At 59.7% G+C, this 54905-nt stretch carries 55 protein-coding genes and 3 pseudogenes (1 of these 58 running past the window's edge); 39 read left to right on the forward strand and 19 right to left on the reverse strand.

Translation table 11 applies throughout. From position 1 onward, the window contains the following. A protein-coding gene (patD, locus tag KHQ24_RS22105; protein WP_094311973.1) for an aminobutyraldehyde dehydrogenase crosses the window boundary here: on the forward strand, window positions 1–515 show its end. It extends 913 nt beyond the left edge of the window; only the last 515 of its 1428 coding nucleotides appear in the window; its start codon lies off the left edge, out of view; the stop codon is at window positions 513–515. Between the two features lie 340 nt (window positions 516–855). Here patD and KHQ24_RS22110 read toward each other — a convergent pair whose 3' ends face one another. After that, a complete protein-coding gene (locus KHQ24_RS22110) occupies window positions 856–978 on the reverse strand; it encodes a small membrane protein (RefSeq protein WP_004175940.1) in 123 nt (40 codons plus the stop codon). A gap of 487 nt (window positions 979–1465) precedes the next feature. On the opposite strand from KHQ24_RS22110, the gene KHQ24_RS22115 reads away from it, so the two are divergent. Further along, complete coding sequence (locus KHQ24_RS22115; RefSeq protein WP_048324443.1) at window positions 1466–1717, forward strand: hypothetical protein; 252 nt, start codon at window positions 1466–1468, stop codon at window positions 1715–1717. Between the two features lie 51 nt (window positions 1718–1768). On the opposite strand, the gene yncL is transcribed toward KHQ24_RS22115, so the two are convergent. After that, window positions 1769–1861, reverse strand: coding sequence for a stress response membrane protein YncL (gene yncL, locus KHQ24_RS22120; RefSeq protein WP_002906891.1), 93 nt, complete (start codon window positions 1859–1861; stop codon window positions 1769–1771). A 195-nt stretch (window positions 1862–2056) separates the two neighbouring features. Between yncL and KHQ24_RS22125 the strand changes: the two genes are divergently transcribed. Both KHQ24_RS22125 and KHQ24_RS22130 read left to right on the forward strand, forming a co-directional pair. Continuing rightward, a complete protein-coding gene (locus KHQ24_RS22125) occupies window positions 2057–2230 on the forward strand; it encodes a GhoT/OrtT family toxin (RefSeq protein WP_004202771.1) in 174 nt (57 codons plus the stop codon). 88 nt (window positions 2231–2318) lie between these two features. Beyond that, on the forward strand, window positions 2319–3068 hold the full coding sequence (locus KHQ24_RS22130; protein ID WP_048324441.1) for an alpha/beta fold hydrolase: 750 nt from the start codon (window positions 2319–2321) through the stop codon (window positions 3066–3068). Window positions 3069–3080: 12 nt separating this feature from the next. Here the strand turns inward: KHQ24_RS22130 and KHQ24_RS22135 are convergent, their stop codons facing one another. Further along, on the reverse strand, window positions 3081–4514 hold the full coding sequence (locus tag KHQ24_RS22135) for an aldehyde dehydrogenase (protein ID WP_124989277.1): 1434 nt from the start codon (window positions 4512–4514) through the stop codon (window positions 3081–3083). Between the two features lie 269 nt (window positions 4515–4783). On the opposite strand from KHQ24_RS22135, the gene KHQ24_RS22140 reads away from it, so the two are divergent. Together KHQ24_RS22140 and KHQ24_RS22145 are read left to right on the forward strand one after the other, a co-directional pair. Further along, window positions 4784–6382 carry an ABC transporter substrate-binding protein gene (locus KHQ24_RS22140; RefSeq protein ID WP_004202766.1) on the forward strand — a complete coding sequence of 533 codons (1599 nt, stop codon included), beginning with the start codon at window positions 4784–4786 and terminating at the stop codon, window positions 6380–6382. A 16-nt stretch (window positions 6383–6398) separates the two neighbouring features. After that, window positions 6399–6632: a YdcY family protein gene (locus tag KHQ24_RS22145; RefSeq protein ID WP_049116186.1), complete on the forward strand. Its 234-nt coding sequence runs from the start codon at window positions 6399–6401 to the stop codon at window positions 6630–6632. A gap of 8 nt (window positions 6633–6640) precedes the next feature. Here the strand turns inward: KHQ24_RS22145 and KHQ24_RS22150 are convergent, their stop codons facing one another. Next, window positions 6641–7090 (reverse strand): DMT family transporter, encoded by a 450-nt coding sequence (locus tag KHQ24_RS22150; RefSeq protein ID WP_023318399.1) that lies wholly within the window; start codon window positions 7088–7090, stop codon window positions 6641–6643. Beyond that, a complete protein-coding gene (locus tag KHQ24_RS22155; RefSeq protein WP_004202758.1) occupies window positions 7087–7605 on the reverse strand; it encodes a GNAT family N-acetyltransferase in 519 nt (172 codons plus the stop codon). Before KHQ24_RS22155 ends, KHQ24_RS22150 begins: the two co-directional genes overlap by 4 nt. 162 nt (window positions 7606–7767) lie before the next feature. On the opposite strand from KHQ24_RS22155, the gene KHQ24_RS22160 reads away from it, so the two are divergent. Next, entirely contained in the window at window positions 7768–8349 is a 582-nt protein-coding gene (locus KHQ24_RS22160; RefSeq protein ID WP_004202756.1) for a helix-turn-helix domain-containing protein, read from the forward strand. 65 nt (window positions 8350–8414) lie between these two features. Next, window positions 8415–9452: an NADP-dependent oxidoreductase gene (locus KHQ24_RS22165; protein ID WP_017900489.1), complete on the forward strand. Its 1038-nt coding sequence runs from the start codon at window positions 8415–8417 to the stop codon at window positions 9450–9452. Window positions 9453–9514: 62 nt separating this feature from the next. Here KHQ24_RS22165 and rihA read toward each other — a convergent pair whose 3' ends face one another. After that, entirely contained in the window at window positions 9515–10450 is a 936-nt protein-coding gene (gene rihA / locus KHQ24_RS22170; RefSeq protein ID WP_211777474.1) for a pyrimidine-specific ribonucleoside hydrolase RihA, read from the reverse strand. 277 nt (window positions 10451–10727) lie between these two features. On the opposite strand from rihA, the gene KHQ24_RS22175 reads away from it, so the two are divergent. Then, window positions 10728–11027, forward strand: a complete 300-nt coding sequence (locus KHQ24_RS22175; RefSeq protein WP_020481014.1) for a DUF406 domain-containing protein — start codon at window positions 10728–10730, stop codon at window positions 11025–11027. A gap of 68 nt (window positions 11028–11095) precedes the next feature. On the opposite strand, the gene pqqU is transcribed toward KHQ24_RS22175, so the two are convergent. After that, entirely contained in the window at window positions 11096–13201 is a 2106-nt protein-coding gene (pqqU, locus tag KHQ24_RS22180; protein ID WP_065904353.1) for a TonB-dependent receptor PqqU, read from the reverse strand. A gap of 257 nt (window positions 13202–13458) precedes the next feature. Between pqqU and KHQ24_RS22185 the strand changes: the two genes are divergently transcribed. Next, window positions 13459–14520, forward strand: coding sequence for a YncE family protein (locus KHQ24_RS22185; RefSeq protein WP_004202746.1), 1062 nt, complete (start codon window positions 13459–13461; stop codon window positions 14518–14520). Between the two features lie 148 nt (window positions 14521–14668). Continuing rightward, the gene (locus tag KHQ24_RS22190; protein WP_002906779.1) at window positions 14669–14890 is read left to right on the forward strand and encodes a YgdI/YgdR family lipoprotein; all 222 of its coding nucleotides are present in this window, start codon (window positions 14669–14671) and stop codon (window positions 14888–14890) included. A gap of 50 nt (window positions 14891–14940) precedes the next feature. Here KHQ24_RS22190 and ansP read toward each other — a convergent pair whose 3' ends face one another. Both ansP and KHQ24_RS24460 read right to left on the reverse strand, forming a co-directional pair. After that, the gene (gene ansP, locus KHQ24_RS22195) at window positions 14941–16395 is read right to left on the reverse strand and encodes an L-asparagine permease (protein ID WP_004202744.1); all 1455 of its coding nucleotides are present in this window, start codon (window positions 16393–16395) and stop codon (window positions 14941–14943) included. A 189-nt stretch (window positions 16396–16584) separates the two neighbouring features. Then, window positions 16585–16836 (reverse strand): annotated as a pseudogene (locus KHQ24_RS24460) (hypothetical protein); the annotation flags it as partial. A 160-nt stretch (window positions 16837–16996) separates the two neighbouring features. On the opposite strand from KHQ24_RS24460, the gene dapF reads away from it, so the two are divergent. Next, a complete protein-coding gene (gene dapF, locus KHQ24_RS22200) occupies window positions 16997–17863 on the forward strand; it encodes a diaminopimelate epimerase (protein WP_128335416.1) in 867 nt (288 codons plus the stop codon). A 23-nt stretch (window positions 17864–17886) separates the two neighbouring features. On the opposite strand, the pseudogene KHQ24_RS24465 reads toward dapF, so the two are convergent. After that, window positions 17887–18156: pseudogene (locus KHQ24_RS24465) on the reverse strand (class I SAM-dependent methyltransferase); the annotation flags it as partial. A 104-nt stretch (window positions 18157–18260) separates the two neighbouring features. Here KHQ24_RS24465 and KHQ24_RS22205 point away from each other — a divergent pair. From KHQ24_RS22205 to pptA, 11 genes and pseudogenes are all read left to right on the forward strand, one after another. Continuing rightward, complete coding sequence (locus tag KHQ24_RS22205; RefSeq protein WP_004202738.1) at window positions 18261–18653, forward strand: cell envelope integrity protein TolA; 393 nt, start codon at window positions 18261–18263, stop codon at window positions 18651–18653. A gap of 193 nt (window positions 18654–18846) precedes the next feature. After that, window positions 18847–19398, forward strand: coding sequence for a shikimate kinase (locus KHQ24_RS22210; protein ID WP_043519654.1), 552 nt, complete (start codon window positions 18847–18849; stop codon window positions 19396–19398). A gap of 91 nt (window positions 19399–19489) precedes the next feature. After that, window positions 19490–20497, forward strand: a complete 1008-nt coding sequence (locus KHQ24_RS22215; protein WP_069135728.1) for an MsnO8 family LLM class oxidoreductase — start codon at window positions 19490–19492, stop codon at window positions 20495–20497. After that, entirely contained in the window at window positions 20487–21608 is a 1122-nt protein-coding gene (locus tag KHQ24_RS22220; protein ID WP_043519653.1) for a M20 peptidase aminoacylase family protein, read from the forward strand. The genes KHQ24_RS22215 and KHQ24_RS22220 overlap by 11 nt, the downstream gene beginning before the upstream one ends. Window positions 21609–21632: 24 nt before the next feature. Next, window positions 21633–23896 (forward strand): annotated as a pseudogene (locus tag KHQ24_RS24470) (NtaA/DmoA family FMN-dependent monooxygenase). Between the two features lie 11 nt (window positions 23897–23907). After that, window positions 23908–24417, forward strand: coding sequence for a GNAT family N-acetyltransferase (locus KHQ24_RS22235; protein WP_004202731.1), 510 nt, complete (start codon window positions 23908–23910; stop codon window positions 24415–24417). A 9-nt stretch (window positions 24418–24426) separates the two neighbouring features. Beyond that, entirely contained in the window at window positions 24427–25353 is a 927-nt protein-coding gene (locus tag KHQ24_RS22240) for an amino acid ABC transporter permease (protein WP_004202730.1), read from the forward strand. Then, a complete protein-coding gene (locus tag KHQ24_RS22245) occupies window positions 25337–26116 on the forward strand; it encodes an amino acid ABC transporter ATP-binding protein (RefSeq protein WP_004202729.1) in 780 nt (259 codons plus the stop codon). Before KHQ24_RS22240 ends, KHQ24_RS22245 begins: the two co-directional genes overlap by 17 nt. A gap of 38 nt (window positions 26117–26154) precedes the next feature. Next, window positions 26155–27006: a transporter substrate-binding domain-containing protein gene (locus KHQ24_RS22250; protein ID WP_074437506.1), complete on the forward strand. Its 852-nt coding sequence runs from the start codon at window positions 26155–26157 to the stop codon at window positions 27004–27006. 77 nt (window positions 27007–27083) lie between these two features. After that, window positions 27084–27701 carry a glutathione S-transferase family protein gene (locus tag KHQ24_RS22255; protein ID WP_023297709.1) on the forward strand — a complete coding sequence of 206 codons (618 nt, stop codon included), beginning with the start codon at window positions 27084–27086 and terminating at the stop codon, window positions 27699–27701. Between the two features lie 70 nt (window positions 27702–27771). Next, entirely contained in the window at window positions 27772–27999 is a 228-nt protein-coding gene (pptA, locus tag KHQ24_RS22260; RefSeq protein WP_002906690.1) for a tautomerase PptA, read from the forward strand. 39 nt (window positions 28000–28038) lie between these two features. Here pptA and KHQ24_RS22265 read toward each other — a convergent pair whose 3' ends face one another. Genes KHQ24_RS22265 through KHQ24_RS22275 form a run of 3 tightly spaced genes read right to left on the reverse strand, consistent with a single transcriptional unit; the run spans window position 28039 to window position 32673 of the window. Then, window positions 28039–29655 carry a carbohydrate porin gene (locus tag KHQ24_RS22265; protein ID WP_032425871.1) on the reverse strand — a complete coding sequence of 539 codons (1617 nt, stop codon included), beginning with the start codon at window positions 29653–29655 and terminating at the stop codon, window positions 28039–28041. 43 nt (window positions 29656–29698) lie between these two features. Then, window positions 29699–31081 carry a glycoside-pentoside-hexuronide (GPH):cation symporter gene (locus KHQ24_RS22270; protein WP_043519650.1) on the reverse strand — a complete coding sequence of 461 codons (1383 nt, stop codon included), beginning with the start codon at window positions 31079–31081 and terminating at the stop codon, window positions 29699–29701. 23 nt (window positions 31082–31104) lie between these two features. Beyond that, window positions 31105–32673, reverse strand: coding sequence for a family 78 glycoside hydrolase catalytic domain (locus KHQ24_RS22275; RefSeq protein ID WP_032456132.1), 1569 nt, complete (start codon window positions 32671–32673; stop codon window positions 31105–31107). 204 nt (window positions 32674–32877) lie between these two features. On the opposite strand from KHQ24_RS22275, the gene KHQ24_RS22280 reads away from it, so the two are divergent. Beyond that, on the forward strand, window positions 32878–33702 hold the full coding sequence (locus KHQ24_RS22280) for a helix-turn-helix domain-containing protein (protein WP_004202721.1): 825 nt from the start codon (window positions 32878–32880) through the stop codon (window positions 33700–33702). Window positions 33703–33757: 55 nt separating this feature from the next. On the opposite strand, the gene KHQ24_RS22285 is transcribed toward KHQ24_RS22280, so the two are convergent. Continuing rightward, a complete protein-coding gene (locus tag KHQ24_RS22285) occupies window positions 33758–34339 on the reverse strand; it encodes a flavin reductase family protein (RefSeq protein WP_004202718.1) in 582 nt (193 codons plus the stop codon). 214 nt (window positions 34340–34553) lie between these two features. On the opposite strand from KHQ24_RS22285, the gene KHQ24_RS22290 reads away from it, so the two are divergent. The 4 genes from KHQ24_RS22290 (at window position 34554) to nhoA (ending at window position 38853) form a co-directional block, all read left to right on the forward strand. After that, complete coding sequence (locus KHQ24_RS22290; protein WP_048324392.1) at window positions 34554–35255, forward strand: ABC transporter ATP-binding protein; 702 nt, start codon at window positions 34554–34556, stop codon at window positions 35253–35255. Beyond that, window positions 35252–36220: an ABC transporter substrate-binding protein gene (locus KHQ24_RS22295; protein ID WP_100051076.1), complete on the forward strand. Its 969-nt coding sequence runs from the start codon at window positions 35252–35254 to the stop codon at window positions 36218–36220. The genes KHQ24_RS22290 and KHQ24_RS22295 overlap by 4 nt, the downstream gene beginning before the upstream one ends. Window positions 36221–36275: 55 nt before the next feature. Next, window positions 36276–37931, forward strand: a complete 1656-nt coding sequence (locus KHQ24_RS22300; RefSeq protein ID WP_049116194.1) for an ABC transporter permease — start codon at window positions 36276–36278, stop codon at window positions 37929–37931. Window positions 37932–38007: 76 nt separating this feature from the next. Next, a complete protein-coding gene (gene nhoA, locus KHQ24_RS22305; protein ID WP_004202712.1) occupies window positions 38008–38853 on the forward strand; it encodes an N-hydroxyarylamine O-acetyltransferase in 846 nt (281 codons plus the stop codon). A 210-nt stretch (window positions 38854–39063) separates the two neighbouring features. On the opposite strand, the gene KHQ24_RS22310 is transcribed toward nhoA, so the two are convergent. Continuing rightward, the gene (locus KHQ24_RS22310; protein ID WP_043519679.1) at window positions 39064–39639 is read right to left on the reverse strand and encodes a TetR family transcriptional regulator; all 576 of its coding nucleotides are present in this window, start codon (window positions 39637–39639) and stop codon (window positions 39064–39066) included. A gap of 119 nt (window positions 39640–39758) precedes the next feature. Here KHQ24_RS22310 and kmrA point away from each other — a divergent pair, with 119 nt between their 5' ends. Further along, window positions 39759–41258, forward strand: a complete 1500-nt coding sequence (gene kmrA / locus KHQ24_RS22315) for an efflux MFS transporter KmrA (protein ID WP_043519647.1) — start codon at window positions 39759–39761, stop codon at window positions 41256–41258. Here kmrA and KHQ24_RS22320 read toward each other — a convergent pair. Next, window positions 41253–42143, reverse strand: coding sequence for an IclR family transcriptional regulator domain-containing protein (locus KHQ24_RS22320; RefSeq protein ID WP_074186507.1), 891 nt, complete (start codon window positions 42141–42143; stop codon window positions 41253–41255). The genes kmrA and KHQ24_RS22320 overlap by 6 nt on opposite strands. 117 nt (window positions 42144–42260) lie before the next feature. Here KHQ24_RS22320 and KHQ24_RS22325 point away from each other — a divergent pair, with 117 nt between their 5' ends. The 7 genes from KHQ24_RS22325 to benD all read left to right on the forward strand — a co-directional run bounded on the left by KHQ24_RS22325 (window position 42261) and on the right by benD (window position 48516). Continuing rightward, on the forward strand, window positions 42261–43424 hold the full coding sequence (locus KHQ24_RS22325) for a muconate cycloisomerase family protein (RefSeq protein WP_072500750.1): 1164 nt from the start codon (window positions 42261–42263) through the stop codon (window positions 43422–43424). Between the two features lie 19 nt (window positions 43425–43443). Continuing rightward, the gene (gene catC / locus KHQ24_RS22330) at window positions 43444–43734 is read left to right on the forward strand and encodes a muconolactone Delta-isomerase (RefSeq protein ID WP_004202698.1); all 291 of its coding nucleotides are present in this window, start codon (window positions 43444–43446) and stop codon (window positions 43732–43734) included. A gap of 69 nt (window positions 43735–43803) precedes the next feature. Then, window positions 43804–44730 (forward strand): catechol 1,2-dioxygenase, encoded by a 927-nt coding sequence (gene catA / locus KHQ24_RS22335; RefSeq protein ID WP_064149940.1) that lies wholly within the window; start codon window positions 43804–43806, stop codon window positions 44728–44730. 109 nt (window positions 44731–44839) lie between these two features. Then, window positions 44840–46222 (forward strand): Rieske 2Fe-2S domain-containing protein, encoded by a 1383-nt coding sequence (locus KHQ24_RS22340; protein WP_064149943.1) that lies wholly within the window; start codon window positions 44840–44842, stop codon window positions 46220–46222. After that, window positions 46222–46707 (forward strand): benzoate 1,2-dioxygenase small subunit, encoded by a 486-nt coding sequence (gene benB / locus KHQ24_RS22345; RefSeq protein WP_023318372.1) that lies wholly within the window; start codon window positions 46222–46224, stop codon window positions 46705–46707. Before KHQ24_RS22340 ends, benB begins: the two co-directional genes overlap by 1 nt. 9 nt (window positions 46708–46716) lie before the next feature. Continuing rightward, entirely contained in the window at window positions 46717–47733 is a 1017-nt protein-coding gene (gene benC / locus KHQ24_RS22350; protein ID WP_017900516.1) for a benzoate 1,2-dioxygenase electron transfer component BenC, read from the forward strand. 9 nt (window positions 47734–47742) lie between these two features. Continuing rightward, window positions 47743–48516: a benzoate diol dehydrogenase BenD gene (gene benD / locus KHQ24_RS22355; RefSeq protein WP_048294924.1), complete on the forward strand. Its 774-nt coding sequence runs from the start codon at window positions 47743–47745 to the stop codon at window positions 48514–48516. Here the strand turns inward: benD and yddG are convergent. After that, window positions 48513–49391 (reverse strand): aromatic amino acid DMT transporter YddG, encoded by an 879-nt coding sequence (gene yddG, locus KHQ24_RS22360; protein WP_032456120.1) that lies wholly within the window; start codon window positions 49389–49391, stop codon window positions 48513–48515. The two genes, benD and yddG, sit on opposite strands and share 4 nt — an antisense overlap. Window positions 49392–49616: 225 nt before the next feature. On the opposite strand from yddG, the gene fdnG reads away from it, so the two are divergent. Genes fdnG through fdnI form a run of 3 tightly spaced genes read left to right on the forward strand, consistent with a single transcriptional unit; the run spans window position 49617 to window position 54209 of the window. Further along, window positions 49617–52664: a formate dehydrogenase-N subunit alpha gene (gene fdnG, locus KHQ24_RS22365; RefSeq protein ID WP_087847514.1), complete on the forward strand. Its 3048-nt coding sequence runs from the start codon at window positions 49617–49619 to the stop codon at window positions 52662–52664. A gap of 11 nt (window positions 52665–52675) precedes the next feature. Then, window positions 52676–53560, forward strand: a complete 885-nt coding sequence (gene fdxH, locus KHQ24_RS22370) for a formate dehydrogenase subunit beta (RefSeq protein ID WP_043519640.1) — start codon at window positions 52676–52678, stop codon at window positions 53558–53560. Continuing rightward, complete coding sequence (gene fdnI / locus KHQ24_RS22375; RefSeq protein WP_043519639.1) at window positions 53553–54209, forward strand: formate dehydrogenase-N subunit gamma; 657 nt, start codon at window positions 53553–53555, stop codon at window positions 54207–54209. Before fdxH ends, fdnI begins: the two co-directional genes overlap by 8 nt. A gap of 52 nt (window positions 54210–54261) precedes the next feature. Here the strand turns inward: fdnI and KHQ24_RS22380 are convergent, their stop codons facing one another. Further along, a complete protein-coding gene (locus KHQ24_RS22380; RefSeq protein WP_074194070.1) occupies window positions 54262–54588 on the reverse strand; it encodes a CcdB family protein in 327 nt (108 codons plus the stop codon). Continuing rightward, complete coding sequence (locus KHQ24_RS22385) at window positions 54585–54770, reverse strand: hypothetical protein (RefSeq protein ID WP_004202675.1); 186 nt, start codon at window positions 54768–54770, stop codon at window positions 54585–54587. Before KHQ24_RS22385 ends, KHQ24_RS22380 begins: the two co-directional genes overlap by 4 nt. Between the last annotated feature and the right edge of the window lie 135 nt (window positions 54771–54905).

Consider the following 54905-nt stretch of genomic DNA (forward strand, 5'->3'; position numbering starts at 1 on the left):
CCAGCCTGAAAATGGGGGCGCCGGAGGATGCCGCCACCGAGCTGGGGCCGCTGAGCTCGCTGGCCCATCTTGAGCGGGTCAGCGCCGCGGTGGAAGCCGCAAAGGCGCTACCGCATATTAAAGTGGTTACCGGTGGCAATCGGGCTGACGGCGCCGGCTATTATTTCCAGCCGACGCTGCTCGCCGGCGCCCGGCAGGAGGACGCTATCGTGCAGCGCGAAGTGTTTGGCCCGGTGGTCAGCGTGACGCCTTTCAGCGATGAAGCGCAGGCCCTGAGCTGGGCAAATGACTCCCAGTATGGGCTGGCCTCTTCGGTGTGGACGAAAGATGTTGGCCGCGCCCACCGGCTCAGCGCCAGGCTGCAGTACGGCTGCACCTGGGTCAACACCCACTTTATGCTGGTGAGTGAAATGCCGCATGGCGGCCAGAAGCTGTCGGGCTACGGGAAAGACATGTCGATGTATGGCCTTGAGGATTACACCGTGGTTCGCCATGTGATGGTTAAACATGGCTAACGGATTGACCCTTAAGCGGCAAAAGATTATTACGCAATGGGTGTGTTAGTGCGCTAATAGTCACGATGGCAAAAATGGTTAAAACTCGCGGCGGGGGATGTGAGATTATTCTGATACCCCTTCAAGAGCTAAGCCATCGTGAGTGCCGGAGATAAGCGCCGGATGGGGTTCGCCAGCCACCCTGGGCGCATCGCGCCCGGCGGGTGAGGCGGCAACGTCGCGGTTTGCGACCGGATACCGGCCCCTGCCTGATGGCAGGGGCTTTTTTATGTCCACAGTAAGCCAGGAAGAGGAGGATGCCAGCGACGCTGGAGCAGGGAGGAATTTGTTTTAACCGTGTTCAGCGTTTGGTTTTTTTGCTCGGCAAGCTGGCGCTGCGACGGTCACGTATATAGGAAATAAGATTATACACCGCCGCGACCAGCAGGATCAGCGCGATGACCAGCGTGATGATTCCGGACATATCCACCTCGAAATATAAAAGCGCACTGCGCTAAAAACATTACCAATAGTTATGAATGTAAGTATTCTCTGCAGAGAAGGCAAATGATATTTGTTGTCATTTAGCGCTATTTTGGGCCCTGGCCAGCGAGGCCAGACAGGAAAAGGTTTGGTTACAATAGCTTGTAGCCGCCTGTTATCTTATTCAGATCCAGCGCCAGTGTGGTATATCGCATTTTCGGTCAAGGCGCGCTAATCTTTTCATTTGCGATTGGCGAAATATTATCTTTATCAGATGAATCAGATTGCGCTGAACAGAAACTATTTCACGACTATAAATAAGGCTTTTATATTTGCAGTCAGCGGGTGATATTTATTCGCAATATTTAATCACCGACGAATCAATCCACCATACGCGCCAGCGCGGTGGCGCACGCTCCCGGGTTTGACTTTCCGCCGCCGCTCATGCGATCATTTCCTGCATATTCGGTTTTAACGTTGATGTCGCTGTGAAAATTTTTGCTTTTATTCTGCTGGCTGTCGGCACCGTGGCGCTGAGCTATGGTAACGCGCCGGCAAAACGTATTCAGGACTGTGAGAACGCGGGAGTGGGGCAGGCCGTCTGCGCCGCCGCCGAATGGGATAATGAGAAAGTGAATGTTCTGCCTCATTATAACCCTGAGCTGAACAAGGTTATTATCGCAGGCCATTCAGCCCGTAGCGTTTATGACTCTGATAATGGCGCCAGCCTCCGCACGTAAAAAAGCAGCCCACTGGGCTGCTTTTTTAGGTTTCGTTGCTGAGAAAAATGATTAAAACCAGCCAAATCTCACCGACAGCAGGCTGATAAGCGCGAACGCGGCGCAGACATTAATCATAACGACGGTCTTGCTGGAGACATCCATAACGCCACCTTAATGAGTAAGCCCCTAAAGGTATAGTACGGCGGGCGCGGTTGCGCTATCGGATTAAGACGAATCAGGCTTTGTTCTGAATATTGAGCCCGATTCTGAATTTGTTATACAGGTATCTCTGAATCACGACGTCATGGCAGATAATTATCCCACCATGGAACGCTCCTCAGGGAAGGAAAACTAAGAATGACGTTATATCAAAAAATGTTGGTGTTTTACGCCATTATGGGCGTGATCTGTGCCGTAATTAGCTGGTTTTTAACCAAAGAGAGTTGGGTGATCCGCCTGCTGGCGGCTCTGTTGATCGGTGCCACCTGGCCGTTCAGCTTCCCCATGGCGCTGCTCGTCTCGCTGTTTTAACCTTCCGGCTGCGGACGACAGAAAAGGGTGGCGGCAAAGGTAAGGTTACTGTATAAAAACACAGTAACCTTATCATGGAGGCAAACAGGTGAACGGTTTCTTTTCGTCCGTCGCAGGCGCCACATTGCGCTGGCTCGATCTCCCGGGAGAGGGGCTTCCGCTGGTGTTTATCCACGGCCTCGGCTGCGCGTCCTCTTACGACTACCCCCGCGTCGCCAGCGACCCCGCGCTCAACGGGCGGCGCAAAATACTTATCGACCTCCCGGGCTTCGGCTACAGCGATAAACCGCACGGATTTAGTTACAACATACATAAGCAAGCGCAAGCTGTGGAGCAGGTCCTCAACCACCTGCGCCTGCAGCGCTTCGCGCTGTATGGGCATAGCATGGGTGGAAGCATCGCCATCGAAGCGGCAGGGCTGCTGGCGGAGCGAGTGACGACGCTGCTGGTGTCTGAACCCAACCTGTTCGCCGGAGGCGGTGAGTACAGCAGACGCATTGCGGCGCAGGCAGAGGGGGCCTTTATCGCTGAAGGTTACGCCAGGATGCTGGCGGAAGAGCGCTCGCCGTGGGCCGGCTGTTTGCAAAACAGCGCCCCCTGGGCCGTCTGGCGAGCCGCCAGCAGCCTGATAAACGGCAGCGACACGCCCTGGTTTACCCAGCTCTGCCAGCTGCGCTGTCAGAAGATGCTGATCGTCGGCGAGCAGTCGCTCCCTTATGCGGATATCGAACGGGCAGAGGCGCACGGGATCCCGGTCGGGATTGTGCCCCACGCGGGGCACTCGATGGCGTGGGAAAACCCGGAAGGGCTGGCGCAACTCATCGCCAGCCACGGCTAAGGGGAGACGGCGTCAGAAAGGCAGTTCGCGGGGCTGGGTCTGGAGCGTTATCCAGCGCAGCTCAGTGAATTCTGCAATTCCGGCCCGGCCGCCGAACCGGCCATAGCCGGAGGCTTTGCAGCCGCCAAACGGCATCTGCGCTTCATCATGAACGGTTGGACCATTGATATGGCAAATGCCGGTTTGCAGACGTTGCGCCAGGTTCCACGCTCTGGCGCTGTCGCGGCTGTAGACCGCCGCGGAAAGGCCATATTCGCTGTCGTTGGCTACCGCCAGCGCCTCTTCGTCATTATTAACCCGAATAATCGCTTTTACCGGGCCGAAGGACTCTTCGTTCCACAGCCGCATCTCGCGGGTGACGCCGTCCAGTAAGGTCGGCGCCATGTGGGTATCGCTGGCTTTACCGCCGGTCAGCAGGCGGGCGCCCTTGGCTATGGCATCGTCGATTAACGCGTTGCAGCGGGTGACGGTATTCATGTCGACCACCGGGCCGGTCAGGCTGGCGGGGAGAGAGGCGGCGCGCCTCGCCAGCAGAGGGATAAAGCGCTCCGCCACGGCGTTGTCGACAATAATGCGCTCGGTGGACATGCAGATCTGTCCGGCGTTGGCGAAGGCGCCAAAAATGGCGCCCGCCGCCGCCTGTTCGATATCGGCATCGTCGAGGACCAGCAGCGGCGCTTTGCCACCGAGCTCCAGCACCGCTGGTTTCAGATACTGCCCGCAGGTGCGGGCGATAATCCGCCCCACCGGCGTGGAGCCGGTAAAGTTGACGCGCCGCACCGCCGGATGGGCGATCAGCGACTCCACCAGCGCCGGCGCGTCTTGCGGCGCGCAGGTAAGATAGTTCACCACACCCGGCGGGAAGCCCGCCGCGTCGAGGGCGTCGATAATCAATCCTTGTGTCGCCGGGGAGAGCTCAGCGCCCTTGAGGATCACCGTGTTGCCGCAGGCCAGCGGCGTCGCCAGCGCCCGGGTGGCAAGGATCAGCGGCGCGTTCCACGGCGCCATGCCCAGCACCACGCCAGCCCCCTGGCGAACGCCCATCGCCAGATTGCCCGGCACGTTGGATGGAATGATCTGTCCTTCAATCTGGGTGGTCAGCGCCGCCGCTTCGCGCAGGATATCAGCCGCCAGATGGACGTTAAATCCGGCCCAGTGCGCGGTCGCGCCGGTTTCCGCCGCCATGGCGGCGATAAATTTAGCCTCCCGCAACAGCATATGTTCCGCCGCGTCGAGCAGTAAGCGACGCCGTTCCGCCGGGAGCGTATCGCGCCACTGCGGGAAGGCGCTGGCCGCGGCCACAACGCAGCGTTTGCCGTCGGCGAGACTGGCGGCAGCGGCAACCGAAGCGACATCATCTTGGGCCGGGTGGCGCCGGGTGAAGGTCCGACGGTCTTCGGCATCATGCCACTGGCCATCAATGTACAGATTGCAGGTGATTGTCATGGGGGTAACCTCTTGTTCTGCGGTCCCTCCAGTGTACCGGTCGCGGCTGATGGCGAGCGTGAGCGGGGCGGTTATCGCACATTTTTTTGCCGTAATTGTGCGTAGCTCACAACATCCCAATCGTGCCTGACGCAAAAAGCAGCGCGACGCCGATTAAACCAGCAAATTCAGCGCGATTGGCATAAGGTGATAGCCATTGATTATTTGCCGGTGGCGAGGGGCTGTGCTGTTATTACTGTTCTTATAATCAATAATCAGGACTTATAACCATGTCTACAGGGAAAACCACGCTGGCGCTGCTGCTGAGCGCGCTGTTGCCGGTCAGCGCCGCATGGGCCGCGGGCAATGATACGCTGGTCTATTGCTCAGAGGCCTCCCCGGAGTCTTTCAACCCGCAGATCGCCAGCTCCGGCCCGTCGTTCGTCGCCAGCTCGCAGGTGCTGTATAACCGCCTGGTCACTTTTGACCCGGTGAAGAACACGCCGATCCCTTCGCTGGCCACCGAGTGGCACGTCTCTGAGGATGGCAAGACCTGGACCTTCACGCTGCGTCAGGGGGTGAAGTTCAACAGCAATAAATTCTTCAAACCGACCCGCGATTTTAACGCCGACGACGTCCTGTTTTCCGTACTGCGCCAGATGGATCCTCAGCATCCTTATCACAAGGTGTCGCAGGGGAACTATGAGTACTTCCACGACGTGGGCCTCGATAAGCTGATTAAGTCGGTGAAAAAGGTCGATGACTATCACGTCCAGTTCGTACTTAACGAGCCGAACGCGGCGTTTCTTGCCGACTGGGGAATGGACTTCGCCTCTATTCTGTCGGCGGAGTATGGCGAGGCGATGCTGAAGAAAGGGACGCCGGAAAACGTTGATAACTGGCCTGTCGGTACCGGACCCTATGCCCTGCAGCAGTATAAAGTGGATTCGCAAATCCGCTATATCGCCAATCCCCACTACTGGGAAGGCGAGGTGCCGACTAAGCACTTAATCTTTTCCATCACGCCAAACGTCGAGACACGCCTGGCGAAACTGCAGACTAACGAGTGCCAGATTATTCCTGCGCCTTCGCCGGTTCAGTTCCCGGTAATTAAGGGCAATAAAGATCTGGCGCTGCACGCCGTCGAGGCGCTGAACGTCGGCTACCTGGCGTTTAACACGGAGAAAAAACCGTTTGATAATGTGCTGGTGCGCCAGGCGTTAAACTATGCCACCGACAAGCAGGCAATCGTTAAGGCGGTGTTCCTCGATTCCGGTACGGTGGCGAAGTCACCGATCCCGTCCACCATGCTCGGGTATAAAAAAGACCTCCCGGACTACGACTACGATCCGCAGAAAGCGAAAGCGCTGCTCAAGCAGGCGGGTCTGGAGCAAGGGGCGGAAGTGACCCTGTGGTCGATGCCGGTTCAACGTCCGTACAACCCGAACTCAAAACGCATTGCTGAAATGATCCAAAACGACTGGGCGAAAGTCGGGGTGAAAGCGAAGATCGTCAGCTATGAGTGGGGCGAATACCTCGCCGGCATGCGTAAAGGCGAACACGATAGCGCGCTGTACGGCTGGATGTCGGACAATGGCGACCCGGACAACTTTGCCGGCACGCTGCTCAGCTGTGATAATATCCAGACCGGCTCTAACGCCGCCCGCTGGTGCGATAAGTCGTATGACGCGCTGGTGAAGAAAGCGCTGCTGGTGAGCGATCCGCAGGCGCGCGCCACGCTCTATGAACAGGCGCAAGAGATCTTCTACCAGCAGGCGCCGTGGATCACCCTGGCGACCGGCAAGACCTTCTATGCCACCCGCAGTAACGTCAGCGGCTACCGCGTGAGCATGATGGGCAGCGATTTTTCCAAAGCGAAGCTGAATTAAGCGAAAGGAGAACAGGATGGCACATCTGGATGAGGTTATCGTCAAAGTCGATGACACTATTGCCGAGGGGGTTATCGCTCATATGAATGAGCTGCTGATCGCCCTGAGCGATGACGCGCAACTCAGTCGTGAGGAGCGCTATACCCTGCAGCAGCGCCTGCGCACCGCTATCGCCCACCATGGCCGACAGCATCAGGAAGAGCAGGACGCGCGCCGCGAGCAGTTGACCAAAGGCGGCGCGATCCTCTGAAGAGGTGCTCAGAACTGGCGTCTGGCCACCAGCCAGGCGCCCACCACCAGCATCACTGCGCCGCATAATGGCCCGAGCAGCGCCCGCAGCGGTACGCCGTGGGCGCGAATTAAATCCATGATCAACCCGCCGACCAGCTGGCTGGCCACCAGTACCGCAATGGTGGTGGCCGCGCCGACGTTTTGATAGCCGCTGATGCTGGCAAAAACGAAAAAGGACCCCAGCAGGCCGGGGATCAGCGTCCACCACTTCACGCTCAGGGCCAGCTCCTGAAAGCCAGCGGCGCCCTGGCGCAGGAGTAACAGGGTCACGAAAATAACGATACCCACCAGCGAATTGAGCAGCATGGCGATGAGGATCGTCGACGCTGACTGGGTGATGCGCACCATCAGGGTGTTCTGTAGTACCAGGCCTACGCCGGCGGCCACCAGACAGGCGAGGGTGAGCGACGCATTCATGCCTTACCGTCCGGTTCCTGGCGCGCATCCAGCTGCAGCTGCATAAAGGTGAGATCCAGCCAGCGGCCAAATTTGGTTCCCACCTGCGGCATCTGCCCGGTGGTGATAAAGCCCAGCGTTTCATGCAGGTGCAGCGAGGCGTGGTTCTGCGACTCGATCCCGGCGACCATCACATGTTTATTCAGCCGCCGCGCTTCGGCGATCAGCGCAACCAGCAGTTTGCGGCCCAGGCCTTTCCCCTGATGGTCGGGGTGAACGTACACCGAATGCTCCACGGTGTGGCGAAAGCCGTCAAACGCGCGCCAGTCGCCAAAGGAGGAATAGCCGGTGATGACGCCGTTTTCCTCGCTCACCAGCACCGGAAAGCCTGCCAGCTGGCGGGCTTCAAACCATGCGATGCGGTTGTCGGTATCCACGGTTTTGTCATTCCAGATAGCGGCGGTATGCACGACGGCGTGGTTATAGATCTCGGCGATCGCCGCGCAATCGTCTTTAATGGCAGGGCGGATGGACATAGCAAACCTCAGTTTTTCGTACACTATAGTAGTACGATATTATTACAATAATGAACGCCACGCTGTCATCCGTTTTCAGCAAATTTTTTCCTGATGGGCCAGGGGTTACGCGGCACGACGGGCGGTTGTGTAATGCCTGCGCGCACACTATAGTGTTACGTTATGAATACTATAGAAGACAACCTCAATCAGCGCATTAGCGCGCGCATCCGCATCGAGCGCGAATCCCGCGGCTGGTCGCTGAACGACCTCGCCGAACGGGCTGGCGCTTCGCGGGCGATGATCCATAAGATCGAGCGCGGTGAAAGCAGCCCGACGGCCTCAATGCTGGGCCGCCTTTCCGGCGCCTTCGGCATCAGTATGTCAACGCTGATCGCCCGGGCGGAAATGCAGGAGGGCAAGCTGCTGCGTTTTGCCAGCCAGCCGGTATGGCACGACCCGCAAAGCCACTATCTCCGCCGCCACGTCTCGCCGCGCAGCGATCTGCCCATTGACATGGTGCAGATCGAGCTGCCGCCCGGCAGCGATGTGCCGATGCCGGCCTCGTCCTACGCGCTGGCCCGCCAGCTGATCTGGCTGCAGCAGGGCGAACTGGTGTTCATGGAAGGGAATACCCGCCACGAGATGCAGACAGGGGACTGTCTGGAGCTCGGCCCGCCGAACGACTGCCGCTTTATCAATGAGTCCGCAGAGACCTGCGTCTATCTGGTGGTGCGCCTTAATCAATCGCCATCCGGCTCTTAATGTTAAAGCGCATTGCGCATAAAGCAGCTAGCCTCAGTACAGTCTGCTAACAAGAGGAGTTTGCTATGACAGAACAACCGCAACGCCATCGCCGCTGGGTACTGGCTTCCCGTCCCCATGGTGAACCGACGGCAGAGCATTTCCGCCTGGAAGAGAGCGAGGTACCGACGCCAGGGCCGGGTCAGGTTCTGCTGCGTACCGTTTATTTATCGCTGGATCCCTATATGCGCGGGCGGATGAGCGACGCGCCGTCCTATTCACCGCCGGTGGCCATCGGCGCGGTGATGGTGGGCGGGACCGTGAGTCGCGTCGTGACCTCGCAGCATGATGATTTTCAACCAGGCGACTGGGTGCTGGGCTACAGCGGCTGGCAGGATTATGAGCTTTCCGACGGCAGCGGACTGGTGAAGCTGGGGGACAACCCGCAGCACCCGTCCTGGTCGCTGGGGGTTCTGGGGATGCCGGGCTTCACCGCCTACATGGGGTTGCTGGACATTGGCCAGCCGAAGGCGGGTGACACGCTGGTGGTCGCTGCGGCCACCGGGCCGGTGGGCGCCACGGTCGGACAGATCGGCAAAATTAAGGGCTGCCGTACCGTCGGCATCGCCGGCGGCGCGGAGAAGTGTCGCTATGCGGTTGACACCTTAGGCTTTGATGTCTGCCTTGACCATCGCGCAGCGGACTTTGCCGAACAGCTGGCCCAGGCCTGCCCGCAGGGCATTGACGTCTACTACGAAAACGTCGGCGGCAAGGTGTTTGACGCGGTGCTGCCGCTGCTGAATACCGCGGCGCGGGTTCCGGTCTGCGGGCTGGTGAGCGGCTATAACGCCACCGGTCTGCCGGATGGGCCGGATCGTCTGCCGTTGCTGATGGCGACCATCCTCAAGAAACGCATCCGGATGCAGGGCTTTATTATCGGCCAGGATTACGGGCATCGGATCGCGGAATTCCAGCAGCAGATGGGGCGCTGGGTGCAGGAGGGGAAAATTAAATATCGCGAACAGCTGATTGACGGTCTGGAGCAGGCGCCGCAGGCGCTGATCGGCCTGTTGAAAGGCGAAAACTTTGGTAAGGTGGTGATCCGCGTGTCGGCGGACGACTAATACGCCGGGTTTAGCCTGAATGCGCCTCTCTCCCGGCCGGGAAGAGAGGCGCTGCATGAATATCAGGCGTAAAAGGCTAACCGCTGGGCGAGCAGATCGACAAAGGCTTCGCGGTCCACATCCAGCAGCAGGGTGGTATTGGGCGGATTGCCGGTCAGATGGTAGTAATCGACCACCGTCATCCCCTGGGTATATTTTCCTTCCGTTTCCACGCCGACCCAGCGCTCGATGGTGGTAAAGAGCTCCGGCTTGAGGAGCCAGGCGATGGTGCAAGGGTCGTGCAGCGGTGCGCCGTCGAAGCCCCACTTTTCATCCTTATGGTAGGCCATAAAGAAGTCGAGCAGTTCGGCGACGATAGTGGATACCGGATTGCCAATCTTGCGGAATCGCTCAATATCCGCAGGAAGGATCTGCGCCCGGTGGGTGACATCCAGGCCCGCCATTACCACCGGGATCCCCGACTGAAAGACCATCTCCGCAGCCTGCGGATCAACGTAGATATTAAACTCCGCCGCCGGCTGCCAGTTGCCCAGCCCCATGGCGCCTCCCATGATCACGATGCGGGCGATCTTCACGTGCAGATCCGGATGGCTGGCGAGCAGCAACGCCACGTTAGTCTGCGGCCCGGTGGCCACCAGAGTCACCGGCTCCCGGCTTTCCCGCAGCACTCTGGCCATCAGCTCGACGGCGGTGCAGTTCTGCGGGGAAAAGGCCGGCTCCGGCAGGTTCGGTCCATCCAGTCCGCTTTCCCCGTGCACGTTATCGGCGATGATCAGGTCGCGCATCAATGGCTTCCACGCGCCGCCGGCGACCGGAATATCCGCTCGGTTCAGCAGGGTCAGCATACGCAGCACGTTGCGCAGGGTCTTCTCCGGCGTCTGGTTGCCTGCGGAGGCGGTGACGGCTTTCACCTCCAGCTCCGGCGAGGCGAGAGCGAGGACCAGGGCGATCGCGTCATCATGTCCCGGATCGCAATCAATCATAATCGGCAGTGCCATAGCAGCTCCTTGTTGGCGTTGTTCTGTGACCAGACTAACGCTGCGGCGCGAAGCAGACGAGATAGTGTGCAGAATAGTGTGATGGCAAGCACGGTTGCACCGGCAATCGCACGGTTAGTCGCGGCGGTCCTGCGTCATCAGGCCTCGCCTTGCGGTGGCGCAAGCTTGCGTCCGCCGCGGCGCGATAGAATAAAAATCGCTAATCCTTACGGATATTAATGGTTTGCTTTTCGGCGAGCGGATTCTTATCCTTAAGAAAACTCAAGAGGTTATGACGATGAAAGATGTAGTAGATAAATGCAGCACCAAAGGCTGCGCCATTGATGTCGGGACGATCATTGATAACGAGGACTGCGTCTACCGGGCTGAGAAATTATTCCCGAGCCGCGAGGAAGCGGAGTCAACCGTAGCCGCCGTTCGCGAGCGTGCCGCCGCGGCGGCGCCCGCCAGTGAACCGCCGCAGGTTGACTACACCCTCGCCGCCGCCGGCGACGAGGTGAAGCTCGATCTGTCCATCGCCTTCTCCTGCCAGGCGGAAAAGATCATTTTCGAATTGTCCCTGAGAAACCTGCTTTAATCAGCGTCCTGGGCGCCAGCGCCTGAGAATAACGCCTTCGCCCGCGAATCCGCGGGCGAAGTCGAGCGTTACTCGAAGCGCCAGGCGAGGTTTAGCCCGATACCGTAGTTGCGTCCGGGCGCGGGCTCGTAGTAGCGTCCGTTGGACTCGTTGACGATGACGGACCCGACGTACTCGCGGTCGAACAGGTTGTCGACCCGGCCGAACAGATCCATATCCATCCTGCCATAGCTCCACTTATAGCCGGTCGTCAGGCCGACCACCGTCCAGGACGGGGCTTTGGCGGTGTTTTCGTCATTCGCCATGATGTCGCTCATGTAGCGAATATCGCTTCCGGCGTACCAGCCCTGCTCCGGCTGATAGCCGAAGGAGGCGTAGCCCATATTGCGCGCGATCCCCGGAATACGGTTACCGTTGCAGCTGGCGTCGCCGCAGACGTTGGTGCGATAGGTCGCGTCCAGCCAGGTCCAGGCCGCCTTCAGGCGCCAGCTCTCGCCAAACTGCTGATCCAGTCCCAGCTCCATGCCCTGACGACGGGTCTTGCCGGCGTTTTTATAGCTGGTGCGCCCGCCGCTGCTGCTGTCGACCACGATCTCATTATCGGTATCAGTCTGGAACAGGGCGGCGGTGAGCAGCCCATTGCCGATCCGCGTCTTGCTGCCGATCTCCACCGTGTCGTTGGTGGAGGGCTTCAGGCCGAAATTAAGGCCGCTCTGGTTATCGGAGCGGTATGACAGTTCGTTGATGGTCGGCGTCTCGAAGCCGCGGCCGGCGGAGAGGTAGACGTTCCACGCGTCGGTCAGGGCATACTTCAGCGAGCCTGCGGGCAGCCATTTGTGATAGCTGGCATCGCCGCTGTCATCGCCATTGCCCGGCGTGATGTAGTAGTCATTCGAATCGAACCATACCGAGCTGTAGCGCACCCCGGCATCGAGCGAAAGTTTGTCGGTGAGCTGCCACTGGGTCTGCAGGTAAGGGTCGACGTTCCACATCAGGTTGCGTTCGTTACGACGCAGCGCGCCCTGTTCGCCATACTGCGGCGCGCCGTTGACCATCACAAAGTTTTCATAGCCTTTGCGGCGCTCGCTCATGTTCTCGTAGTCAAGACCGACGGTCAGGGTGACCGGCACCAGCAGCTCCCCGCGATGAGTCAGCCGGGTATCGATCCCCTGGTAGTGGCGGGTGAGGTCAATCACCCCGCCGGCGTGGCTCGGCTTCAGCTGCGGCGCGCGCGGGATCGACTGGAACTGGGTGGTTTCGCGTTCCCCGGCGTACATCATGACGCTGAGATCGTCCTGGGCGCTCAGCTGGCGCTCATAGCGCAGACCGGCCTGGGTCTGCCGGGTATTTTTGCGGGTATTATACTGGTCGCCGCGCGGCGACTGGCGCGGGTTATCGCGCCATTCATCGGCGGTTAAGCCGCCGGCGTCATTGGCTTTGATATCGACACTATTCAGCAGCAGAGTCAGCTTACTGACGTCGTTGATACGCACCCCCAGCCGGGCGTTGGCCAGATTTTTGCGCGCGCCGCTGTGATCGCGATAGCCGTGGGTGGTGAAGCGGTTAGTCGACACCGTGTAATCCACATCGCCCGCGTGGCTGCCGTCGCCAACGGCGCCGGTGGCTTTCATTCCATAGTGCCAGGTGCCAAAGCTGCCATAGTAGCTGCTGGCTTCCACGGTGGGCGGCTGGGTGCCGGTCTGGCTGGTGACGTTGATCACCCCGCCGGACGAGTTACCGTAGAGGGCAGAGAAGGGGCCGCGCAGCACCTCAATGGTGTCGACGCTGCCGATATCGATATTGGACGTCTGCCCCTGGCCGTCGGGCATGGTCGCTGGAATGCCGTCCACATAGATGCGCAGCCCGCGCACGCCGTAGGTGGAGCGGGAACCAAAGCCGCGAATCGACAGCTGCAGATCCTGGGCATAGTTTTGCCGGTTCTGTACCTGCAGGCCCGGCACGGCGCCTAGCGATTCAGAAAGGTTGACGCGCGGCGCGGCCTGGCGCATCTCATCCCCATTGACCACGCTGACGGCGGCGGGGGTATCCAGTTCAGAAACGGTGGTTGGCGCAGCGGTCACCACCATGGTTTGTTCATCGGCGGCCTGGGCGGCGGCGATGAGCGGCAGCAGCAGGGCCGGCAAGGCCGCATGTCGCACGGATAGGATTTTCATCGATAGTACTCGGGAGACGAACCAAATGGAACATATGTATATATGTTACCCCGTTTGTAAAATATTTGAAAATTATTAACTGCCGTTGGTTAACGGATAGTGCTCAAGGCTGACGAATTTACCGAACAACAACAATTAGCGCTCCACTTTAATAAGAATAATGATTACTATTCTCATTCAAAACAAGGTAGAGCCATGACTTTGCCGCCGGAAGCGATGTCGGGTCAGCACATACAGGTTTATCAAAGGGAGTCGTCATGTCATTACGTCAGTTTGCCGCGCCGCGTCTGCGCCATTCACTGTTATTCACTTCTCTGCTGCTGGCAGGCAGCTTTAGCGCCCACGCCGCGGAAGAGATGCTGCGCAAGGCCGTCGGGAAAGGGGCCTACGAAATGGCCTACAGCCAGCAGGAGAACGCGCTATGGGTTGCCACTTCGCAGAGTCGTTCGCTGGACAAGGGCGGGATTGTGTATCGTCTTGACCCCACCACCCTCGACGTGACGCAGATTATTCACAACGATCTGAAGCCGTTCGGCGCCGCTATCAACCATGCCACCGGTACGCTGTGGTTTGGCAATACCGTTGACAGCACCGTCACCGCCATTGACGCCAAAACCGGCGCCGTGAAGGGGCGACTGGTGCTGGACGAGCGTCAGCGCAGTGAAACCGTGCGCCCGCTGCAGCCGCGCGAGCTGGCGGTCAATGAGCAAACCAACACCGTCTACATTACCGGTCTGGGCAAAGAGAGCGTGATTTGGGTGGTGGACGGCGCTACCCTGAAGCTGAAAACGACCATTACCGGCACCGGGGCAATGGCGACGGGCCTGGCGATCGACCCGCAGGCTAAGCGTCTCTATACCACCAACGCCGACGGCGAACTGCTAACCATCGACAGCGAGAACAACACCATTGTGTCGCGCAAAAAATTGCTGGATGACGGCAAGGCGCATTTCTACCTTAACCTGAGCCTCGATACCGCCGGCCACCGCGCCTTTATTACCGACAGCAAGCAGCCGGAAGTGCTGGTGGTCGATACCCGCGACGGTAAGGTGCTGGAGAAAATCGCCGCGCCGGAATCGCTGGCGGTGCTGTTCAACCCCACCCGCAACGAAGCCTATGTGACGCATCGTAAAGCGGGGGAGGTGAGCGTTATCGACGGCAAGAGTTATAAGGTGGTGAAGACCTTTAAAACGCCGACCCATCCCAACAGCCTGGCGCTCTCTGATGACGGCAAAACGCTGTACGTCAGCGTGAAACAAGCTTCCAGCCGTGAGAAAGAGGCCACCGCCCCGGACGATGTGATCCGCATCGCGCTGTAAGGTCCCCGGGCGCGACGACCACTGCCACCGGTGGTCGCGCCCGGCATCTCACCCTCTGTTACAAACGCGTATTGGCCTGATAAACCAGATGGTTATACACTTACCCCTTTCCCGCCTCGCGCGGGCAGTGGTAATCAGTGGAGATAAAATGAAAAAGCCATTCATGGTGATTTGCGCCGGCGCGATGCTGGCCTTGCTGGCAGGCTGTTCGTCCAACTACGTTATGACCACCAAAAGCGGTCAGACGATCGTGACTCACGGCAAGCCGCAGCTGGATAAAGAAACGGGGATGACCAGCTATATCGATGAGTCTGGTAATAAGCGGGAAATTAATAGCAGCGACGTGTCGCAGTTGGTTGAGGATAACTAAGTCCTGACCTCCCGGTTTGCCCGCGATGGACAAACCGGGAGTCTTGCCATTTACTGCTTGAGCGTCGGCGCTGTGCTGTGAATCGCATGCACGCGCTTACGCACGCCAAACCAGCCCGCCACCAACAGCACCGCCAGCAACGGGATGGAGCCAATGGTATAGGTGCCGTTCGGATAATCGAAGGCCATCAGCACCAGCACGCTAAACAGGAACAGCAGCGTCAGCCACGAGGTGAACGGCGCCCCCGGCATTCTGAAGCTCACCTGAGCCGCTTTCCCTTCCTTAATCGCTTTGCGCAGACGCATCTGACACACCACGATAAAGCCCCAGGAAGCAATGATCCCCAGCGAAGCGACGTTGAGGACGATCTCAAACACCTGCGACGGCACCAGATAGTTGAGGAACACCCCGACCACGTACACCGCCAGCGTCGCCAGGATCCCGGCGTAAGGGACGTGGTGACGGCTCATCTTCGACATGAACTTCGGCGCGGAGCCCCCCATCGACATGGAGCGCAGAATACGTCCGGTGCTGTAGAGGCCGGAGTTAAGGCTGGAGAGGGCGGCGGTTAATACCACGATGTTCATCACGCTGCCGATGTACGGCACGCCCAGTTTTGAGAAGAAGGTAACAAACGGGCTCTGTCCCGCCTGGTAGGCGTTCCACGGCAGCAGCAGCACCAGCAGCACCACCGACCCGACGTAGAACAGGCCGATACGCCAGATCACGCTGTTGATGGCCTTCGGCACCATCCTCTCCGGATCTTTACACTCACCGGCCGCGGTGCCCACCAGCTCAATGGAGGCGAAGGCGAAGACCACGCCCTGCACCAGCACCAGCGCCGGCAGGAGGCCGTGCGGGAAGAAGCCGCCGTTATCGGTGATCAGGTGGAAGCCTGTGGCATTACCGTCCAGCGGCTTACCGGAGCCGAGGAAAATGGTACCGACCACGAGAAACGCGACGATCGCCAGTACTTTGACCAGTGCGAACCAGAACTCCATCTCGGCGAACCACTTCACGCCGATCATGTTCATGGTGCCAACGATGGCCAGCGCGCCAAGGGCGAAGACCCACTGCGGCACATCGCCAAAGGCGCCCCAATAGTGCATATACAGCGCCACGGCGGTGATATCGACGATCCCGGTCATCGCCCAGTTAACGAAGTACATCCAGCCGGCCACGTAGGCGGCTTTTTCGCCGAGGAATTCCCTGGCATAAGAGACGAAGCTGCCGCTCGAGGGGCGGTGGAGAACCAGTTCGCCGAGCGCGCGAAGAATAAAGAAAGAGAAGATGCCGCAGACCAGATAGACCAGTGCGAGCGCTGGCCCTGCCATTTGTAAACGTGCCCCGGCGCCGAGGAACAAACCGGTACCGATGGCGCCGCCGATGGCAATCATCTGTACCTGACGGTTGCCCATCGCTTTGTGATAACCCGCTTCGTGTGAGTTGAGCCAGTGGCGTTTTGCAGCATGGTGCTCCGCTGCAGTGTCGTGTTTCGTATTCATTGATGTATCAGTTTCCTGTCAATGCCCATGTTTGCAGCCGGTGTGGAGGACGGCTGGCACATTATGCTGGCTTTCTCATCATTCTGACGTAGGAGATAAGCTCAGACATGGCGCTGAATCCTACACGTAACCTAATAGTTACGCACCTAAAACATTTACCGATAGCATTTGACAGATTTATCAATGAGATCAGCGTCGCAGAGTTTCCCGCAACAGAATGAAAGCGCTGGTATGTTGGCGTCGACTGGGGTAATAGCGAGGCTGTCCGGGGACGGCGTGGGGCCAGTTCGCCTGCTGGCGCATTCGTTGGTCACAGGCGATAGCCAGCTGTTCGCCGAGTCGCAGCCCAGCGTTTAACCGGTCATCGACGACCACCGTTTGGCCATTATCATCAGTGCTTTTGATGTTAATATCCGGATATTCCAGCATAAATGGCTTCAGCGTCAGTCACGGCGGGGATGCGCAGACGGGAGAAGCATGACGCCTGCCTGCCGAAGAGCAGAATGAACAGAGCGGTTAAGCCTTAGTGTTTAATTCATTCTGGCGGCGCAGGTATTGTAAGATGCAAGATCAGACCCATAGCGCCAGGCGACCCCACACAATGACCCCCTTACAGTTTCATAAATATCACGGACTGGGTAATGATTACCTGGTATGCCATCGCGCCGTTGCCGACCAGCTGAGCAACGAGCATATTCGAATTCTGTGCCATCGCCACTATGGCGTTGGTTCCGATGGTCTGCTGATCGACAGCGGCGATCAAACCCATCCCACGCTGCGTATTATCAATCCGGACGGCTCCGAGGCGGAGAAAAGCGGTAATGGGCTACGGATCTATGCGCGCTATCTGTTTGATAGCGGTCGCGTCGGCCATGAGCCTTTTTTAGTGCACACGGCGGGCGGAGATGTCTATTGCACCGTGGAGAGTGATTTTCATCAGATTAGCGTGGATATGGGGCGGGCGAATTTCAATCCGGCGGCGTTACCCGCCTTAGTGAATTTGCCCGAGGCGGTGAATTATCCGTTGACGCTGGCGGATGAAACCCTGTCCGTCGTGCTGGTCTCCATGGGCAATCCCCACTGCGTTGTCCTCGTGGATAAGCTCGACCTGGAACAGGTTCATCGTTTAGGACCGCAAATTGAACATCATCCCTTATTCCCCAAACGCTGCAATGTGCAGTTCGTGGAAATTGTCGATCGCCATACCCTGAAGATTGGTATCTGGGAGCGGGGCGCCGGGTTTACGATGGCCTCCGGGAGCAGCAGCTGCGCGGCGGCCAGCGCCATGCGCCGGTTAGGGAAGGTGGACGATCGGGTTGATGTCAACATGCCAGGCGGCCAGCTGTGCATCACCTTCGGCGCGGATTTTCAGGTGAATATGCGCGGTCCGGTGCATAAGATCGCCAGCCTGACGCTGGATAAAGACTGCTTTGTTGGCGGCAGCGCCATCTTTACTGGCGCTGCATAACAGATGGCGCGGTCAGCCTGAAATTAACTCTCCTGAGGATCAGCCGACGGCCCGTTTGCCGAACAAACGATGGTGGCATGATCCCACCAGGCATTGTGCTTAACGTTGGTGGCAAGGACGCTAAACTGCGCCTGCTGTATCTCATTCAGTAAAGCCGGGAGGGGTTTAAGCGTACGCCAGGGCTGCCCCTCTTTCAGGAGATGATGCTTGACAGGATCGTAAGTGGCGAGGTCTTCAGCATAACGAGGAAGCCCGCACATCGAGCCGATCACCAGCCGGCCAGCGGGTTGAAGTCATCTTCTCGCCCCGTCAGAGCCTGGCTCCGCTCTCTGGTGCCTTGCCTGCGAGTAGCGCATAATGGCAACCTTTCCAATTCGTTACGGGCAGGAAAGCCGGTATGTTGAAGAAATTGTGTTTATTAACCCTTATCTCTGCCTTGGGCGCGGGCTGCGCACCGTTACAGCCCTCCGGCTGTCATAAAACGACCGCGACGGGAAGCTGTGGCTCTGGCCGCTGGGACGATCGGGATGAGTGGGGCGCCCAGGCGCGGGCCATCAGGGCCGCGATACTAGCCCAGATGGATACCCCCGAGCGCTGGCAGGGTAAGAAATGCAGGTTGCATTTAGCCTTTGCGCAGGATGGCACGGTTTTACATGTCTCGACCAGCAACGGTAACAAAGCCTATTGTGACGAGTTAGCCGCTGCTGCCAGGAAGGCCACGTTCCCGCCTTTTAACAACCCCGATGTCTTCCGGGATTTTCAGCAGTCCGGCTTTGATATGCAGGGTTAAATTGACTGTCTGGTCGGCTTTTGCCGGCTGGAAAAGCCTGGCGACACCGCGTGTGCGTGGCTGACCGTGGTTGCCGGGGAATCTCACCACTTTTTTCATTGCGCTTGCTGTCGTCAGCGGCTGTTACACATTGCCTTTTCTCATCCGGGCAAAGGCGGCGAACAACGGGAATGGCTACCAGGGAGAAACAGAGATGAACATCAACGTGGTCGGCACCAGCGGCTCAGGCAAATCCACTCTGGCCCGGCGCCTGGCGCACCGGCTGGGACTACCCTGGATCGAGCTCGATCGCCTGTACTGGCGGCCGAACTGGCAGGGCACGCCGGATGAGGCGTTTTTCGCCGCCATTGCCGCCGCGACGGCCTCGCCGGGCTGGGTGCTGGATGGCAATTACAATCGCAGCCGCGGGGTCAAATGGCGCGAGGTGGATCTGGTGATCTGGCTGGATTATGGCCTCTGGCGCACGCTGCGTCAGGCGGTGTGGCGGGCCGCGAGCCGGGCGTGGCGACAACAGGAGCTATGGCCGGGCACCGGCAACCGCGAGAGTTTCCGCCGTTCGTTCTGCAGCCGGGAATCCATCATCCTCTGGACGCTGAAGACCTGGCGGCAGAATCGTCGACGCTATCTGGCCGATATGCAGGATCCGCAATATCGGCATATTCGCTTCGTCCGGCTGCGCAGTCCGCGGCAGGCCGAGGCGCTGCTCCGCGAGCTGGAAGCGCAGCGGTCAGGCGGGCATATCTAATTTTCAGCAGTACACATGTGAATTAATTGTTTCTCAATAGTTAGCAGAGATTTTAATAATGCAGGCACGTACTTTCATATGAGCCTGCGAAATGTCTTATCGAATCAGTATCCTGGATAAAAGTCCGCTTGCCGCCGGGGAAACCGCCGCGCAGGCGCTGGCGCGCACATTAACGCTGGCGCAACACGCCGAAGCCTGGGGCTATCACCGCTTCTGGGTCGCCGAACACCACAATACCGATCAGCTGGCGAGCCCCTCTCCGGAGCTGGTTATCGCCTGGCTGCTGGGCCACACCCGGCGCATTCGTCTTGGGTCCGGCGGCGTTATGCTCCAGCACTACAGCCCCTATAAAGTCGCGGAAAACTTTAACCTGCTGGCCGCCCTCGCGCCGGGTCGCATCGATCTCGGGGTGGGCAAGGCGCCTGGCGGCCTGCCGCTCTCCACCCGCGCCCTGCAGCAGGGCCTGCATCAGGAGGAGAAAGGGACCTTTGCCGATCAGCTGGCGCAGCTGGATAACTGGCTGTCACTGACTGAGCCAGGGGGAGAGGAGAGCCTGCGCGCCACGCCGATCCCGCCGCGCCGGGCCGACGGATTTCTGCTCGGCGCCAGCCTGGAGAGTGCGGAACTGGCCGCCCGTCTTGACTGGAACTTCGTGTTTGCGGCCCATCTCAATGGCGACAGCGCGCTGCGCCGTACGGTGATCAACCGCTGGCGCGAGCTCAGCCCGCGTGAGGCGATCGTCGCCGTGCAGGTGGTGGTGGCTGACGATCCGGCCACCGCCGCTGCGCTGGCGCAGCAGGTCGAGGTGTGGGGCGTCGAGCTGGAGAACGGCCAGCGGGTGACCGTCGGCAGTGAGGCTCAGGCCGTCGCCTTTGCCCGCCAGGCTGGCAGCCGGCCGACACGCATCCACCGCCGCGAATCTTCACTGATCTCCGGTACTCCCGAACAGGTTAAAGCCCGGCTTGACGCGCTGCAGGCGGAAGATCGGCTGGATGAACTCATCATTGATACCCCCATTAGCGACGGGCCAGCGCGCCTGCGCTCCCTGCGCCTGCTGGCGCAGGCTCACTACGGCAAGGAGGTGCTGAATGTCCTTTGAACAACAACTGATTAGCTGGCGGCGCGAGCTGCACCAGAACCCGGAGCTCTCCCTACAGGAAGTAGCCACCACCGCGCGGATCCGCGACTGGCTGCAGAGCGGCGGGCTGACTCTGCTGCCCTTCGATCTGAAAACCGGGCTGGTCGCCGAAGTCGGCAGCGGCGACAAGGTGATTGCCCTGCGGGCGGATATCGATGCGTTGCCCATCGAGGAGGCGACCGGTCTGCCTTACCGCTCGCAAAATGAAGGGGTGATGCATGCCTGCGGCCATGATATTCACACCAGCGTGATGCTGGGGGCGGCGCTGCTGCTGAAGGAGCGGGAAGCGGAACTCCCGGGGCGGGTACGGATCCTGTTTCAGCCGGCGGAGGAAAATTTTGGCGGCGCGAAAACCCTGATCCGCGCCGGGGCGCTGGAGGACGTGTCGGCGATCTTTGGTATGCACAATGAGCCCGGCCTGCCGGTGGGCGAATTTGCCACCCGCGGCGGCGCGTTCTACGCCAACGTCGATCGCTTCGTTTTCAAAGTGACCGGGAAGGGGGCGCATGCCGCCCGCCCACATGAAGGAAAGGATGCGATCCTGCTGGCCAGCCAGCTGGTGACGGTGCTGCAGAGCGTAGCCAGCCGGGAAGTGAACACCCTCGACTCGGTGGTGCTCAGCGTGACGCGGATCCAGGGAGGCAATACCTGGAACGTGCTGCCGGAGAGCGTCGAACTGGAGGGGACGCTGCGCACCCACAGCAGTGAAGTGCAACAGCGTGTCAAAGCCCGGGTCAGCGAGATTGCGGCCGGTTTCGCCAGCGCTTTTGGCGCGCAGATTGACGTCTTCTGGTACGCCGGCCCGACGGCGCTGGTCAACGATGCCCGCTGGGCCGACTTCGCCAGCGAGGTGGCAGCTCAGGCCGGGTATCGCACTCACTACGCCGATCTGCATCTCGGTGGCGAAGATTTTGCGGTCTATCTTCAGCATATTCCCGGGGCGTTCGTCAGCATCGGCAGCGCCAGCGAATATGGTCTGCACCATCCGGCATTTAATCCGGATGAACGGCTGATTGCGCCCGCGGCGCATTATTTCGCCCGGCTCGCGGAAGAAGCGTTACAACACATTTAACGGATGGCAGGGGAAGGGGTAGCTATGTCTGAAAATCGACAATTGCGTCTGGGAACCATATTACATGGTGCATCGGGAAATATGTCCGCATGGCGTCATCCGGCGGCCCAGGCCGACGCCAGTATTAATTTTGATTTTGTTACAGAGACGGCGTTAAAAGCGGAAGCGGGTAAGCTGGATTTTATTTTTGTCGCCGACGGTTTATATATTAATGAAAAATCGATTCCCCATTTTTTAAATCGCTTCGAGCCCTTAACGGTGCTTTCCGCGCTGGCCGCGGTTACCCGGCGGCTGGGGCTGGTGGGGACTTTATCCACTTCGTACAGCGAGCCGTTTACCACCGCCCGACAGTTCGCCAGCCTTGACCATTTAAGCCAGGGACGGGCAGGCTGGAACGTGGTCACTTCGCCGCTGGAAGGGTCGGCGAAAAACTTCTCCCGGGCCCAGCATCCGGATCATGCGCTGCGCTATCGCATTGCCGATGAATATCTGCAGGTGGTAAAAGGCTTATGGGATTCGTGGGAAGAAGATGCCTTTGTACGCAATAAAGCGACCGGTCAGTTCTTTGACAAAAATAAGCTGCATACGCTCGATCATCACGGCGATTTCTTTAAAGTGGCCGGGCCGCTGAATATTGCCCGCACGCCGCAGGGACGACCGATTATTTTCCAGGCCGGCGCGTCGAACGACGGTAAAAAATTAGCCGCACGCCACGCCGATGCCATTTTTACCCATCAGGAGTCGCTGGCCGAGGCGCAGGCATTTTACCAGGACGTGAAAAGCCAGCTGGCGGCATGGCAGCGCACCCCGGATCAACTGCATATCTTCCAGGGCGTCAGCGTCATCGTCGGGGATGACGCCGAGGATGCGGAACGTCAGTACCAGACTACCGCGGCGCTGGTTTCCATCGAGGATGCGCTGAACTATCTTGGGCGCTATTTCGAACACCATGATTTTTCGCAGTACCCGCTTGATGAACCGTTCCCGGATATTGGCGACCTGGGACAAAACAGCTTCCGCAGCACCACCGACGAGATTAAACGTCACGCCCGCGAGCGGGGATTAACCCTGCGCCAGGTGGCCTTGGAGGCCGCGAGCCCACGTCCGCGCTTTACCGGCACCGCCAGCGATGTCGCCGATGGCCTGCAGCTGTGGTTCGAACAGCGCGCGGCGGACGGTTTCATCATTCAGGGCGGCACGCCGGAAACCTTCCCGCGCTTTGTTGACGAGGTGGTGCCTCTGTTACAGGCGCGCGGTCTGTTCCGTCGCGACTATCCGGGCACCACCCTGCGGGAAAGTCTGGGCCTGGCGCTACCCGCTAATCAATTCCAAAAATAAGAAAAGAGAATCACGCTATGCAGAAAACAACACTCTTGCTGGCCGTCGCGTTGGCATTTAGCGCCTCGTCGTGGGCACAGGACGTCAAGATCAATGGCACCGGGGTAAGCCTGGAGGCCAACAAAACGCCGATTCACACAGCGAAAAACCCGAAGGCCATTGCCCTGTTGCCGAAAGATCTGCATCTGGCGGTGCCGGGGAAATTCACCGTCGCGGTGGCGGCCCTGAACTCACCGCCGCTGACGGTCTTCGCCGATGACAACAAAACCCTGCTCGGCAGCGAGGCGGATATCGCCCGGCTGGTGGCGGAGAGTCTCGGGCTGGAGGTGAACGTAGTTCCCACCTCCTGGGAAGACTGGCCGCTGGGAGTCACCTCCGGCAAATATGATGCCGCGATCAGCAATATTACCGTCACCAAAGAGCGAAAAGAAAAGTTCGATTTCGCCACCTACCGCAAAGATTCGCTGGGCTTCTACGTCAAAAGCACCAGTCCGCTGAACAAAATTGACAAGGCGGAGGACATCGCCGGGCTGAAGATTATCGTCGGCTCCGGTACTAACCAGGAGGCGATCCTGCTGGCGTGGAACGCGGAGAACGTCAAGAAGGGGCTGAAGCCGTTTACCCCGGTTTACACCAAGGATGATGCCGCCCAGACGCTGGCGCTGCAGACCGGGCGAGCCGACGCCTTTTTCGGCCCTAACGTAATTGGCGCATGGAAGGCGGCGCTGACCGGCAAAACCAAACTGGTGGGCAGCGTCGATGGCGGCTGGCCGAAAGCGGCGCATATCGCGGTAACGCTGAAAAAAGACAGCGGGCTGGTGAATGCCGTCCAGGCGGCGCTGAACGGCGCTATCGCCAGCGGGGACTACGCCAAAGTGCTTAACCGCTGGGGCGAAGGGGTGGAAAGCATACCGCAATCGGAAATCAACCCGCCCGGGCTGGGCGACTGACAGGAGGCGCGATGAGCGAAGCATTCCGCGATATTTCTCCGGACGCACCGGAGCTGCAGCCGATTATTAGCGGGCTGTTTGCTGAATACGCCGCCCGCTACGGCGACTATTTTTCCCGCGATGCGGAAGTGGAGTTGAGCGAGTGGTATTTGCCGCCGCAGGGGCTGTTTATCGTCCTTGAGCGTGAGGGCGAAATTATCGCCACCGGCGCTTATAAACCTAAGGATCGCCACACCGCAGAGATCAAACGTATCTGGACGCACCGCCGTCTGCGCCAGCAGGGGCTGGCGGCGAAAGTGGTTCAGGAGCTGGAGCGGCGGGCGGTGCTGGCCGGGTACAGCCATATCTACTTGACCACCGGCTTCCGCCAGCCGGAGGCGGTAAAGCTCTATCTCAGCCAGGGGTATGAGGCGCAGTTTGACCTCGCGCGAGACCCGGAAGAGTACAGTCAGCCGCCTTACGATGGCCGGCTGCGGTTCACTAAAGCGCTGGCGGTGAGCGCCTTTAGCCACAGCGCCTGAGGAGGCATTATGCATACATCTGAAACGATAAAAGTGGTGCCGGCGCGCTATCCGCTGCGGGTGGTGGGAGCCCTGGTGGCCCTGCTGGTGCTGGCGGTAGTGATCCAGTCGGTGGCCTTCAACCCGCGCTGGGAGTGGGGCGTCTTCGCCCGCTGGTTCTTTGACCCGGTGATCCTCGAAGGGCTGGGACAAACCCTGCTTCTGACCCTGCTCGGCACGGTGCTGAGCGTGATCTTCGGCGGCCTGCTGGCGCTGGCCCGCTTGTCCTCATCCTGGCTGCTCAGCAGCCTCGCCTGGAGCTATATCTGGCTGTTTCGCTCGCTGCCGCTGATTGTAGTGCTGATCATTCTCTACAACTTCTCCTATCTTTACGACACCCTGTCGCTGGGGATCCCGTTTACCGGCGTCACCTGGGCCAGCTACCAGACGATAAACGTGCTGGGGCAATTCTCCACGGCGGTGGTGGGCCTGACCCTGGTGCAGAGCGCCTATACCGCGGAGATTATTCGCGGCGGCTTCCTCGGCGTTGACCATGGGCAGTATGAGGCCGCTGCCGCGCTGGGGCTGCCCGCCTGGCGACGCACGCTGCGCATTATTTTGCCGCAGGCGCTGCGCACCATTCTGCCATCCGGCTTCAACGAGATCATCAGTCTGGCGAAAGGAACGGCGATGGTGTATGTCCTGGCGATGCCGGAGCTGTTCTACACCATCCAGATGATCTACAACCGTACCCAGGAGGTGATCCCGCTGTTGATGGTCGGCGCCGCCTGGTATCTGGCGATCACCAGCGTTCTCTCCGCCATACAGTACCTGGTAGAACGTGGACTGGCGCGCAGCGAGCGCCGCTCGGCGGTGAACAGCGCCCGCAGCAGCCGTCTGAATCAACCCGCACGTCAACCACAGCCCCAGGAGGCCGTCCATGCCCAGCTCTCGTAATGGCCATATCTCTATCACCGGCGTCAGCAAATACTATGGCCGCCACAAAGCGCTGGACGATGTGTCCTTGGAGATACTTCCGGGCACGGTGACGGTGATCCTCGGCCCTTCCGGTTCGGGCAAGTCCACGCTGCTGCGCACCATTAATCACCTCGAGCGCGTTGATGAGGGGTTTATTCAGATTGATGGCGACTATATCGGCTATCGCCGCAAAGGCGACAAGCTGTATGAGATGAAAGAGAAGGAGATCCTCCGCCAGCGGATCAACGTCGGCTACGTGTTTCAGAACTTTAACCTGTTTCCGCACCTGACGGTGCTGGAGAACCTGATAGAGGCGCCGATCGCCCACAAGCAGGCCACGCGCAAAGAGGCCATTGCCCGTGCCTGGGAGCTGCTGGACGTGGTTGGACTGCGCAATAAAGCAGATGCCTGGTCGCGGCATCTCTCCGGCGGCCAGCAGCAGCGTATCGCTATTGCCCGGGCGCTGGCGCTGGACCCGCGGGTGATCCTGTTTGATGAGCCCACCTCGGCGCTGGATCCGGAGCTGGTGGGCGAGGTGCTGGATGTCATCAAGAAGCTGGCGCGCTCCGGCACCACCCTGGTGGTGGTCACCCACGAGGTTGGCTTTGCCCGCGAGGTGGCCGATCAGGTGGTGTTTATGGTCGACGGCAGGATCGTCGAGCAGGGCAGCAGCGACGAGGTGCTCAACCATCCGCAGCATCCGCGTACCCGGCAGTTTTTATCCAGGGTGCTGCCGTCATGAACAGAGCGATAGTGACCCTTGTGCTCAGCGCCCTCGCCATGGACGCTCAGGCGGCGCTGGATCTGCGCGCCAATGAGCAGCCATTGCCGGTCACCCGCGACCCGCAGGCGATCGCGAAAATTCCACCGGGCTATCGCTTCGTGGAACCGGGGACGCTGACGGTGGCGATCTCGGCGCTCAATTCGCCGCCGCTGGCGCTGCTGGCCAGCGACAACCGCACGCGGATCGGCAGCGACCCGGATATGGCCCGCCTGCTGGCCGGAAGCCTTGGCCTGAAACTCAGGCTGGTGCCCACCGCGTGGGAGGACTGGCCGCTGGGCATCGCCGCCGGCCGCTACGATGTGGCGCTGATTAATATCGCGGTAACCGAGAAGCGCAAAGAGAAGTTCGATTTCGCCACCTACCGGGTGGACTCCCTGGCCTTCTCAGTGAAATCCACCAGCGACATCGCCGCGGTAAACGGACCCGCAGACCTCGCCGGGCGCAAAGTGATCGTCGGGTCCGGCACCAACCAGGAGCGGATCCTGCTGGGCTGGAATGAGGACAACCGGGCCGCCGGGCGGCCGCCGGCCCAGCCGGTCTACCTGACCGATGATGCCTCCGGCAACCTCTATATCCAGTCCGGGCGGGCGGATATCTTTTTCGGTCCGCAGTCGGTGGCCGCCTATAAAGCGGCCCTTAATGGCCAGACCCGGGTGGTAGGCCTGGGGCCGAAAAAAGCGTGGGTGGCGACGACCACTAAAAAAGGTAACGGCCTGGTCTTTGCCCTGCAGGCAGCCCTCGACGGGGCGATCGCCCGTGGTGAATATCAGCAGGTGCTGGCGCGCTGGGGAGAGCAGGGCGAAGCGGTGGCGCAGTCGGTGGTCAACCCGCCGGGGATCACCTACTAACCACCCGGGCCATGGTATGCCGTTTGGGTGAGCGGTAATTTTCTGCCTACACTTAGGCTTTACCCTGGAGGCAGACCATGATAACCGTTTATGGCGTGCCGGGATGGGGCTCGACGATTAGCGAGCTGATGCTCTCCCTGGCCGATATTCCCTACGAGGTGGTTGACGTGGAGGGCTTTGACCAGCCCGGTCCGGCGCGCGAGCGTCTGCGGCAGATTAACCCGCTGTGCCAGGTGCCTACGCTGCAGCTGGCCGATGGGAGCATCATGACCGAAACCGCCGCCATCGCGCTGATGATCCTCGATCAGCGTCCCGATCTGGCCCCCGCGCCGGGGACGCCGCAGCGTCAACAGTTCCAGCGTCTGCTGGTCTGGCTGGTGGCCAATGTCTATCCTACCTTTACCTATGCCGATTACCCGGAACGCTGGGCGCCCGCCGCCGCGGAGCAGCTGGTGGAGAATTGTCGCCAGTACCGGAAAAATCTCTATCTCTGGTTCGAACAGCAGCTTGCCGCCGGGCCGTGGGCGCTGGGCGCGTCGGTAACGTTGCTGGATTGCTATATCGCGGCGATGTACAGCTGGGGGCCGCGACAGGCGTGGTTTGACGACCACGCGCCAAAATTCGCCGCCATCGCCCGGGCGGTCTGTCAGCGACCGGAGCTGGCCGTGGCGCTACGCCGTAACAAGCTGATTTAACGCACGCGATGGCAACCAGAACGGCCATTCTGTGGTAGCGTTATGGCTCTGACCACAAGGAGTCTTTGCTATGCCGCATGTAGATATTAAATGTTTTCCCCGTGAACTGACTGACGAACAAAAAACCGCGCTGGCCGCCGACATTACCGAGGTGCTGATCCGTCATCTGAACAGCAAAGAGAGCGCGGTCAGCGTCGCGCTCACCCAGGTTGAGCCGGACGCGTGGCAGGCGGTGTGGGATAGTGAGATCGCCCCGCAGATGGCGCAGTTGATTAAGAAGCCGGGTTATAGCATGTAATTGCCACTGGCGGGCATGATGCCCGCCAGTGACGCTCGGTCAGAACCAAATCTCCGTCTGCACGCCGAAGTTCCATGTCCCGCCAGCGGTAAAGCCTTTGCTGCCGAAATCATCGTTGATCGCATAACGATCCAGGTCTTTATCCCAGTTCATCCACGTGACAAAGAAACGTATCTCCGGCCGCGCTTTGATATCAAACACATCGCCCACTTTAAAGGTGGGGGCGAAGGTCAGCTTGTAGAAATCACCGCGCACCGCCTGATACTGATAAACGTTGTCATTATAGCGATAGCTGCGCCCGTTCGGATTGAGATCCATATACTGCCACGAGGCCTCATACAGCAGGGCGAAGTGAGCGGAGATCCCTTGCGATACCCGCAGGTTAAACGTCGCCCAGTCGTAGCGGTCGCCGTCGCGATAGCGGTCTTCGCTGTGCTGGGCGATCACCGACGGCGCCAGCTGCCAGTTTTTCCCCAGCGGCAGGATCCCGTACGACGCAAAGCGCAGGGAGGCCGCGTTCTCGGTCAGGTCGCCATCGCTCCCCGGCTGACGCGCTTCGGCGCCCAGCCCGACGCCGTACTGCAGGGCGCTTTCCGACACCCCCGGCGCCAGGCCGTAGAACTGCTGTTTGTCGTGGAGGGCCAGCATCGCGTAGTAGCCGTTTTTGGCGGTGTTATCGCTGCGCAGGGCATAGCTCCCGGTGGTCGAGGTATTATCTTTCAGGTCATCGTTGCCCTGGGCGGTCATCACCGTGGTCATCAGCTGCCAGTTGCCGTAAAAATGGTTTGCGGTGAACAGCAGATTCTGGATGTCATTATCCGCGTAATTATCGCTGCCAAGGTCGCCGAAGTTACGCGCATACACCGAATAATCGCCGCGCAGGCCGCTTCCCCAGTCGACATCATTGATCCCGCCGCCGGTGCCACCGAGGAACATGATGTCGCTATCGGTAAAGTGGATATCGAAGTTATCCCGATCGAAGCGCTTGCCGGCCCAGATCGAGGCGCGTTTTAACGGCCCGGTGAACTCGGCGAAGTCGCCCATCTCGACGTACAGCTGACGAATGTTCAGATGGTGGCTGTCGTTGTCCTGAACCCACGGATCCGGGTTGGTGGCCCCGTCGGCGAGCATGGTCTTAAAGCGCGCCCATGAGCCATCGTTGAAGGTAAGCTTTTTGCCAAAGCTCAGCTCTGCGTAATTATCTTTTTCGTTGCCGAGACGACCGACGTGGGCATCGCCGTTGAGCGAACTGGCCGGGGAGATACCTGGCCCGCCGCGGGCGCCTTTGCCGTGGCTGTTGACTAACATTCCGGAACGGGCGTAGGCGTTAAAGGTAAAGCCATCGTCCGGGGCGCGTTTCGCCAGCTGCTCGCTCAGCTGCTGATTGGTGGCCTGCTGTTTTTGTTCGCGAGCCGTGGTCTGTTGGCTGAGCGCCTGCACCTGCTTTTCCGCTGCCGCCGCGCGCTGTTCCGCGGCGCTGGTGCGCAGCTCCGCCTGCTGCGCCCGGCGTTTAGCTTCTCCCGCCTCCTGCTCCGCATGATTTAGCCGGGCCTCCAACAGAGCCAGCCGTTGCTCGACAGTGAGTGGGGCCGCACTCGCGCCGTAAGCCGAAAAAAGGGCGCAGCAAACCGCTGCGCTTATCAAAGAGATACGCATATCAATCCTTATTTTTTCAGAGGTATGAAGGGTGTGCTGCGCCTTACAGGGCGTGGTTTTCTCCACCAACAGACGATGCGTTCGACGGCGCACGGCGTCCAGCGTCAAGGTCAGCGCGGATCTGCTCGTACTGGTCGTCGAGGCGGTAGAAGCGACCCATCCACAACATTGAGGCCACAATCAGCAGCGCGGGGATATAGAGGTAGCAGGCTTTTATCGCCAGCATCGCGCCGTCGCTTTGCGTCTGGTTAGCGATATAACCGGCGGATGAGAGCAGTACCCCGGTAATGGCTCCTGCGCCCGCCATAGCCACCTTGCCAAGAAAGCCGTTGATGGAGGTTAAAATGCCGGCGGTATTGATGCCGGTTTTCCATACCCCGTAATCCACCGGATCGGCCTGCATGGAAAAGTAAATTGCCGTGCGCTGTCCGGCGCCAAGCGATAACACGACCGCTCCGGCAACCAGACCCCAGCTATTAACGCCTGCCGCCATCATCATACCCATGCCGACCAGGTTGATCGCGCTGGCGACCAGATACACGTGGCGCTTTTTCATTCGGCTGGCGAGCAGCGGCACGGTGAGGGTGCCCAGCAGGGGAACGAAGGTGGAGATCCCGGCGACGACCGCCGTGAGTTCGTTATTGCCGACGTAATAATGGAAGAAGTAGACCAGCGCCCCGGTTTGAAAGAAAAACGCGCCCCACATCAGGAAAATGTTGATGGCGAAGACGAACCACGGTCGATTGGCGCGCAGGCTGACCCAGGCGCGTTTTAAGGTCATGCGCTCCTGAGTAATGCTGATATTTTCCTTAACGTTCCGGAAGCTCACCAGCAGAAAAAAGGTGGCAATAACGCCGAAAACTACCGCCGTATAGAAGAAGCCGTGCTCCTGATTGCCTTTCCCCAGCGCGCCAACCAGCGGCAGAGTGGCGACCGCGACAATGGTCGCCCCGAGCGAGCCGAGCAGAATACGCACTGCCGACAGCGTCGTGCGCTCTCGCGAGTCGTTCGTCAGAAACGGCAGCATGGCGCAGAATGGAATATTAACGAGGGTATAGAGAAACGACAGGCACAAATAGGTGACAAAAGCGTAGATCAGCTTACCGGTGGTGCCGAAATCGGGCACGTAGAAGGCCAGAATACACAGCAGTCCAAAGGGGATCGCGCCAATCAGCAGATACGGACGGCAGCGCCCCCAGCGAGTGGCGGTATTGTCGATCACCAGCCCCATCAGCACGTCGGCCACGCCGTCCACCAGCCGGGTGACCAGGAACATCAGGCCGACATAATAGGCCGGGAGGCCCATCACGTCGGTGTAAAAAAACATCAGATACAGAGAGATCATCTGCCACACAAGGTTGCAGGAGAGATCGGCAATGCCATAGCCAAGGCGCTGCCGCCACAGGGTAAACGTTGTTTCTGCCATAAATCACTCGCTTATCGTTGTTGTTAAAGTCCGTACTGGCGAATAAACCAGGCCGGCGTACAGCTCCACGCATGGCAGTAACTATTGATGAGCTTACTGCCATAGGGGGAAAAGTCAGGATGCTGCGGATCGAAAATTTCCCAGAAGGTGTCGGCGCCGTAGTCGACCATCGCTCCCCAGTAGGCCTTGATCTCCGCTATCGCCTCTTCGCGCAGGCCGCACTGCAGCAGGGCGGCAATGTGATGATGGCGCAGATAGGGCGTATTCATGGCAATGGTGGGGGGCTGCTGCCGCAGACGGCGCATCAGCGCCTGTCGCTGCTCCACGCTGCCGACCTCCGCCAGTACCAGCCAGATCTGCGATGCCCATGAGACCTGGCGCGCGGCGCCGCTGATAAACACCTGCCGCTCGCTGTCCCACAGGTGGCGGAGGGCGGCCTCTTTCAGCTGCGCGAGCGTAGCGGTGTAGTCGGCTACCCGCTGCGGTTCAACACGCTGCGCCAGCCAGAGGGCACGTTGCAGGCAGTAGATAAGCACCCCCTGCGCCGACGACTGTTTATTCAGCTCTGCCTGCCAGTCGATAAATACCCACCAGTCATCGCTGTCGCGCACCAGACCCTGGGGATCGCAGCGGGTCAGCGCCAGCTCGATTTGCCGTCGCGCCGTGGGCCACAGTTCACGGGCGGTTTCCATGTCGCCAGTGCTTTGCAGGTAGTGATAGAGTACGTCGACAAAAAATAATGAATAATCAAAGAGAAATGTGTCATCGGCGCGCACGTCAGGCTGAACAAAGACATTGGCGGAGACCATGCCATCTTCCCGGGTATGGCCGGCAAACAGGTACAGGCAGCGGCGGACCAGATCGTGGTGGCCGAAGGTCACGTCATTGACCAGCGCCTGCAGGCGCAGGTCGCCGAGCCACAGCCGACGGTCGCGTTTCGGCCCATCCTCAAACACCTCCTGCATGCAGTTTTGCAGGGTGCGAACCGCGACGTCATCAATGGCTTTCAGCTCCGAATCGGCGATGACCGCCGGCTGCGGGCTGCCGGCTGAGGTAACGGTTTCCAGGGCTATCTCATCGAACTGCAGACGAAATTTGCGCGACAGCGCTTTGATTTCCACCTTCAGGTAGCGCAGGCAGTAGCGACGCGGCAGGTCAACCCGGGCGGGCAGGACGTCGAGCCACAGATCCTGTTGCTGCAACCAGCTACTGCTCAGCCACCCCTGGTACTCGCTGAACGGCTCGCAAACTTCGCTCAGCGTTTCGCCGAAGGTGAAGTGCAGATGGGCCGGGGCATCCGGCGGGCTGCCGACGCTGCGGCAGCTGAACTGCAGGTAGCCAACAAAATGGCTGCCAAAGTCAATGATGATGCTGTCGCCGACGCGAAGCGGCTGCTGATAAAACTGCTCAGGCGTGCAGACGGTGTGTCCCCGCCAGCCGTTCAGCGCCGCCGGATCGGCGACGGCCTCGACGATGGCCTGCGGCGCCTGGCGCTGACGATGTAGCGCGGGCGTTAGGGCGGCCGCACGCTCTAATAAATGCGGATGGCGGGTCATCGCCACACTGGAATTGTATTGAATTGCCTGTGACATACTGCGTCCTCTCCATTAGGTTAGGCGCAGCATAGGCCGTCGTCCGGCGGCACCACCACTCTGGCAATGCCAAACCGTCAGTGAAAATGGCAGGAATAATGAGGTGGGGGCGCTGGCGATCACAAATCCGCACATCGGGCGCGTGGCGAAGGCCGGAATAGATTATCGTGCCCCTGCGCACCAGGCTGTTCAGGATTTGCTGTAATGATGACACTGACCGTTGAGTATTATTTCACCCACCCCCAGGATAAGCTCGGCATGTACGCCAGCGACCCGGAAGATAATAGCCAGGAACATGGCCACGAGTTTGCCGAGCTGGTGATCGTCGAGGAGGGGCATGGATTACACGTTATTAATGGCCGCCCGCTGTATATCCAGCAGGGCGATGTATTTTATGTCCAGCCTGGCGATGTCCACTATTATGATGAGCTGGGGACGCTGAAGTTGATTAATGTCTTAATAAATCCGGCGGTGGCCTTTCGCTATTTACAGCAGATGGAGGGATTGCTGCAGCAATTATCGGCGCAGCGCGCCGCCTGCTATGGCTGGCTGGCACCGGAGACCCGCAGCTATTGTCGGGAACTGGTGGAAAAGATATTTTCCCCGGCGCTGAGGGCGGCGGATAATACCCCGCAACGGGAGTCTCTCTTTTTCCAGCTGGTGACCACCATTCTCACAGCCGAGTCGGAAGCCGAATATAGCAGCACCCGCTATAAACTGCATAAATTACTCACCTGGCTGCAGGAGCACTGTTTCGAAGAACATAACTGGCAGCAGCTGGCAGAGCAATTTCATCTTACCACCCGCACGGCGTTTCGCCATATTAAAGAGGCCACCGGATTAACGCCGGATAATTATCTGAAACGTCTGCGACTGGTTTCCGCGCGGGTCAAATTACGCGAAACGGAGATGACCATTACCGAAGTGGCTTATCTGTGCGGCTTCGCCAACAGCAACCACTTTACCACCCTGTATAAAAAAGTGTTTGGCCTGACCCCAAGCGCCGATCGCCGCCGCCCACCGGGTTAAAAGGGGGACCGCAGGCCGGGCAGGGGAAAAATCTGCCACCCGCGGCAGGTCACGCTTATTCGTCGAGGGAGTTTGCCCGCACGTGGCGGCCGCTGGCGACAAAATTGCCTGTCCCCAGATGATGCAGGGTATTGATCTTATCGTCGTCGAACTGCCAGCGTCCGGTGACGAATGCGCGTTCATCGGCGGCGGCAGACACCACCTCCCCGAACAGGGTATCGTACTGGGTCTGGGCCGCCGTCGCCGGCAGCAGACGGCACTCCATCCATGCCAGACACTTCTCCTCGATCAGCGGCAGGCCCAGCTCCGGACCGGTCACCACCGGAATTCCGTAAGCATTGAATTTGTCTTCATCGCGGCCACTGACGCTGCCGACGGCGTAGGTCCAGCTGGCGGCGGCCACGCCGGGAACCACGATGCCGAAGGTGCCGTTGCGCTCGATGATTTCCCGCGTCCAGGTGCTTTTATCCACCACGATAGCCACCCGCGGTGGGGCGAATTCCACCGGCATCGACCAGGCGGCGGCCATGACGTTGCGCCGGTCGGACGCAGCGTCGTAGCTGGTGATCAAAATGGTCGGACCGTGGTTGAGCAGGCGGCTGGCATACTGCAGTTCCACGTGGCGAAAGCGGCTCATAGGCGTTCCTTGAGTAATGGGTCGGTTGGCGGGTAATACGTTAAGCCGCAATGAAAATGTAATCAATACGTCATCTCGTCTGACTATAGTCGCCAGCACAAAGTCCCAAAGAGGATCACAATATGTTGGCTCCCCTGATGTTATCCCAGGTGAGCGCGTCCCGTCGGATGTCGACCGCCGGGCAGGGGTTGCTTTCCCGCAAGGGAGGGCGACAATGCGCGCGCTGACCCCTATCACTCTGCAGGCGGTCTCATTCGCCTTCGCAGAGACCCCCATTCTCGATCGCTTCTCGCTGCATATCGAACCCGGCAGCATTGTGGCGCTGCTGGGCCCGTCCGGCTGCGGCAAAAGCACCTTGCTGCGCCTGCTGGCGGGGCTGAGCGTGCCGGCCAGCGGTGAAATCCGCTTTGGCGATCGGCTGGTGGCCCGCGCAGGATGGGGATTGCCCCCTGAACAACGCGATATCGGCATGGTTTTCCAGGATTACGCCCTCTGGCCGCATATGAGCGTGGCGCAGAACGTCGCCTTTCCGCTGCGCATGCGCGGCGTTGCCCGCGCCGAACGCGAGCGCCGGGTGAGCGAGGCGCTGGCGCGGGTGGGCCTCGACGGCTTTGCCGAACGTAAACCTTCAGGCCTTTCCGGCGGCCAGCAGCAGCGGGTGGCGCTGGCGCGGGCGATCGTCGCCGCGCCGCGGGTGCTGCTGTTTGATGAGCCGCTCTCCAACCTGGACAGCGAACTGCGCGAATCGCTGTGTGGCGAAATGAGCCGCCTGCTGCGCCAGCTCGGCATCACCGCCGTGTATGTTACCCATGACCGCCGTGAAGCCGAGCTGTTAGCCGACCGGATAGTCCATTTATCCGCGGGCCGCGTGGCCGCTGTCCGCGCCGTTACGCCAACCTCGGGGGACGTTGTATGAACACCGTTATGACCGTTAAGAAAGGAGTGGTACTCGCGATGGCTCTCTCCGCCATGATGCTCTCAAGCGCCCATGCGCTGACCGTTTACACCGCCGGCCCTGGCTCGCTGGCGAAAAGCCTGGCCAGCGGTTTTGAACAACAGACCGGGGTGAAGGTGACCGTTTTCCAGGCCACCACCGGCAAAGTGATGGCCCGTCTGGAGGCCGAGCAGGCCAACCCACAGGCGGATGTGCTGATCTCCGCTTCATGGGATACCGCGGAGGATCTGCACCAGCGGGGTTGGTTGCTGCCTTTTCACAGCGCCAACGCCGACAAGGTACCGGCTAATCTGAAATCGGCGGACTATATCGCCCAGGGGGTCTCGGCGCTTGGCATCGTCTGGAACAGCAAAAGCGGCACTCCGGAGCCGAAAGAGTGGCGGGATCTCACCCAGCCGGCGTTTAAAGATAAGGTAACGACGCCTGACCCGGCGCTCTCCGGCGCGTCGCTGGATCTGCTGATTGGCCTGCAAAACAGCATGGGCGACCAGGCCTGGCAGCTGTTTGACGATCTGAAAAAGAACGGCATGGTGGTCAGCGGCCCCAACGCCCAGGCGGTGACGCCGGTGATGCAGGGGGCGAAAGCGGCGGTGTTCGGCGCGGTGGATTATGTCTCCTACGGCAATATTCAGCAGGGCGAGTCGCTGAAGGTGATTTTCCCGGCCAGCGGGACGGTGATCGCCCCGCGCCCGATGATGATCCTCAAAACCAGCCAGCATGCCGACGAGGCCAAAGCCTTTATCGATTACGTGCTGTCGCCGGAAGGTCAGGCGCGGGTCGCCGACGCCTGGCTGATGCCCGCTCGCCGCGATGTGGCCGCCAAACGCCCGCTGCTGGACGCGCTGAAGGTCTTGCCCACCAGCGGCGAGGGGAGTAGCGAGCGTAGCGCCGTCCTCAGCCGCTTCAGTCAGCTGTATGCCCACTAATTGACACGGTTCTCCGGCGCTGGCCGCCGGAGAACGCTTCGTTTCAGGAACCGCTGTGAAACAAAAATTCCTTTCCGGCGTGACGCTTGCCGCCCTGACGCTGCTGGTCGCGTTACCGCTGTTGTTTATTCTGCTGCAGGCGATTTTTCCCCATTTTAGCGCCGGTTCGCTCCATGACGCCTTTGGCGGCGTCTCGCCGCTGCTGGCCGACCCCCAGCTGCCGTCGATGCTCGGCGGTACGCTGTGGATTGCCGGCGGCGTGGCGCTGGCCAGCGTGATGATCGGCCTGCCGCTCGGTATTCTGCGCGGTATGTTTTCGTTGCCGCTGCCCCGGCTGTGGGACCTGCTGTTTTTGATCCCCTTTCTGACGCCGCCCTATATCTCGGCGCTCTCGTGGATGCTGGCTCTGCAAAGCCAGGGCTATCTGCAGCAGCTGACCGGCTGGCAGCTAAACGATCTGCTGTTCAGCCGCAGCGGGATCGTGCTGGTGATGACCTTTAATATTTTTCCCGTGGTCTACTTTGCCGTTTCCCGCAGCCTGCTGGCGAGCGGGCAACGGCTGGCGATGGTCGCCCGGGTCCATGGCGCCAGCGCCTGGCGCGCCTTCTGGCACGTGACGCTGCCGATGCTCTCCCCGGCGCTGGCGGCGGGGATGCTGTTGGCGTTTACTCTCGCCATCGAGGAGTTTGGCGTACCGGCGGCGCTGGGCAGCCGGGCGGGAGTGGTGATGCTGACGGTGGGCATTGAGAAAAAGCTGGCCGACTGGCCGGTGGATCTCACCGGCGCTGCGCTGCTGTCGCTGCTGCTGATGGCGGTAGCGCTGTTCGCCTGGTGGCTGCAAACGCGGCTGGTGGGGGAGAAGGAGGTCACCAGCGTCACCGGCAAACCGGGAGAAAACCGTGGGACGTCGCTGGGCTGGATGACGCTGCCCGCGCTGCTGGCGATGGCGGCCGTCGGCGGCCTGGCGGTCGGGGTCCCCGCCGCCTCGATGATGCTCACCAGCCTGATGGGCACCCTCTCGGGCGGAGTCAGCCTGGAGAATGTCACGCTGCGTCACTTCGCGGCGCTATTCGACCAGCAGGGCGATGCCCTGTCGGCCCTCGGCGTCAGCCTGTCTCTGGCGCTAGGTTCGGCGCTGATCGTCGGCGCGCTGGGGCTGCTGGCCGCCTGGCTGGTGATGGTGCAGAAGATCAAAGGGCGCGGGGTGGTGGATGCGCTGTCGCTGATGCCGGCGGCGCTGCCGGGCGTGGTGGTGGGGGTGGGATTGATCCTGCTGTGGAACCAGCCCTTCTGGCCGCGCTCGCCCTACAACACGCTGTGGATGCTGCTGCTCTCCTATTGTTGCCTGCTGCTGCCCTGGCCGGTGCGCTATGTCGGCAGCGCGCTGCGCCAACTCGGCCCCAATCTTGAGCCCGCCGCCCGGGTCCACGGCGCATCGCCGCTGCAGGCGCTGCGGCTAATTGTTCTGCCGCTGGTCTTTCCGGCGCTGCTGGCGGCGATGCTGATGGTGTTTGCGGTGGCGTCCCGGGAGCTGGTGACCTCGCTGCTGCTGGCGCCCGCCGGCACGCAGACCGTGGCGGTGTTTATCTGGCGCCAGTTCGAACAGGGATCCGTTGGTCAGGGCATGGCGATGGCCAGCCTGACGCTGTTGACCGGTCTGCTCCTGATGCTGACGGCGCTGGCGCTGATGCAGCGCAGCACGCGCGGTTAACGACAAGCGCACAAAAAAGAGGGTCGGCGCGGGAATATAGGCTATAAATGTCGGACACCAACAGCTGGAGACCCTGATGAGTCCCTTTTTACGCGCCTATTTTTCCCGTCTGGGCTGGACGGGAGAGCCTGATGTTTCTATTGATACCTTGCGCCAACTGCATCTGCAGCATAACAGCGCTATCCCTTTCGAAAACCTCGACGTCCTGCTGCCGCGCGAGATCCATCTTGACGACCTGGCGCTGGAAGCGAAGCTGATCGCCGGCCGACGCGGGGGGTATTGTTTTGAACAAAATGGCCTGCTGGAGCGCGCGCTGCGCGAAATAGGCTTTAATGTCCGCAGCCTGCTGGGCCGGGTGGTGCTGGCCAATCCGCCGCAGATGCCGCCGCGCACCCATCGTTTATTGCTGGTGGAAGTGGCGGGCGAGCGCTGGATCGCCGACGTTGGCTTCGGCGGCCAGACGCTGACCGCGCCGATTAAGCTGCTGGCCGATATCCCGCAGCAGACGCCGCATGGCAGCTATCGTCTGGTGCATGAAGGGGATGAGTGGACGCTGCAGTTCAACCATCACGAGCATTGGCAGTCGATGTACCATTTCGATTTAGGTCGCCAGTATGCGTCTGATTATGTGATGGGTAACTTCTGGTCGGCGCACTGGCCGCAGTCACACTTTCGTCACCACCTGCTGATGTGTCGTCATCTGCCGGACGGCGGCAAAATGACCCTTACCAATTTCCACTTTACCCACTGGGAAAATAACCACGTGGTGGAGAAGGTCGATTTTGCCGATGTCTCCGCGCTGTACGAAGGGCTGCAAACCCGCTTCGGCCTGGGCGTGGACGATCCTAAACATGGCTTCAGCGAAGCGGCGCTGGCGGCGGTGATGGCGGCTTTCGATACGCATCCGGAAGCCGGGAAGTAAATTTCCTCATGCCCGGCAGCGCTGCGCTGACCGGGCCTGGGGAAAGATATCGAAGGGAGATAGAAGCGTTTATGTAGGCCGGGTAAGGCGTAGCCGCGATCCGGTAAACTAACGGCACAACGCGTTAAATGGCTTCCGCCAGCAGCCAATGCCTGCGATGGAACTACGCCGCGCCATAGAGGATCGTTATCGTCGTAATGTCAAAGTCAGCTAAAACAATTCCAGAGTAATCATCTTATTCAAATAACGGCTAAACGCCGTCTCGTCCAGGGTCTGGGTGCCGAGGGCGTAAATCCCGTCGAGGCCGCACACCAGGGCGATAAAACGCCAGGCGATATCCGCCGGCGGCTCGGTCGAATGAAACTCACCGCAGGCGAGGCCCTGCTCAACGATCGCCACGGTCTCGGCATGCCACATGGTCATGGTTAGCAGGTAGGCCGCTTTGATGTCCGGGTCGCTGTCGGCCAGTACCTGGCCTTCCCGCCACAGGCGGATATAGGGTTCCAGCCGGCCATCCTCGCTGCCGATCATCGAGAATAACCGCTCGCGCCAGCTGGCGTCCTCGGCCACCAGCGGCATGTCGAGCATCTCGCGGATAAGACGGATGAACACCTGGGACTTCAGCTCGCCGATGGAGGAGAAGTGGTGGTGCAGTTGCCCGGCGGCCACTTGCGCTTCGCGGGCGATCTGCCGGACGGTCATGGCGCTGAAGCCGCCGCGCAGCGCCAGGCGCATGGCGGCCTGCATAATCCCTTCCCGTCGCTCATCCCGCTGTAAATAGTGCATAGAACCCCGCTGATATCTGGCTTTGGCCGAGTGTAACAAAAAGTTGGACATGCGTTCAACAATCCGGCAGGATCGCCATCCTGGACGTGTGTCCAAGTTTTAACATTGAGGTACAAGCTATGTCACGGCAATGGATGACGCTGATGGCGATTTTGCTGGTTTATATTCCGGTGGCGATTGACGCCACGGTGTTGCATGTGGCCGCGCCGACCCTCAGCGTCGCGCTGGGCAGCAGCGGCAATGAGCTGCTGTGGATCATTGATATCTATTCATTGGTGATGGCCGGGATGGTGCTGCCGATGGGCGCCCTTGGCGATAAAATCGGCTTTAAACGTCTGCTGCTGCTCGGCAGCGCTATTTTTGGCGTCGCCTCGCTGTGCGCCGCACTGTCGCCGACGGCTCTGACGCTGATTGCCTCCCGTGCCCTGCTGGCGGTGGGGGCGGCGATGATCGTGCCGGCGACGCTGGCCGGCATCCGCAGCACCTTTGCCGAGGCCAGCCAGCGCAATATGGCGCTGGGGCTGTGGGCGGCGGTGGGCTCCGGCGGCGCGGCCTTTGGCCCGCTGGTGGGCGGCATGCTGTTGGAGCATTTCTACTGGGGATCGGTGTTCCTGATCAACGTACCGATTGTGCTGGTGGTTATCGCGATTAACGCGAAAGTGGTGCCGCGCCAGCCCGCGCGCCGCGACCAGCCGCTGAACCTGCTGCAGGCGCTCATTTTGATTGCGGCGATCCTGATGCTGGTGTTTAGCGCCAAATCGGCCCTGAAGGGCCAGCTGGCGTTGTGGCTCACCGCGCTGGTGGCGATCGGCGGGGCGGCGATGCTCACCTGGTTTATCCGCAAACAGCTGTCGGCGGCCCGGCCGATGGTGGATATGCGACTGTTCACTCATCGCATTATTTTAAGCGGGGTGATGATGGCGATGACTGCCCTGATTACCCTGGTGGGTTTTGAGCTGTTGATGGCTCAGGAGCTGCAGTTTGTGCATCAGAAAACGCCGTTCGAGGCGGGGATGTTTATGCTGCCGGTGATGGTGGCCAGCGGCTTTAGCGGGCCGATTGCCGGGATGCTGGTGTCGAAGCTCGGGCTGCGCGAGGTGGCGACCGGCGGGATGTTGCTCAGCGCCTTCAGCTTTCTGGGCCTGGCGCTGACCGATTTCAGCACTCAGCAATGGCTGGCCTGGGGGCTGATGACGCTGCTGGGCTTTAGCGTCGCCAGCGCGCTGCTGGCCTCCAGCTCCGCCATTATGGCGGCGGCGCCGAAGGAGAAAGCGGCGGCGGCCGGGGCGATCGAAACCATGGCCTATGAGCTGGGCGCTGGCCTCGGCATTGCCCTGTTCGGCCTGATCCTGACCCGCAGCTACAGCGCCACCATTGTGCTACCGTCCGGGCTGAATGAGACCATGGCGCAGCGGGCGTCGTCATCGATCGGCGAGGCGGTCAGCCTGACCCAGGCGCTACCCGCCGGGGTGGCGGAGGCGCTGATGGCGGCGGCGAAGGCGGCCTTTACCCAGGCGCACAGTCTGGTGCTGGCGACAGCGGGGGTCATGCTTCTGCTGCTGGCCGCCGGGATCTGGCGCAGCCTCGCCACGGTGACGAAGCCGCAGACGGCGCTATAGCTGTAGCGACAGGTCCATCGCCGCGCGGCGTAGCGGGGCGAGGGCCTTCTCTTTTAACGCCGCGGCGCTGACCGTCGCGGCCGGCACCCCGACATTCAGCGCGGCCACCACCCGGCCATGACGCGACAGCACCGGCACCGCCAGCGAGCACAGGCCCACCTCTATCTGCCGGTCGGCGAGGGCATAGCCCTGCATGCGCACCCGATCAATCTCCGCGCGTAGCCCGGCCATATCGCACAGGGTGTGTGGGGTGTAGCGAATGAGCACGGCGCGTGACAGTGTCACCTCCAGCTGCTCTTCCGGCAGCGCGCTGAGCAATACCCGACCCATCGACGTCGCCCACGCCGGCAGGCGGCTGCCGCGTCCGATATCGACGCTCAATAAATTATTCACCGCCGCGCGGGCAATATAGAGCACGTTATCCCCGTCGAGCGTCGCCGCCGAACAGGATTCGCCGAGGGCTTTGCCGAGGCTGTCCAGCGCCGTCTGCGCCACTTTCGCCAGCGGGGTGCCGGCGAGATAGGCATGGCCCACCGCCAGCACACGGGGGAGCAGCTCATAATGGCGGCCATCCGGGCTATGGACCATGCCCAGCGCGGCGAGGGTATACAGGCAGCGGCGTACCGCCGCGCGGGAAATTTGCGTTTTCTGGCTTAACTGGGAAATGGTCAGCCGCTGACGCTGTGGGGTGAAGGCGTTAAGCACCTCCAGACCGCGGGCCAGAGACAGCATAAAGTTGGGATCGTGCTCGGCCTGCCTGGCGCTCAGCGTATTGGGGATATTGTCGCTCATCGCATCCTTCTCCGTTGCAGCGTAAAGCTCACGGCAGATCACTATACCTTGCGCAAAATGGGGCGCGCTGAATTGTGCCGGTTTTACCACCACGATCACATTAATAACCGTCTTTTAACAAACGCGTCGATAATCGCACAACATTTCGATTATCGCCGTTGACCATCCGCCAGGCCGAACCCTATTGTCAATGGCACAGCCCCCCCCGTTATGGATGTGGGTACAAAAAGTTATACATCTCATCAGGAAGCGAAAATGACTGCCACCGTAGAACGTATTGAGAGCTGGATTGTGGATGTCCCAACCATCCGGCCACATAAATTGTCGATGACCACCATGGGATGTCAGACGCTGGTGATCGTGCGCCTTACCCGCTCCGACGGCATCTGCGGCATTGGCGAGGCCACCACCATCGGCGGCTTGAGCTATGGCGTCGAGAGCCCGGAGGCTATCTCGTCGGCGATAACGCATTACCTGACGCCGCTGCTGCTGGGGCAACCGGCTGATAACCTGAATGCGCTGACCGCCCGCATGAACAGCGCCATTAAAGGCAACACTTTTGCCAGGTCCGCCATTGAAACCGCGCTGCTGGATGCCCAGGGCAAAGCGCTGGGGCTGCCGGTGTCGGCGCTGCTCGGCGGCGCGCTGCAAACGGCGTTGCCGGTGCTGTGGACGTTAGCCAGCGGCGATACCGCGAAAGATATTGCCGAAGGGGAAAAACTGTTAGCCGAGCGGCGCCATCAGGCTTTCAAGCTGAAAATTGGCGCACGCGAATTAGCGACCGACCTGCGCCATACTCGCGCCATTGTGGAGGCGCTAGGGGATCGCGCCAGCATCCGCGTCGACGTCAATCAGGCCTGGGACGCCGCAACCGGCGCGAAAGGCTGCCGCGAGCTGGCGGCGATGGGCGTCGACCTCATCGAACAGCCGGTCAGCGCCCACGACAACGCGGCGCTGGTGCGGTTAAGCCAGCATATTGAAACCGCGATCCTCGCCGACGAAGCGGTGGCCACCGCTTACGATGGCTATCAACTGGCGCAGCAGGGCTTTACCGGCGCTTACGCGCTGAAAATCGCCAAGGCCGGCGGACCGAACAGCGTACTGGCGCTGGCCCGCGTCGCCCAGGCGGCGGGTATTGGCCTGTATGGCGGCACCATGCTGGAGGGGACCGTCGGGACTGTCGCCTCGCTACACGCCTGGTCGACGCTGCCGCTGCAGTGGGGCACCGAAATGTTCGGCCCGCTGTTGCTGAAAGACGATATCGTCAGCGTACCGCTCTCCTTTGCCTACGGCGAGGTGGTGCTCCCGCAAATCCCGGGTCTTGGCGTCGAGCTGGATGAAGACAAACTGCGTTTTTACACCCGCCAGGCGTAGCGGGAAACAGGAGAAACAGATGCTATTTAAAGTGGATATGACCGTGAATATACCGCTCGGCTTTCCCGTCGCCGAAGCGGAGGAAATAAAACAACGCGAAAAAGCCTATTCGCAACAATTACAGCGGGAAGGCAAATGGCGACATATCTGGCGCGTCGCCGGTCTTTACGCCAATGTCAGTATTTTCGATGTCAAAGATACCGAAGAGTTACATCAAATATTAATGGGATTGCCGCTGTATCCTTTTATGGATATTCGCGTCGAGGCGCTGTGCCGCCATCCCTCGTCTGTTCGTGACGATGATAGCTAATAATAATAACACCTGACCTCATGCCGGGGTGACCCGGTAAATACCCTACAACGATAAGAGAGAATAATAATGAGTAATGCTTTCGTACAACAAGAAGCCGTGCAGAAATTATTACGTGAAGGGGCGGGTTTACACGTCCCTGGCGGAAACGAACGTTTTAAAGCCATTATTCACCGTCTGCTGGAGAATATCTGTACGCTGATCGACGACTATAACATCACCGAAGAAGAGTTCTGGCATGCGGTGAACTATCTGCATGCGCTGGGTGGTCGTCAGGAGGCGGCGCTGCTGGCGGCAGGGCTGGGTCTGGAGCATTTCCTCGACCTGCGTCAGGACGCCATCGACGCAGCGGCGCGCCGGGAAACCGGCACCCCGCGCACCATCGAAGGGCCGCTGTATGTGGCCAATGCGCCGCTGGCCGAAGGTCACGCCCGGATGGATGATGGCGCCGACCCGGGGGAAGTGATGTGGCTGCATGGCCAGGTCAAAGATACCGAGGGCCGGCCGGTGGCCAACGCCATCGTCGATATCTGGCACGCCAATACCCTCGGCAATTACTCCTTCTTCGACCCGAGCCAGAGCGAATACAACCTGCGCCGTCGGATCCGCACCGGCGCCGATGGCCGCTATAGCGTGCGCAGCATCCTGCCTTCCGGCTACGGCTGTCCGCCGGATGGACCAACGCAGAAATTGCTGGATCAGTTAGGCCGCCACGGCAACCGTCCGGCGCATATTCACTTCTTCGTCTCCGCGTCGGGGCATAAACATCTCACCAGCCAGATCAACCTCAGCGGCGATAAATACCTGTGGGATGATTTTGCCTTCGCCACCCGCGACGGTCTGATTGCCGACCCGATTAAAGTGACGGACAGCGAGACTATCGCGCAGCGCGACCTTGAGGGAGAGCACACTGAGGTCTGTTTTGATTTCACCCTGTGTAAAGCGCTCAGCGCCGACGAAGAGCAGCGCGGCGCCCGCCTGCGCGCCAAAGCGTAATCTGCTGTAACGGCCCCGGGCACGCGGTTGCCCGGGCCAGACATTGCACCTGAAAGCTAACAATTCACCCGGTTTATTTCATCCTGAATACCGCAGGAGGGACTGACTCATGCAAAAAACGCTATCAGCGCTTAAAGACAAAATTAACAACGCCTTAATTGTCGATCGTGAAAATCATATTTACCGCTGCCACCGGTCGATATTTACCGACCCGCAGCTGTTTGAATTTGAAATGAAGCATATCTTCGAAGGTAACTGGGTATTTCTCGCCCATGAAAGCCAAATTGCCGAACCGGGTGATTATTATACCCTGACGCTGGGGCGTCAGCCGGTGATTATTACCCGCGATAAAAAGCATGAGCTGCATGCGTTAATTAACAGCTGCGCTCATCGCGGCGCCATGTTATGTCGACGGAAAACCGGGAATAAAAACTCTTTTACCTGTCCGTTTCACGGCTGGACCTTCAGCAATAACGGCAAATTATTAAAAGCCAAAGATGAAAGCACCGGCGCTTATCCTGACACCTTCAAACAGGAAGGATCTCACGACCTGCAAAAGCTGCCGCGTTTTCAGTCCTATCGCGGTTTCTTATTCGGTAGTCTCAGTGCCGACGTGCAGCCGCTGGAAGCCTATCTCGGGGAAACTTGTAAAATCATCGATCTGATCGTCGACCAGGCGCCGAAGGGGCTGGAAGTGCTCAAGGGTTCGTCGAGCTACGTTTACGAAGGCAACTGGAAGCTGGGCGCGGAGAACGGCGCTGATGGCTACCATGTCAGCGTAGTGCACTGGAACTACGCCTCCACCATGTCACGCCGCAACTATGAAGCGCAAGGCACCCATGCGGTGGACGCCAACGGCTGGTCAAAAAGCCTCGGCGGCGGCTACGGATTTGATAACGGCCATATGCTGCTGTGGACCCGGGCGCTGAACCCGGAGGTGCGCCCGGTGTATGCCCATCGCGAGCGTCTGCAGGCGGAATTCGGCGAACGGCGCGCCGACCAGATGGTCAACGAAACCCGCAACCTATGCCTGTACCCCAACGTCTATCTGATGGATCAATTCTCCACCCAGATCCGCGTCATTCGTCCGCTGGCGGTGGACAAAACCGAAGTCACTATCTGGTGCTTTGCCCCGAAGGGGGAATCCGACCAGGCGCGGGCCCTGCGTATCCGCCAGTATGAAGATTTCTTTAATGTTAGCGGGATGGGCACCCCGGACGATCTCGAAGAGTTCAGCGCCTGTCAGCGCGGCTATCTCGGTGAAAATCTGGCGTGGAGCGATCTCAGCCGCGGCGCGCTGCGCTGGGTCGATGGTCCGGATGAGCATGCGCAGCACGCCGGATTTAATCCGCGCTTAAGCGGCGTGAAATCGGAGGACGAGGCGCTGTACATCGCCCATCACCATCACTGGCAGACGCTGATGCTCGCGGCGATTGAACAAGAGCAGCAGCGCTATGACCAGTCGATCACCCAGCGTGTGGAGGTGGCCTGATGCTGAACCTCGAACAGGTACGCCAGTTTCTCTATTACGAAGCCCGTCTGCTGGATGACCGTCAGTGGGATGAATGGCTCAGCTGCTACAGCCCGCAGGTGATCTACTGGATGCCGGCGTGGGGCGACGACGATCAGCTGACGCGCGACCCGCAAAAAGAGATTTCACTTATCTACTACCCCAACCGGGAAGGACTGGAGGATCGTGTCTATCGCATTAAAACCGAACGTTCCGGCGCCAGCACGCCGGAGCCGCGGACCACCCATATCATCAGCAACGTCGAACTGCTGGGGGAGAGCGACGAGGGGCTGGAGGTGCGTTACAGCTGGGTGACCTGGAGCCACCGCTATCAGCACACCGATGCCTTTTTCGGCGCCACCTGCTGCACGCTGACCGAGCAGGACGGCCGGCCGCAGATCGTGCGCAAAACCGTGCGCCTGAATAACGACTATATCCGTCAGGTGATTGACGTTTACCACATTTAAGAGGCGCCTATGACCTTCACTATTGCTCTTAATTTTGAGGACGGTATCACCCGCTTTATTCAATGCCATGCCGGAGAGAAAGTCCTGGATGCTGCCTATCGGCAGAAGGTGAATCTGCCGATGGACTGCTCGGACGGCGTGTGCGGCACCTGCAAATGCCACTGCGCCAGCGGGGAATACGATCTCGGCGAGGAGTATCTCGACGAGGCGTTAAGCGATGAGGAAGCGCAGGCCCGCCAGGTGCTGACCTGCCAGATGGTGCCGACCAGCGACTGCGTTGTCGATGTGCCGGTGGCCGCCGCGCAGTGTAAAACCGCCCTGACGAACACCGGGGCGCAGGTGCGACAGGTGAATTGTCTGTCCGATACCGCCATCGAGCTGGTGGTCGCCCTCGATGAGCCGCTGGACTTCCTGGCGGGGCAGTACGTCAACATTCAGGTGCCAGGCACGCCGCACGTTCGCGCCTATTCCTTCAGCTCACGGCCAGGCTCGGCAGAAGGGCGTTTCCTGATCCGTAACGTGCCCGGCGGCATGATGAGCCAGTGGTTAACCCTGCAGGCGCGGCCCGGCGATCGTCTTACCCTCAGCGGCCCGATGGGCAGCTTCTATCTGCGCCACGGCGAACGTCCGTTGCTGATGCTGGCCGGCGGTACCGGGCTGGCGCCGCTGCTCTCCATGCTCGAGACCTTGCAGGCGCAGAACGCCGCGCGCCCGGTGACCCTGATGTATGGCGTCACGCGCGACGCGGATCTGGTGAAGACCGAGGCGCTGGAGGCATTCCGTCAGCAGTTAACCCACTTTCGCTGGCTGCCGGTGGTGGCGGATGAAAACAGTCCTTGCCCGCAGCGCGGCTTCGTCACCGACCATCTTAACGACGCCATGCTGAATAATGGCGAGGTCGATATCTACCTTTGCGGCCCGCCGCCGATGGTCAACGCGGTCGCCACGGCGCTGCGCGAGCGAGGGATCACCCCGGCGGGCTTCTGGTACGAGAAATTTATCGCCAGCCAGAGCGCGGCGGCATAAGGAGGCAGTATGCGTTTTAGCGATAAAGTGGTCGCCATCACCGGCGCGGCCCAGGGCATTGGCCGACAAACCGCGGAGCAGGCGGCTGCGGAAGGCGCGGCTCTGCTGCTCATCGATCGTTCGCCCTGGGTGCATGAGCTGGCGGCGACGCTGGCTCAGTCCGGCAGTCAGGTGCTGGCGCTGGAGGCGGACCTGGAACAGTGGCCGAGCGCCGAGCAGGCGTTTGCCGACGGGGTGGCGCATTTTGGCCGCATCGATGTGTTAATCAATAACGTCGGGGGGACCATTTGGGCGCGGCCGTTTGCCGAATATCAACCGGAGCAGATTGAGAAAGAGATCCGCCGCTCGCTGTTTCCTACCCTGTGGGGCTGCCGCGCGGCGCTGCCGTGGATGCTGAAGCAGGGCAAAGGCTGCATCGTCAATATCTCGTCGGTGGCGACAGCAGGGGTCAACCGGGTGCCTTATTCGGCGGCGAAGGGAGGTGTGAATGCGCTGACCCGGTCGATTGCCATGGAGTACAGCGGCAGCGGCATCCGCATCAATGCCGTCGCACCGGGCGGGACGGAGGCGCCGCCGCGCCTGACGCCGCGTAACGACGAGCAGCCCAGTGAACAGGAGAAGGCGTGGTATCAGCAGGTGGTCGATCAGACGGTGGTCAGCAGTCTGATGCACCGCTACGGCACGCTGGCGGAACAGGCAAACGCGATCCTGTTCCTCGCCAGCGATGAGGCCAGCTATATCACCGGCGTCACCCTCCCGGTAGCGGGCGGCGATCTCGGCTAACGGCGGGTCGCGTACCAGCAGAGCAGGGAGCCGAGACACACCATCCCGGCCCCCTGCCAGAACGACCACGATAGCGCGGCGCTAAGCAGGATCGCCGCCAGCGCGGAGGAGAGCACCGGGGTGAAGTAGGAGGCCGCCGCCAGCAGGCTGACGTTGCCGTGGAGGATCCCCACGTTCCACGCGGCGTAGGCCAGACCGAGCGCCACCGCTACCGTCAGCAGCTTGATGCTGACCGGCCAGCTAAAGACCATCGGCGGCTGCGGCGTGGCGAGAAACTTCAGCCATAGCGTCAGCGCGGTTAACAGGACGAACAGGGTAATGGCATTTTTGCCACGGGCATATTTGGCCGTTACCGTGCAGTAGGCCGCCCAGATAAAGGCGCCGATAAAGGCCAGCAGATAGCTGAGCGGACTGGAGATGACGTTGCTGATAATCTCCTCCAGCTGCAGGCCGTGCTCACCCCCCAACACCCAGCCGACGCCAAGCAGGGCGAGAAGCAAACCGGGGATCACCAGCCAGCTGCTTTTCTGACCATTAAACAGGATGGCGAACAGGATGGTCAGGCTGGGCCACAGGTAATTGACCATCCCCACCTCAATCGCCTGTTGACGGCTGGCGGCATAGCCCAGGGACAGCGCGAGGCAGATTTCATAGCTGACAAACAGCACGCTGCCGGCCAGCAGATAGCGGCGCGGGATCTGGCGCAGGTTGGGAAAACCAACGGTAAAAATCAGCAGCAGGCCGCTGAGGCTGTAAATCATCGCCGCGCCGCCGACCGGGCCCAGTCCTTCGCTGACGCCGCGAATCAATCCGACCATCGTGCTCCATAAAATAATGGCGGCGAAGCCGATGGTCGTGGCTCTCTTTTTCTCCATGCTTATCCTGAGGGTTACGCGAATGCAGCCGGCATATATATCATCTTTTGACCGCCGCGGGGCGAAATTTTCCGCCATGGGTAACCCCTGGGGATTAGTGAAAACGGCCGCGGCTGGCGATTAAGGGGGAGTGGGTTTTGCTCCTTGATTTGACGCAAATTTTCCCGGGATTTTACTGTTAGTTTCCTCCGCGCGATGAATCAACATCCTGCATGGAGGAATGCAATGGACGTCAGCCGCAGAAAGTTCTTTAAGATCTGCGCAGGCGGTATGGCCGGAACCACAGCTGCCGCCCTGGGCTTTGCCCCCAAAATGGCGCTGGCTCAGGCACGCAACTACAAATTGCTGCGTGCGAAAGAGATCCGCAACACCTGCACTTACTGCTCCGTTGGCTGCGGGCTATTAATGTATAGCCTCGGCGACGGCGCGAAAAACGCCAAAGAAGCGATTTACCATATCGAAGGAGATCCGGACCATCCGGTGAGCCGCGGCGCGCTATGCCCGAAAGGCGCCGGCCTGCTGGACTATGTCCACAGTGATAACCGCCTGCGCTACCCGGAGTACCGCGCCCCGGGATCCGATAAATGGCAGCGACTCTCCTGGGATGAAGCCTTCAGCCGCATTGCCCGGCTGATGAAAGCCGACCGCGACGCCAACTTTATGGAAAAGAACGAGCAGGGCGCGACGGTTAACCGCTGGCTTTCCACCGGTATGCTGTGCGCCTCGGCGGCGAGTAATGAGACCGGCATGCTGACGCAAAAATTTGTGCGATCGCTCGGCATGCTGGCGGTAGACAACCAGGCGCGCGTCTGACACGGACCAACGGTAGCAAGTCTTGCTCCAACATTTGGTCGCGGTGCGATGACTAACCACTGGGTGGATATCAAAAACGCGAACGTCGTGGTGGTGATGGGCGGTAACGCCGCGGAAGCCCACCCGGTGGGATTCCGCTGGGCGATGGAGGCGAAGAACAACAACGACGCCACGCTTATCGTCGTCGACCCGCGCTTTACGCGCACTGCGTCGGTGGCCGATATCTATGCGCCGATTCGCTCCGGTACCGACATTACCTTCCTGTCGGGGGTGCTGCTGTACCTGATCGAACATAACAAAATCAATGCCGAGTACGTGAAGCACTACACCAACGCCAGCCTGCTGGTGCGGGATGATTTTGCCTTCGAAGAGGGGCTGTTCAGCGGCTATGATGCGGACAAACGCCAGTATGATAAATCGTCCTGGAACTACCAGTTCGATGAAAACGGCTACGCCAAACGCGATGAGACGCTAAGCCATCCGCGCTGCGTGTGGAATCTGCTGAAGCAGCACGTTTCCCGTTACACGCCAGAGGTGGTCGAAAACATCTGCGGTACGCCGAAAGCGGACTTCCTCAAGGTGTGCGATGTGCTGGCCTCAACCAGCGCCGCCGATCGCACCACCACCTTCCTGTATGCCCTGGGCTGGACGCAGCACACCGTCGGCGCGCAGAACATTCGCACCATGGCGATGATCCAATTGCTGCTCGGCAATATGGGCATGGCCGGCGGTGGCGTGAATGCCCTGCGCGGTCACTCTAATATTCAGGGGCTGACCGACCTTGGCCTGCTGTCTACCAGCCTGCCAGGCTACCTGACCCTGCCTTCTGAAAAGCAGCCGGATCTGCAGACGTACCTGGCGGCCAACACGCCAAAAGCGACCCTGCCGGACCAGGTGAACTACTGGAGCAATTACCCGAAATTCTTTGTCAGCCTGATGAAATCCTTCTACGGCGAGGCGGCGCAAAAAGAGAACGACTGGGGCTTTGAGTGGTTACCGAAGTGGGACCAGGCTTACGACGTTATCAAATACTTCAACATGATGGATAACGGCAAAGTCACTGGCTATATCTGCCAGGGCTTTAACCCGGTCGCGTCCTTCCCGGACAAAAACAAAGTGGTTCGCAGCCTGAGCAAGCTGAAGTATATGGTGGTTATCGATCCGCTGGTCACCGAAACTTCCACTTTCTGGCAGAACCACGGCGAGTCTAATGACGTCGACCCCTCGACGATTCAGACGGAAGTCTTCCGCCTGCCATCGACCTGCTTTGCCGAAGAGGACGGTTCGATCGCCAACTCCGGCCGCTGGCTGCAGTGGCACTGGAAAGGTCAGGATGCCCCAGGTGAAGCACGTAACGACGGCGAGATCCTGGCCGGGATTTACCATCGCCTGCGCGAACTGTACCGCACCGAAGGCGGGAAGGGTGCGGAACCCCTGCTGAAGATGAGCTGGCGCTATAAGCAGCCGGACCATCCGGAATCGGAAGAAGTCGCGAAAGAGAACAACGGCTACGCACTGGCGGATCTTTATGACGCCAACGGCACCCTGGTGGCGAAAAAAGGCCAGCTGCTGAACAGCTTCGCGCTGCTGCGTGACGACGGGACGACGGCGTCTTCCTGTTGGATCTATGCCGGCAGCTGGACGGAGCAGGGCAACCAGATGGCGAATCGCGATAATGCCGACCCTTCGGGTCTGGGCAATACGCTGGGCTGGGCCTGGGCGTGGCCGCTTAATCGCCGGGTGCTCTATAACCGCGCTTCGGCCGATATCAACGGCAAGCCGTGGGATGCGAAGCGGATGCTGATCCAGTGGAACGGCAGCAAGTGGGTCGGGAATGATATTCCGGACTTCAATACCGCGCCGCCGGGGAGTAACACCGGGCCATTTATCATGCAGCAGGAGGGGCTGGGTCGCCTGTTCGCGCTGGATAAGCTGGCGGAAGGACCGTTCCCGGAACACTACGAGCCGATGGAAACCCCGCTTGGCACTAACCCGCTGCACCCGAAGGTGATCTCCAGCCCGGTGGTGCGTTTGTATGAAGAGGACGCCATCCGCTTAGGTAAGAAGGATAAGTTCCCGTATGTCGGGACCACCTATCGTCTGACCGAGCATTTCCATACCTGGACCAAGCATGCGCTGCTCAATTCCATCGCGCAGCCGGAACAGTTTGTCGAAATTAGCGAAGGGCTGGCAAAAGCGAAAGGGATTGCCAACGGCGACCGGGTGAAAGTCAGCAGCCAGCGCGGCTTTATTCGCGCGGTAGCGGTGGTGACGCGCCGCCTGCAAACGCTCAACGTCAACGGCCAGCAGGTGGAGACCGTCGGGATCCCGCTGCACTGGGGTTTTGAAGGCGTGGCTCGCAAAGGCTATATCGCTAACACCCTGACGCCGAACGTTGGCGATTCCAACTCGCAAACGCCGGAATATAAGGCGTTTCTGGTCAACATCGAGAAAGCGTAAGGAGCGATTCAATGGCGATGGAAACACAAGACATTATTAAACGCTCCGCGACCAACCCGATCACCCCCGCGCCGCGCGCGCGGGACCATAAAGCGGAAGTCGCCAAGCTTATCGATGTCTCCTCCTGCGTGGGCTGTAAAGCCTGCCAGGTGGCCTGCTCCGAATGGAATGACATCCGCGATGACGTGGGGCACTGCGTCGGGGTGTACGATAACCCGGCGGATCTTAGCGCCAAATCCTGGACGGTAATGCGCTTTAGCGAGACCGAACAGAACGGCAAGCTGGAGTGGCTTATCCGCAAGGATGGCTGTATGCACTGCGCAGAGCCGGGTTGTCTGAAGGCCTGCCCATCCGCCGGGGCGATTATTCAGTACGCCAACGGCATCGTCGATTTCCAGCAGGAAAACTGCATCGGCTGCGGCTACTGCATTGCTGGCTGTCCCTTTAACGTACCGCGTCTCAATAAAGAGGATAACCGGGTCTATAAATGCACCCTGTGCGTAGACCGGGTCAGCGTCGGTCAGGAACCGGCGTGCGTGAAAACCTGTCCTACCGGCGCGATCCACTTCGGTACGAAGAAAGAGATGCTGGAGGTGGCCGAGGAGCGGGTGGCTAAGCTGAAAAAACGCGGTTATGCCAGGGCCGGGATTTACAACCCGCAGGGCGTCGGCGGCACCCACGTGATGTACGTCCTGCATCATGCCGACCAGCCCGAGCTGTATCACAAGCTGCCGAAGGAACCGCAGATCGATACCAGTATCAATCTGTGGAAGGGGGCGCTGAAGCCGCTGTCGGCGGCGGGCTTTATCGCCACCTTTGCCGGGCTTATCTATCACTACATCGGTATCGGGCCGAACAAGGAAGTTGACGACGATGAGGAGAAGCATGATGAGTAAATCGAAGATGATTGTGCGCACGACCTTTATCGATCGCGCCTGTCACTGGACGGTGGTTATCTGTTTCTTCCTCGTGGCGCTGTCGGGAATATCGTTTTTCTTCCCGACGCTGCAGTGGCTGACCGAAACCTTCGGTACCCCGCAGATGGGGCGTATTCTGCACCCCTTCTTTGGCGTGCTGATTTTTATCGCCCTGATGTTTATGTTCGTGCGTTTTGTCCATCACAACATCCCGGATAAACAGGATATTCCGTGGCTGAAAGGCATTGTGGAGGTGCTGAAAGGCAACGAGCATAAGGTGGCGCGGGTCGGTAAATATAACGCCGGGCAGAAGATGATGTTCTGGACCATCATGAGCATGATTTTCGTGCTGCTGGTGACCGGGGTGATTATCTGGCGGCCCTGGTTTGCCCAATATTTCCCGATTCCGGTGATTCGCTATAGCCTGCTGATACACGCCACTTCAGCCATTATTCTGATCCACGCCATCCTTATCCATATGTATATGGCGTTCTGGGTGAAGGGGTCGATTAAGGGGATGATTGAAGGCAAAGTCAGCCGCCGCTGGGCGAAGAAACACCACCCGCGCTGGTATCGCGATGTCGAACGCCTTGAAGCGATGAAAGAGAGTCGCGAAGGGATGAAGTAAGCCTTCACGGCGCGAAACCCGCTCCGGAGATGTCGGAGCGGGTTCCCGGCAGTCAGCAGTTCGTGATAAGTGTATCGATTGAATCGATAACGCCCTGGCGCGCATGACTCAGATTGCAGACGAAATCCTGTGGCTGGATCCGTTTATTATTTAAGTTACTGATTATTGGCGTACAAAGTAAAAAGCTGTCAAATTCAATATTTATCCTTGGTACGACATGCTGATGCCAGCGTGGTAACTGTTGTGGTCGCATTAAAGGAATAATGACTCTCGAGGCCAGGTCTGCATAATAATCATTCTGCACAATCATATAATATGGCAGGGTTTTATTTGTCTGAGCAGAACAATTTCGATAAACATTGAATTGTTCAAGCATCATAGTACCCTGAAAAATTCATCATCAGTAAGAGTGCCTCCTTTTGCAATAAATTCATTCATTGCGGCAATGAATTCCTTGTGCTGTCTCTGTTTATCTGCTTCTCGTAAATCCTTACCTGGCTGTACTGACACCTTCTGGACGGGTACGTCAGTGGGTCTTTTACGTAGCGTATTACTTTTCATCATAGGCTCCTTGCGGTTGGTTCTGTGATTATTCACTTTACTCACTAAAAGATAAATGCCAGCAGTAACTTTAATGTTTATTTTGCGAGGCAGCTTCCAGAGGAAAGTAACCGCCTGAAATATTAATGGTTATAG

The sequence above is a fragment of the Klebsiella sp. 54 genome, assembly GCF_018223875.1.
Classification (GTDB): domain Bacteria; phylum Pseudomonadota; class Gammaproteobacteria; order Enterobacterales; family Enterobacteriaceae; genus Klebsiella; species Klebsiella quasipneumoniae.

Excerpts from the sequence above, each read along its gene's own strand:
- KHQ24_RS22325 (WP_072500750.1), top strand. The coding sequence starts at position 42,261 with ATGGATGTGGGTACAAAAAGTTATACATCTCATCAGGAAGCGAAAATG.
- KHQ24_RS22110 (WP_004175940.1), bottom strand. The coding sequence starts at position 978 with ATGTCCGGAATCATCACGCTGGTCATCGCGCTGATCCTGCTGGTCGCG.
- KHQ24_RS22150 (WP_023318399.1), bottom strand. The coding sequence starts at position 7,090 with ATGAATGCGTCGCTCACCCTCGCCTGTCTGGTGGCCGCCGGCGTAGGC.
- fdnI (WP_043519639.1), top strand. The coding sequence starts at position 53,553 with ATGAGTAAATCGAAGATGATTGTGCGCACGACCTTTATCGATCGCGCC.
- catA (WP_064149940.1), top strand. The coding sequence starts at position 43,804 with ATGAGTAATGCTTTCGTACAACAAGAAGCCGTGCAGAAATTATTACGT.
- benD (WP_048294924.1), top strand. The coding sequence starts at position 47,743 with ATGCGTTTTAGCGATAAAGTGGTCGCCATCACCGGCGCGGCCCAGGGC.
- KHQ24_RS22210 (WP_043519654.1), top strand. The coding sequence starts at position 18,847 with ATGAACATCAACGTGGTCGGCACCAGCGGCTCAGGCAAATCCACTCTG.
- KHQ24_RS22220 (WP_043519653.1), top strand. The coding sequence starts at position 20,487 with ATGTCCTTTGAACAACAACTGATTAGCTGGCGGCGCGAGCTGCACCAG.
- KHQ24_RS22245 (WP_004202729.1), top strand. The coding sequence starts at position 25,337 with ATGCCCAGCTCTCGTAATGGCCATATCTCTATCACCGGCGTCAGCAAA.
- rihA (WP_211777474.1), bottom strand. The coding sequence starts at position 10,450 with ATGGCACTGCCGATTATGATTGATTGCGATCCGGGACATGATGACGCG.
- KHQ24_RS22310 (WP_043519679.1), bottom strand. The coding sequence starts at position 39,639 with ATGCACTATTTACAGCGGGATGAGCGACGGGAAGGGATTATGCAGGCC.
- yncL (WP_002906891.1), bottom strand. The coding sequence starts at position 1,861 with ATGGATGTCTCCAGCAAGACCGTCGTTATGATTAATGTCTGCGCCGCG.
- KHQ24_RS22340 (WP_064149943.1), top strand. The coding sequence starts at position 44,840 with ATGCAAAAAACGCTATCAGCGCTTAAAGACAAAATTAACAACGCCTTA.
- KHQ24_RS22205 (WP_004202738.1), top strand. The coding sequence starts at position 18,261 with ATGTTGAAGAAATTGTGTTTATTAACCCTTATCTCTGCCTTGGGCGCG.
- KHQ24_RS22295 (WP_100051076.1), top strand. The coding sequence starts at position 35,252 with ATGAACACCGTTATGACCGTTAAGAAAGGAGTGGTACTCGCGATGGCT.
- KHQ24_RS22270 (WP_043519650.1), bottom strand. The coding sequence starts at position 31,081 with ATGGCAGAAACAACGTTTACCCTGTGGCGGCAGCGCCTTGGCTATGGC.
- KHQ24_RS22165 (WP_017900489.1), top strand. The coding sequence starts at position 8,415 with ATGACAGAACAACCGCAACGCCATCGCCGCTGGGTACTGGCTTCCCGT.
- KHQ24_RS22240 (WP_004202730.1), top strand. The coding sequence starts at position 24,427 with ATGCATACATCTGAAACGATAAAAGTGGTGCCGGCGCGCTATCCGCTG.
- benB (WP_023318372.1), top strand. The coding sequence starts at position 46,222 with ATGCTGAACCTCGAACAGGTACGCCAGTTTCTCTATTACGAAGCCCGT.
- catC (WP_004202698.1), top strand. The coding sequence starts at position 43,444 with ATGCTATTTAAAGTGGATATGACCGTGAATATACCGCTCGGCTTTCCC.
- KHQ24_RS22125 (WP_004202771.1), top strand. The coding sequence starts at position 2,057 with ATGACGTTATATCAAAAAATGTTGGTGTTTTACGCCATTATGGGCGTG.
- KHQ24_RS22155 (WP_004202758.1), bottom strand. The coding sequence starts at position 7,605 with ATGTCCATCCGCCCTGCCATTAAAGACGATTGCGCGGCGATCGCCGAG.
- KHQ24_RS22135 (WP_124989277.1), bottom strand. The coding sequence starts at position 4,514 with ATGACAATCACCTGCAATCTGTACATTGATGGCCAGTGGCATGATGCC.
- ansP (WP_004202744.1), bottom strand. The coding sequence starts at position 16,395 with ATGAATACGAAACACGACACTGCAGCGGAGCACCATGCTGCAAAACGC.
- dapF (WP_128335416.1), top strand. The coding sequence starts at position 16,997 with ATGACCCCCTTACAGTTTCATAAATATCACGGACTGGGTAATGATTAC.
- kmrA (WP_043519647.1), top strand. The coding sequence starts at position 39,759 with ATGTCACGGCAATGGATGACGCTGATGGCGATTTTGCTGGTTTATATT.
- fdxH (WP_043519640.1), top strand. The coding sequence starts at position 52,676 with ATGGCGATGGAAACACAAGACATTATTAAACGCTCCGCGACCAACCCG.
- KHQ24_RS22285 (WP_004202718.1), bottom strand. The coding sequence starts at position 34,339 with ATGAGCCGCTTTCGCCACGTGGAACTGCAGTATGCCAGCCGCCTGCTC.
- KHQ24_RS22215 (WP_069135728.1), top strand. The coding sequence starts at position 19,490 with ATGTCTTATCGAATCAGTATCCTGGATAAAAGTCCGCTTGCCGCCGGG.
- KHQ24_RS22280 (WP_004202721.1), top strand. The coding sequence starts at position 32,878 with ATGATGACACTGACCGTTGAGTATTATTTCACCCACCCCCAGGATAAG.
- KHQ24_RS22175 (WP_020481014.1), top strand. The coding sequence starts at position 10,728 with ATGAAAGATGTAGTAGATAAATGCAGCACCAAAGGCTGCGCCATTGAT.
- KHQ24_RS22290 (WP_048324392.1), top strand. The coding sequence starts at position 34,554 with ATGCGCGCGCTGACCCCTATCACTCTGCAGGCGGTCTCATTCGCCTTC.
- KHQ24_RS22385 (WP_004202675.1), bottom strand. The coding sequence starts at position 54,770 with ATGAAAAGTAATACGCTACGTAAAAGACCCACTGACGTACCCGTCCAG.
- KHQ24_RS22265 (WP_032425871.1), bottom strand. The coding sequence starts at position 29,655 with ATGCGTATCTCTTTGATAAGCGCAGCGGTTTGCTGCGCCCTTTTTTCG.
- KHQ24_RS22380 (WP_074194070.1), bottom strand. The coding sequence starts at position 54,588 with ATGATGCTTGAACAATTCAATGTTTATCGAAATTGTTCTGCTCAGACA.
- KHQ24_RS22275 (WP_032456132.1), bottom strand. The coding sequence starts at position 32,673 with ATGTCACAGGCAATTCAATACAATTCCAGTGTGGCGATGACCCGCCAT.
- KHQ24_RS22160 (WP_004202756.1), top strand. The coding sequence starts at position 7,768 with ATGAATACTATAGAAGACAACCTCAATCAGCGCATTAGCGCGCGCATC.
- pqqU (WP_065904353.1), bottom strand. The coding sequence starts at position 13,201 with ATGAAAATCCTATCCGTGCGACATGCGGCCTTGCCGGCCCTGCTGCTG.
- KHQ24_RS22185 (WP_004202746.1), top strand. The coding sequence starts at position 13,459 with ATGTCATTACGTCAGTTTGCCGCGCCGCGTCTGCGCCATTCACTGTTA.
- KHQ24_RS22145 (WP_049116186.1), top strand. The coding sequence starts at position 6,399 with ATGGCACATCTGGATGAGGTTATCGTCAAAGTCGATGACACTATTGCC.
- KHQ24_RS22140 (WP_004202766.1), top strand. The coding sequence starts at position 4,784 with ATGTCTACAGGGAAAACCACGCTGGCGCTGCTGCTGAGCGCGCTGTTG.
- KHQ24_RS22190 (WP_002906779.1), top strand. The coding sequence starts at position 14,669 with ATGAAAAAGCCATTCATGGTGATTTGCGCCGGCGCGATGCTGGCCTTG.
- benC (WP_017900516.1), top strand. The coding sequence starts at position 46,717 with ATGACCTTCACTATTGCTCTTAATTTTGAGGACGGTATCACCCGCTTT.
- KHQ24_RS22250 (WP_074437506.1), top strand. The coding sequence starts at position 26,155 with ATGGACGCTCAGGCGGCGCTGGATCTGCGCGCCAATGAGCAGCCATTG.
- KHQ24_RS22235 (WP_004202731.1), top strand. The coding sequence starts at position 23,908 with ATGAGCGAAGCATTCCGCGATATTTCTCCGGACGCACCGGAGCTGCAG.
- nhoA (WP_004202712.1), top strand. The coding sequence starts at position 38,008 with ATGAGTCCCTTTTTACGCGCCTATTTTTCCCGTCTGGGCTGGACGGGA.
- yddG (WP_032456120.1), bottom strand. The coding sequence starts at position 49,391 with ATGGAGAAAAAGAGAGCCACGACCATCGGCTTCGCCGCCATTATTTTA.
- pptA (WP_002906690.1), top strand. The coding sequence starts at position 27,772 with ATGCCGCATGTAGATATTAAATGTTTTCCCCGTGAACTGACTGACGAA.
- KHQ24_RS22255 (WP_023297709.1), top strand. The coding sequence starts at position 27,084 with ATGATAACCGTTTATGGCGTGCCGGGATGGGGCTCGACGATTAGCGAG.